The organism is Sulfuricella sp., assembly GCA_041651995.1.
GTDB lineage: Bacteria > Pseudomonadota > Gammaproteobacteria > Burkholderiales > Sulfuricellaceae > Sulfurimicrobium.
The window spans coordinates 173,015-230,685 of the sequence record JBAZID010000004.1; the positions used below are offsets into that span (position 1 = coordinate 173,015).

55 protein-coding genes and 1 tRNA gene (2 of these 56 running past the window's edge) are annotated in these 57,671 nt (G+C 57.1%); 18 read left to right on the plus strand and 38 right to left on the minus strand.

What is annotated here, in order from left to right:
- A protein-coding gene (locus tag WC392_08350; protein ID MFA5242365.1) for an efflux RND transporter permease subunit crosses the window boundary here: on the plus strand, nt 1-1,057 show its 3' end. 2,168 nt of this gene lie to the left of the window's left edge; the window shows 1,057 of its 3,225 coding nt (coding positions 2,169-3,225); the start codon falls outside the window, past its left edge; its stop codon occupies nt 1,055-1,057.
- A 207-nt stretch (nt 1,058-1,264) separates the two neighbouring features.
- On the plus strand, nt 1,265-1,621 hold the full coding sequence (locus WC392_08355; GenBank protein MFA5242366.1) for a hypothetical protein: 357 nt from the start codon (nt 1,265-1,267) through the stop codon (nt 1,619-1,621).
- A gap of 151 nt (nt 1,622-1,772) precedes the next feature.
- Here the strand turns inward: WC392_08355 and WC392_08360 are convergent, their stop codons facing one another.
- Both WC392_08360 and WC392_08365 read right to left on the minus strand, forming a co-directional pair.
- Nucleotides 1,773-3,080: a transferrin-binding protein-like solute binding protein gene (locus WC392_08360; protein ID MFA5242367.1), complete on the minus strand. Its 1,308-nt coding sequence runs from the start codon at nt 3,078-3,080 to the stop codon at nt 1,773-1,775.
- 444 nt (nt 3,081-3,524) lie between these two features.
- Nucleotides 3,525-4,817 (minus strand): hypothetical protein, encoded by a 1,293-nt coding sequence (locus WC392_08365; GenBank protein ID MFA5242368.1) that lies wholly within the window; start codon nt 4,815-4,817, stop codon nt 3,525-3,527.
- A gap of 263 nt (nt 4,818-5,080) precedes the next feature.
- Here WC392_08365 and WC392_08370 point away from each other — a divergent pair, with 263 nt between their 5' ends.
- The 4 genes from WC392_08370 (at nt 5,081) to WC392_08385 (ending at nt 10,803) form a co-directional block, all read left to right on the plus strand.
- Nucleotides 5,081-5,722, plus strand: a complete 642-nt coding sequence (locus WC392_08370; protein MFA5242369.1) for a transglutaminase-like cysteine peptidase — start codon at nt 5,081-5,083, stop codon at nt 5,720-5,722.
- A 174-nt stretch (nt 5,723-5,896) separates the two neighbouring features.
- The gene (locus WC392_08375; protein MFA5242370.1) at nt 5,897-7,990 is read left to right on the plus strand and encodes an HD domain-containing phosphohydrolase; all 2,094 of its coding nucleotides are present in this window, start codon (nt 5,897-5,899) and stop codon (nt 7,988-7,990) included.
- A gap of 123 nt (nt 7,991-8,113) precedes the next feature.
- Nucleotides 8,114-9,436 carry a hypothetical protein gene (locus WC392_08380; protein MFA5242371.1) on the plus strand — a complete coding sequence of 441 codons (1,323 nt, stop codon included), beginning with the start codon at nt 8,114-8,116 and terminating at the stop codon, nt 9,434-9,436.
- The gene (locus tag WC392_08385; GenBank protein ID MFA5242372.1) at nt 9,433-10,803 is read left to right on the plus strand and encodes a hypothetical protein; all 1,371 of its coding nucleotides are present in this window, start codon (nt 9,433-9,435) and stop codon (nt 10,801-10,803) included. Before WC392_08380 ends, WC392_08385 begins: the two co-directional genes overlap by 4 nt.
- Before the next feature lie 35 nt (nt 10,804-10,838).
- On the opposite strand, the gene pgeF is transcribed toward WC392_08385, so the two are convergent.
- Nucleotides 10,839-11,576 (minus strand): peptidoglycan editing factor PgeF, encoded by a 738-nt coding sequence (pgeF, locus tag WC392_08390; protein ID MFA5242373.1) that lies wholly within the window; start codon nt 11,574-11,576, stop codon nt 10,839-10,841.
- A gap of 8 nt (nt 11,577-11,584) precedes the next feature.
- Nucleotides 11,585-12,574 carry a 23S rRNA pseudouridine(1911/1915/1917) synthase RluD gene (rluD, locus tag WC392_08395; protein MFA5242374.1) on the minus strand — a complete coding sequence of 330 codons (990 nt, stop codon included), beginning with the start codon at nt 12,572-12,574 and terminating at the stop codon, nt 11,585-11,587.
- Here rluD and WC392_08400 point away from each other — a divergent pair.
- Nucleotides 12,573-13,358 (plus strand): outer membrane protein assembly factor BamD, encoded by a 786-nt coding sequence (locus WC392_08400; protein ID MFA5242375.1) that lies wholly within the window; start codon nt 12,573-12,575, stop codon nt 13,356-13,358. The two genes, rluD and WC392_08400, sit on opposite strands and share 2 nt — an antisense overlap.
- 59 nt (nt 13,359-13,417) lie before the next feature.
- Here the strand turns inward: WC392_08400 and WC392_08405 are convergent, their stop codons facing one another.
- The 10 genes from WC392_08405 to rnr all read right to left on the minus strand — a co-directional run bounded on the left by WC392_08405 (nt 13,418) and on the right by rnr (nt 22,836).
- Entirely contained in the window at nt 13,418-13,756 is a 339-nt protein-coding gene (locus WC392_08405; GenBank protein ID MFA5242376.1) for a P-II family nitrogen regulator, read from the minus strand.
- Between the two features lie 14 nt (nt 13,757-13,770).
- Complete coding sequence (locus tag WC392_08410; protein ID MFA5242377.1) at nt 13,771-15,378, minus strand: NAD+ synthase; 1,608 nt, start codon at nt 15,376-15,378, stop codon at nt 13,771-13,773.
- A gap of 105 nt (nt 15,379-15,483) precedes the next feature.
- Entirely contained in the window at nt 15,484-16,290 is an 807-nt protein-coding gene (locus WC392_08415; protein MFA5242378.1) for a hypothetical protein, read from the minus strand.
- Entirely contained in the window at nt 16,233-16,553 is a 321-nt protein-coding gene (locus WC392_08420) for a hypothetical protein (protein MFA5242379.1), read from the minus strand. The genes WC392_08415 and WC392_08420 overlap by 58 nt, the downstream gene beginning before the upstream one ends.
- 121 nt (nt 16,554-16,674) lie before the next feature.
- Nucleotides 16,675-17,544: a cobalamin-binding protein gene (locus WC392_08425; protein ID MFA5242380.1), complete on the minus strand. Its 870-nt coding sequence runs from the start codon at nt 17,542-17,544 to the stop codon at nt 16,675-16,677.
- A 6-nt stretch (nt 17,545-17,550) separates the two neighbouring features.
- Nucleotides 17,551-18,153, minus strand: coding sequence for an alpha-ribazole phosphatase (gene cobC / locus WC392_08430; protein MFA5242381.1), 603 nt, complete (start codon nt 18,151-18,153; stop codon nt 17,551-17,553).
- A gap of 24 nt (nt 18,154-18,177) precedes the next feature.
- Complete coding sequence (locus WC392_08435) at nt 18,178-19,101, minus strand: CobD/CbiB family protein (protein MFA5242382.1); 924 nt, start codon at nt 19,099-19,101, stop codon at nt 18,178-18,180.
- A 10-nt stretch (nt 19,102-19,111) separates the two neighbouring features.
- On the minus strand, nt 19,112-19,618 hold the full coding sequence (locus tag WC392_08440; GenBank protein MFA5242383.1) for an AraC family transcriptional regulator: 507 nt from the start codon (nt 19,616-19,618) through the stop codon (nt 19,112-19,114).
- 114 nt (nt 19,619-19,732) lie between these two features.
- On the minus strand, nt 19,733-20,479 hold the full coding sequence (rlmB, locus tag WC392_08445; protein ID MFA5242384.1) for a 23S rRNA (guanosine(2251)-2'-O)-methyltransferase RlmB: 747 nt from the start codon (nt 20,477-20,479) through the stop codon (nt 19,733-19,735).
- Complete coding sequence (rnr, locus tag WC392_08450) at nt 20,479-22,836, minus strand: ribonuclease R (GenBank protein MFA5242385.1); 2,358 nt, start codon at nt 22,834-22,836, stop codon at nt 20,479-20,481. Before rnr ends, rlmB begins: the two co-directional genes overlap by 1 nt.
- Nucleotides 22,837-22,871: 35 nt before the next feature.
- Here rnr and WC392_08455 point away from each other — a divergent pair.
- Nucleotides 22,872-22,956 (plus strand) — tRNA-Leu (locus tag WC392_08455).
- Between the two features lie 40 nt (nt 22,957-22,996).
- Here WC392_08455 and WC392_08460 read toward each other — a convergent pair.
- The 18 genes from WC392_08460 to ndk all read right to left on the minus strand — a co-directional run bounded on the left by WC392_08460 (nt 22,997) and on the right by ndk (nt 41,357).
- Nucleotides 22,997-24,307, minus strand: a complete 1,311-nt coding sequence (locus tag WC392_08460; GenBank protein MFA5242386.1) for an adenylosuccinate synthase — start codon at nt 24,305-24,307, stop codon at nt 22,997-22,999.
- Nucleotides 24,308-24,324: 17 nt separating this feature from the next.
- Nucleotides 24,325-25,479 carry an ATP phosphoribosyltransferase regulatory subunit gene (locus WC392_08465; protein MFA5242387.1) on the minus strand — a complete coding sequence of 385 codons (1,155 nt, stop codon included), beginning with the start codon at nt 25,477-25,479 and terminating at the stop codon, nt 24,325-24,327.
- Nucleotides 25,479-25,664 carry a DUF2065 domain-containing protein gene (locus WC392_08470; GenBank protein ID MFA5242388.1) on the minus strand — a complete coding sequence of 62 codons (186 nt, stop codon included), beginning with the start codon at nt 25,662-25,664 and terminating at the stop codon, nt 25,479-25,481. Before WC392_08470 ends, WC392_08465 begins: the two co-directional genes overlap by 1 nt.
- Nucleotides 25,664-26,545, minus strand: coding sequence for a protease modulator HflC (hflC, locus tag WC392_08475; protein MFA5242389.1), 882 nt, complete (start codon nt 26,543-26,545; stop codon nt 25,664-25,666). The genes WC392_08470 and hflC overlap by 1 nt, the downstream gene beginning before the upstream one ends.
- Entirely contained in the window at nt 26,545-27,714 is a 1,170-nt protein-coding gene (gene hflK / locus WC392_08480) for an FtsH protease activity modulator HflK (GenBank protein MFA5242390.1), read from the minus strand. Before hflK ends, hflC begins: the two co-directional genes overlap by 1 nt.
- A 41-nt stretch (nt 27,715-27,755) precedes the next feature.
- Complete coding sequence (hflX, locus tag WC392_08485; GenBank protein MFA5242391.1) at nt 27,756-28,898, minus strand: GTPase HflX; 1,143 nt, start codon at nt 28,896-28,898, stop codon at nt 27,756-27,758.
- Between the two features lie 11 nt (nt 28,899-28,909).
- Nucleotides 28,910-29,164, minus strand: a complete 255-nt coding sequence (hfq, locus tag WC392_08490) for an RNA chaperone Hfq (protein ID MFA5242392.1) — start codon at nt 29,162-29,164, stop codon at nt 28,910-28,912.
- Nucleotides 29,165-29,289: 125 nt separating this feature from the next.
- On the minus strand, nt 29,290-31,086 hold the full coding sequence (locus tag WC392_08495; protein ID MFA5242393.1) for a bifunctional diguanylate cyclase/phosphodiesterase: 1,797 nt from the start codon (nt 31,084-31,086) through the stop codon (nt 29,290-29,292).
- A gap of 148 nt (nt 31,087-31,234) precedes the next feature.
- Complete coding sequence (locus WC392_08500; GenBank protein MFA5242394.1) at nt 31,235-32,404, minus strand: hypothetical protein; 1,170 nt, start codon at nt 32,402-32,404, stop codon at nt 31,235-31,237.
- A 130-nt stretch (nt 32,405-32,534) separates the two neighbouring features.
- Complete coding sequence (gene der / locus WC392_08505) at nt 32,535-33,944, minus strand: ribosome biogenesis GTPase Der (GenBank protein MFA5242395.1); 1,410 nt, start codon at nt 33,942-33,944, stop codon at nt 32,535-32,537.
- Nucleotides 33,941-35,107 (minus strand): outer membrane protein assembly factor BamB, encoded by a 1,167-nt coding sequence (gene bamB, locus WC392_08510; GenBank protein ID MFA5242396.1) that lies wholly within the window; start codon nt 35,105-35,107, stop codon nt 33,941-33,943. The genes der and bamB overlap by 4 nt, the downstream gene beginning before the upstream one ends.
- An 11-nt stretch (nt 35,108-35,118) precedes the next feature.
- Nucleotides 35,119-35,748, minus strand: coding sequence for a tetratricopeptide repeat protein (locus WC392_08515; GenBank protein ID MFA5242397.1), 630 nt, complete (start codon nt 35,746-35,748; stop codon nt 35,119-35,121).
- 37 nt (nt 35,749-35,785) lie between these two features.
- Nucleotides 35,786-37,048 carry a histidine--tRNA ligase gene (gene hisS / locus WC392_08520; protein MFA5242398.1) on the minus strand — a complete coding sequence of 421 codons (1,263 nt, stop codon included), beginning with the start codon at nt 37,046-37,048 and terminating at the stop codon, nt 35,786-35,788.
- Between the two features lie 16 nt (nt 37,049-37,064).
- Nucleotides 37,065-38,150 (minus strand): flavodoxin-dependent (E)-4-hydroxy-3-methylbut-2-enyl-diphosphate synthase, encoded by a 1,086-nt coding sequence (gene ispG / locus WC392_08525; GenBank protein ID MFA5242399.1) that lies wholly within the window; start codon nt 38,148-38,150, stop codon nt 37,065-37,067.
- A 2-nt stretch (nt 38,151-38,152) separates the two neighbouring features.
- A complete protein-coding gene (locus WC392_08530) occupies nt 38,153-38,986 on the minus strand; it encodes a RodZ domain-containing protein (protein ID MFA5242400.1) in 834 nt (277 codons plus the stop codon).
- A complete protein-coding gene (gene pilW, locus WC392_08535; GenBank protein MFA5242401.1) occupies nt 38,983-39,753 on the minus strand; it encodes a type IV pilus biogenesis/stability protein PilW in 771 nt (256 codons plus the stop codon). Before pilW ends, WC392_08530 begins: the two co-directional genes overlap by 4 nt.
- Entirely contained in the window at nt 39,750-40,835 is a 1,086-nt protein-coding gene (gene rlmN / locus WC392_08540) for a 23S rRNA (adenine(2503)-C(2))-methyltransferase RlmN (GenBank protein ID MFA5242402.1), read from the minus strand. The genes pilW and rlmN overlap by 4 nt, the downstream gene beginning before the upstream one ends.
- 96 nt (nt 40,836-40,931) lie before the next feature.
- A complete protein-coding gene (gene ndk / locus WC392_08545; GenBank protein MFA5242403.1) occupies nt 40,932-41,357 on the minus strand; it encodes a nucleoside-diphosphate kinase in 426 nt (141 codons plus the stop codon).
- Between the two features lie 149 nt (nt 41,358-41,506).
- Between ndk and WC392_08550 the strand changes: the two genes are divergently transcribed.
- Nucleotides 41,507-42,220 (plus strand): SPOR domain-containing protein, encoded by a 714-nt coding sequence (locus tag WC392_08550; GenBank protein ID MFA5242404.1) that lies wholly within the window; start codon nt 41,507-41,509, stop codon nt 42,218-42,220.
- Nucleotides 42,221-42,253: 33 nt separating this feature from the next.
- Here WC392_08550 and WC392_08555 read toward each other — a convergent pair whose 3' ends face one another.
- The 4 genes from WC392_08555 to WC392_08570 form a co-directional block, all read right to left on the minus strand.
- Nucleotides 42,254-42,709, minus strand: a complete 456-nt coding sequence (locus WC392_08555) for a peroxiredoxin (GenBank protein MFA5242405.1) — start codon at nt 42,707-42,709, stop codon at nt 42,254-42,256.
- Complete coding sequence (locus tag WC392_08560; GenBank protein ID MFA5242406.1) at nt 42,706-43,632, minus strand: polysaccharide deacetylase family protein; 927 nt, start codon at nt 43,630-43,632, stop codon at nt 42,706-42,708. Before WC392_08560 ends, WC392_08555 begins: the two co-directional genes overlap by 4 nt.
- A 123-nt stretch (nt 43,633-43,755) precedes the next feature.
- A complete protein-coding gene (locus tag WC392_08565) occupies nt 43,756-43,959 on the minus strand; it encodes a zinc-finger domain-containing protein (GenBank protein MFA5242407.1) in 204 nt (67 codons plus the stop codon).
- 11 nt (nt 43,960-43,970) lie between these two features.
- Nucleotides 43,971-44,891, minus strand: coding sequence for a branched-chain amino acid transaminase (locus WC392_08570; GenBank protein ID MFA5242408.1), 921 nt, complete (start codon nt 44,889-44,891; stop codon nt 43,971-43,973).
- Nucleotides 44,892-45,033: 142 nt separating this feature from the next.
- On the opposite strand from WC392_08570, the gene WC392_08575 reads away from it, so the two are divergent.
- Genes WC392_08575 through WC392_08610 form a run of 8 tightly spaced genes read left to right on the plus strand, consistent with a single transcriptional unit; the run spans nt 45,034 to nt 55,364 of the window.
- On the plus strand, nt 45,034-46,872 hold the full coding sequence (locus WC392_08575; protein ID MFA5242409.1) for an adenylate/guanylate cyclase domain-containing protein: 1,839 nt from the start codon (nt 45,034-45,036) through the stop codon (nt 46,870-46,872).
- Nucleotides 46,869-47,417, plus strand: coding sequence for an SH3 domain-containing protein (locus WC392_08580; protein ID MFA5242410.1), 549 nt, complete (start codon nt 46,869-46,871; stop codon nt 47,415-47,417). The genes WC392_08575 and WC392_08580 overlap by 4 nt, the downstream gene beginning before the upstream one ends.
- Complete coding sequence (locus WC392_08585; protein MFA5242411.1) at nt 47,414-48,280, plus strand: M48 family metalloprotease; 867 nt, start codon at nt 47,414-47,416, stop codon at nt 48,278-48,280. Before WC392_08580 ends, WC392_08585 begins: the two co-directional genes overlap by 4 nt.
- Entirely contained in the window at nt 48,277-49,041 is a 765-nt protein-coding gene (locus WC392_08590) for a 3',5'-cyclic-nucleotide phosphodiesterase (GenBank protein ID MFA5242412.1), read from the plus strand. The genes WC392_08585 and WC392_08590 overlap by 4 nt, the downstream gene beginning before the upstream one ends.
- Nucleotides 49,042-49,049: 8 nt before the next feature.
- A complete protein-coding gene (locus WC392_08595) occupies nt 49,050-51,401 on the plus strand; it encodes an ATPase, T2SS/T4P/T4SS family (GenBank protein ID MFA5242413.1) in 2,352 nt (783 codons plus the stop codon).
- 2 nt (nt 51,402-51,403) lie between these two features.
- Entirely contained in the window at nt 51,404-53,032 is a 1,629-nt protein-coding gene (locus WC392_08600; GenBank protein MFA5242414.1) for an HD domain-containing phosphohydrolase, read from the plus strand.
- A 10-nt stretch (nt 53,033-53,042) separates the two neighbouring features.
- The gene (locus WC392_08605) at nt 53,043-54,644 is read left to right on the plus strand and encodes an AAA family ATPase (protein ID MFA5242415.1); all 1,602 of its coding nucleotides are present in this window, start codon (nt 53,043-53,045) and stop codon (nt 54,642-54,644) included.
- Between the two features lie 39 nt (nt 54,645-54,683).
- On the plus strand, nt 54,684-55,364 hold the full coding sequence (locus WC392_08610; GenBank protein ID MFA5242416.1) for a Crp/Fnr family transcriptional regulator: 681 nt from the start codon (nt 54,684-54,686) through the stop codon (nt 55,362-55,364).
- 22 nt (nt 55,365-55,386) lie between these two features.
- On the opposite strand, the gene rimO is transcribed toward WC392_08610, so the two are convergent.
- Nucleotides 55,387-56,712 carry a 30S ribosomal protein S12 methylthiotransferase RimO gene (rimO, locus tag WC392_08615; protein ID MFA5242417.1) on the minus strand — a complete coding sequence of 442 codons (1,326 nt, stop codon included), beginning with the start codon at nt 56,710-56,712 and terminating at the stop codon, nt 55,387-55,389.
- Between the two features lie 16 nt (nt 56,713-56,728).
- Entirely contained in the window at nt 56,729-57,007 is a 279-nt protein-coding gene (locus WC392_08620) for a type II toxin-antitoxin system Phd/YefM family antitoxin (protein ID MFA5242418.1), read from the minus strand.
- 357 nt (nt 57,008-57,364) lie between these two features.
- Here WC392_08620 and cas9 point away from each other — a divergent pair, with 357 nt between their 5' ends.
- Nucleotides 57,365-57,671: the 5' portion of a type II CRISPR RNA-guided endonuclease Cas9 gene (gene cas9, locus WC392_08625; GenBank protein MFA5242419.1), read on the plus strand. 3,140 nt of this gene lie beyond the right edge of the window; only the first 307 of its 3,447 coding nucleotides appear in the window; the start codon lies at nt 57,365-57,367; its stop codon lies off the right edge, out of view.

Genomic DNA, 57,671 nt, shown 5'->3' on the forward strand with positions numbered 1-57,671 from the left:
GACCGTGCCGGGCACCACCAGCGCCTACGCCGAACGCCTGACGGGCGGGCTGTATCTCGACATCGAGCCGGAGCGCAGCCAACTTGCCCGCTATGGGCTGGCGGTGGGCGATTTGCAGGAAATCATCTCCTCCGCCCTGGGCGGAGAGACGGTCACCACCACCGTCGAGGGCCGGGAACGCTTCGGCGTCAGCGTGCGCTACCCGCGCGAGCTGCGCAGTACGCCGCAGCAGATCGCGACGCAGATTCTGGTGCCGGTCAGCGCAGAAATGGGCGGCGCGCCCGCCATGATTCCCCTGGGCCAGCTCGCCACGGTGAAGATCGTGAACGGCGCCCCTTCCATCCGCACCGAGAACGCCCTGCTTTCCGCCTATATCTACGTCGATATCCGCGAGCGCGACATTGGCAGCTATGTACGCGAGGCGCAGCAGGCGGTGCGCGACAGGGTGAAATTCCCGCCCGGCTACTACGCGACCTGGAGCGGCCAGTTCGAATACATGCAGCGCGCCCAGGAAAAAATGAAAATCGTCATCCCGGTTACGCTGGCCATCATCTTTACCCTGCTCTACCTGAATTTCCGGCGCCTGACCGAAACCCTGATCGTGATGCTGTCCGTGCCTTTCGCGCTGGTCGGTGGCGTGTGGCTGATGTGGGCGCTGAGCTACAACATTTCCGTGGCGGTGGCGATCGGCTTCATCGCCCTGGCCGGGGTGGCAGCCGAGACCGGGGTGGTCATGCTGATCTATCTCGATCAGGCACTCAGCAGGTTCAAGGTTCAAAGAGAAGCCGAAGGCAAGCCGCTATCAGCAGCCGATCTCTATGCCGCGGTGATGGAAGGCGCGGTGGAACGGGTACGTCCCAAGATGATGACCGTGGTGGCCATCATGGCCGGCCTGCTGCCCATCATGTGGAGCAGCGGCACAGGCGCCGAGGTCATGAGCCGCATCGCCGCACCCATGGTGGGCGGCATGATCTCCTCGACAATTCTGACATTGATCGTCATTCCGGCCTTATATGCCCTGATCAAGGAATGGACACTTTTCGGAAGGAAAAAATGATGCGCAGAAAAATCTTCATGGCCCTGCTGGGCGCGGCATTGCCGGCGTACTATCGCGTCCTGGGTAAAGGCATGAACCAAGCCATCTGCCCGGAATTTCTGCAATAATTGGCCTGATCCTAAAGTAATCTGGAATAATGACGCTTAACCAGTGAATTGTCCGCGCAACGGAAAAACCGCACACCACTTTAGTTTTACGGAGATAAACATGAAACTGCGTGCTTCTATCGCCCTACTTGCCATTTGCAGCGGCACACTCACAACCTCGCTTGTAGCTCACGCCACCCCTTCCCTGCCTCCGCTGACCAACGTACAGCCCCAGGCTTTTGCAAAGATGGGCTGGGAATCACAGAAAATCTACGTGGCAGGCATCCTGGATGGCCTGACCTTTCTCTCCTACGGGCGCAACATGCCCGACCATGATGCAGTGGTCAAATGCGCGAAAAGCCGCAATCTGGATGAATTGACCCATGGCGTCGTGGCCTGGCTAAAGGCGCACCCCGCCTTCAGCGAAAGCCTGGGTTCGGCAGTGGCGCAGACTGTCAGCCGCTCCTGCGAAATCTAGAAGCACGGAATAATCACAAAAAGACGCCCAGCAGAAAAGTTGAGCACTGTGAGCTGGGCGGAGCGGAATTTCAATATCAGGGGCGCAAATCTCGCGCCCCTGAACTCGAACATTCTTGCCTTAATTCATACCTGACTAGCCCTGGCAAAAATTATTTAGGTGCTGTCTCTTTATCTACCAGGAACACGCCGGCATGTGGCAGATTGTCCTTCACGATGTCATGTACACCACCGACTGAACCTGCCGTTTGACCGAAGAAAGTCCCCTGAACAGATCCGGACACCGCCGTAGTGTCTTTGGCAGTCACGAGGGTGGACTGGATATTGGCACCACTGATCGTTCCACTGGCTTCGAAGCCAACATAGCCGGAAAGATGCTGCGTGCCATCGCCAGCAGTATAGGTATAAGTGGAGCCATTCGCCCCGTTATTCCAACTGCCGCTCCACTTGGCCTGACCAAAGTCTACCGTCATGGTGACAGGCGACTGGTATCCACTCAGGTCCATACTGTTACCTGAGTAGGTTGCAATTACATTGCCAACGCGTTGCGAATCCAAATAAGCCTGAGGCGTAGTAATGCCAGCCACATAGTAACCGTAAACCGCGGATTCGCTACCGTCGCCACCATAGCCATCACCGTTGCCGCCGGACATATAGTTGCGCACTTCACGCCCGAACCAGCCAACCGCCACTTCGTTATTACTGGTTGGGAGGTACCACCACCAGTAATAGTAATCATGCGGAACCCCATAGGCCCATGCTTGCTCATAGCTGCTTTCTGAACTGGTAGAGCGACTTGCATAAAAAGTATGCAGCCCTTCATCGGTGCTACTGTTCGACCACCATTTGCCGTCAAATTGGGCAGGCATCAAGCCCGACTCACCAAACAGGGGCGTCAAGCCACTAAGAGAAGCGATCCGCCATGCGGCCGTACCCGGCCCAGTACCACTACCCGCAGTGATCGAAGGATCATCCGGGTTCAGTGCAAAAGCAATCCTTGCGGGATGTGGACGGGTAGAAGTGTATTCATAATTGCTCTCCTCATTCCGCCCCTCGCCACCTTCCTGATTGTTATTGCTCCAGGTGCTAGATTGGTTTTGGAATACTGCATAACCGCACCACTCGCCGGATTTGCAGAAATCATCCACTGGAACTGGCACTGGAATTGGAATTGGCGTTGGATCTGCCTCATCCTTTAGGTCTGTCTTCGGCAATGACCGATACAACTCAGCCACCTGGGGCAGGAACACGACCGATGGTCCACCTGCTGCCGGTTGCACAAATTCCGACCATGGCCCCCATTGCTGGGCCGAATCTTCGGCCAGACTCACGCTGCCGTATGACATTACTTGATTCCACTGGCTTTCGTGGTATTCCCATTTTGATTTAGCAGATACAGACAGGGGAACAACCAACAGAGCTGCAATACTGGCTGCGATAATTGTTTTACGCGTTTTCATGATTCACCTCCGCTCAACAAATTACACATCAAGAATTACCAAGCCCTTGAATACTCTTTAAAATTATTTACCGGGCTTTGCTTAATACTGAGCATTAAACGTGCCTATCACACAAAAGCATAAATATCAAATAGTTATCGTGCGCGACCACACCTTTATTAAATTAATGTAAGATTTTCCGGCGCGCATTCCGGTCATTCGAACAAGCGGATTGCCCTCTCCATTTCGCAATTCAAGGTCCAAATAAACACGAATAACGCAGCATATTCATATGTTTGTCACAAACCAGGAACCAGCGCTACAAATGCTTATGCAATAATTAGTTAGCCACCCCAGGTGGAATTTTGTGACAAATTGTGTAAGAAATTTCGACAGATCAACAGGCAGAAAAAAAGCGCCGTTTGCACGGCGCTTTTTGTGGAATGACCCGAACGGGCCTTGCTTTTAGAACGCGCGGCTGAGGTTCACGCTGGTCATTTCGCGGTCGTAGTTGTAAATCGAGACATTCGAATTGTTGTGGGTTTCAATGTAACTGCCACTTAGCTTCCAGTTCTTCATGAGGCCTTCCTTGAAGTTGTGGCCAAAGCCCACTTCATAACGTTCTTCTGTTTCATCCCGCGCCACATTGTAGACCGGTTCCACACCGTTGAATTTCGCATCTTTCTGGCTATAACGCGCGTATACATTACCGTTATTCCAGGCCACGAAATTGCCGCCAACAAAGAACTCGGTACCATCATTGCTGAAGCGTGATACGTCTGCCTGCTCATCGAAGACACGCACACCGCCCTGCACGGCCACTTTCCCGCCCTTGAACATCTTGCCCACCGACAGGCCGGTCGCATAGTAATTGCTGTCACGTCCCTGATCCACGCCACGCGTGAAATCCTTGTTCAATGCAATCGCATCCCAGGTGATTTCACCTTCCTTGATCTCCCAGGTGACACTTGGGTTGAGCGATGAGTAGAGCGCAATTTCTTCGCCACCGAGCCAGATGTCGTCAAGCTGCAGGTTTATGTTGGCGCGCCATTTGTTCGGCACCAGCCAGCCCGGGCCCGTTGCCAGCGTCAGTGCGCTCAGGTTGTAGTCGGACTCTTTGAAATAGCCGCGGTGAAACAGGTTCAACTGGCTTTGCCAGATGAAGCGGGCGGCGGATTCACCGATGCGCATCACCGTCGGCGAGTTGTAGCGATGCGACACGCCTGCCTGCAACACGGCCGCCGTATCGTCTTTTGGCCTGGATCCCGGTGCAAGCACCAAACCGCCCGGCAAGACATCCGAGCTGGGGCCTGCATTCACGTTGGTATCGTACAGGAGGCCAAGAGAAACCGAAGGCGTCCAAACCTGACGCTGGGCGAGCATCGCCTCTTCATCCTTTTTCACCTGGGCCATAAAGGCCAGAACCGCGATGCGCACATTTGGTGGCGTTTTTGGATCATCAAGGACGGTCTGCGCCTGCTGCTTGGCCGCTTCGAAATTCAGCGTACGGTAGTACGATACTGCCAGCTCAAGACGGGCACGGTGCAGGGCCGGCTGGTTGCTGAGCACAGTCTGAAGTGCTTCAATCGAGGTGAACAGGTTTCCCTGCTCGCGCTGATACACGCCTTCCTTGAACAGCTTCTCCACGTCCACGCTGTCGGCATCGGTGTCGGCGGCAAAGGCGGATATACCTGTCATGCACAAGGCAACTGCGCTTGCCATCATGGTCCGCTTGAAATAAAGCTGCTTCTTACTCATTATTTTCTCCTCTTCTGATCTCAAAAAAACCATTACTATATAAAAACTCAATAGATGCGGAAGAGTATGCCATGCATACGTTCTGGCTGTAAACCGGGTAAAGCTATATTTTGCTTAGCATTTTTGCCGTTGGGGTGTAATATTTTTCGACATCATTTTTCATGAATTCGGCAAAAATACAGTTGGTTCGTATCCTCGAAAGCATGTAGAACGCACATGACTGGTGAATGGCCTTTGCTACGAGAACTGAGACCCTTGCGCTCATGACAAGACATTTCCCGATTTTCGGTTGCTTGCTGGCTTCTTGCCTTTGGATACTGTCGCCTTTGGAGGGGCTGGCGGCCGGCTCCAGTATTCCGCTGTTTGGCCACCAGGAACAGCAAAACTCCGGTTTTGAAATTTTCCCCTTGTGGACGGCCGTATTACAGCGCAATGAGCGCGAAAGCCCCCAGGAAAAAAAGTGCCCGGATGCTGCGTGCCCGACGATAGACGACTGGAAACACTTCCTGAAATCCCTCACTGACAAATCCTTTGCGGTGCGGGTTAATTCCATCAACGCATATGCCAACCGCCACCGCTATGTACTGGACATCGACAACTACGGTGTGCTTGATTACTGGGCCACTGCCCGGCAGCTTCTCGTGCGCGACGGGGATTGTGAAGACTATGCCATTACCAAGTACACCTCGCTACGCCAAATCGGTGTCAACCCTGACCTGATGCGTGTGGTAGTGGTACAGGACACCAATCTGCGTATTGCGCATGCAGTGCTGGCACTCTATACAGCGAACGATATCCTGATTCTCGACAACCAGATTCCCGAAGTGACATCCCATCGCGCAATCACCCACTACGTACCGGTATACTCCATCAACGAACGTCACTGGTGGATGCATTTGCCTTAAACGGATCACTCAGACAATTGCCAATGAGAAAGGGTAAGCCAGGATTCATCGGCAATCATAATCTGGATTCCGCGCCAGAGTGCTTGCCTGAGCCTGTATGTTTAACATCAGCACGCACCGGCAATGAACACACATTGGCCTGCGGCAAAGATTCCCGCCCTGAAGGAACATGACATGAAAACATTGCTCCGCCGAAATCCCGCTGCTGCCGCCCTCGCAGGGCTTATCTTTCTGCTGCTGCTGGGGGTATGGCTGATTTTTACCTATGTCGCCAAGGAGCGCGGCCGGGATCTGCAGTCCTGGCAAACCGTACTTGGCATCGTCGCCGACACGCGTTTTCAGATGGTGGATGGATGGCTTGACACACAGCAGAGCACGCTGCGTGAGCTTTCAGAGAATACCTCGCTGCAACTTTACCTGACTCAGGTCACGGTCTCCAGCCCCGGGGATGAAATGGCCGCAGCACAGGCTGGCTACCTGCGCAACCTGATCATTGCAACCGCCGAACGAACCGGCTTTTCCAACCCTGAGACGCAAAGTCCCATTCGCGCGAACTTGTCTCCACGGCAAGGGAATGCACTCGCGCTGCTGGATTTGCAGGGGCGCGTAGTCACAGCTACAACCGGATTTGCGCTGAATGCCGCGCTGGCCGCTGCTGCCACAGAAGCTTCGCGGCAAGGCTCCCCACAGGTTCGACATCTGAGCCTTGCCTCCGGGGAACCTGCGGTTGCTTTTCTGGTACCTGTTCCCGCCATTCAGGGCCCAGGTGGTACAAAGCCGGGAATGGGTGTTTTGGTGGGCATCAAACAGGCGCGACCGGAACTCTACCCCCTCCTCACCCGAAAAATCTCTACCTATGGCAGCGAGGAATCCCTGCTTGTCAGCCGGGATGGAGAATCAGTCTTCTACCTGAGTCCGCTTGCGGATGGTTCAGCGCCACTGAGCAAAAAACTGGCATTCAGCACACCGAGCCTGGCGGAGGCATATGCACTCACATCGCCAGGAGAATTCACAGCAGATAAACGGGATTACCGGGGAACACAGGTACTTCTCACCAGCCGCTCTTTCAGGCAAGTGCCATGGGTGCTGGTGGAAAAAATCGACGCTGGGGAAGCATTGCAGGAATCCAGTACCCACCGCCAGTTTCTATTAACCTCATTTCTGCTGACGATGTCGCTGGTCGCCGCTGCGCTCATCGCTGCATGGTGGTACGGCAGCAGTGCCAAGGAACGCAAAACCGCGGAGCAACTGAGGGCCAAGAGCCGGGAACTGGAGAAACAGTCAGGCCTGCTGCGAGCCATTTCCAACAGCACCCCGGATATGATCCTCATCGCTGACGAGAATCAACACTTTGTATTTGCGAACCAGGCATTGGGTGAGGCCACCAATTTGAAGCCTGAAGACTTCCCCGGCAAAACGTTATCGAGCGTATTTGGCGCACAGGCAGCGCATGGCTTCGAACAACTACTGACCAAAACACTAAAAACCGACCAGACCACATCTGTGCTGCAATCCATGGAAATCGGCAACCGGCGGGGTATTTTCCATACCACTGCAGCCCCGTTAAAACTGGGGCACGGCTCTGCCCACTCGGTTCTGTGTGTAGCCCGTGATATGACAGAAACACAGCGTACCCAGGAAAAACATGATGAGCTGATGAAAAATCTTGTATGCACCTTGATGCGCACTGTCGATCAGCATGATCCCTATTGCGCAGGACATTCAGAGCGGACGGCTCAGGTAGCGGTTGCCATCGGGCGCGAACTGAACCTCGACAACGATGCCCTGGAACAACTGGAACTGGCAGCAAGCCTCGCAAACGTTGGCAAACTATTGATACCCAAGGAGATTCTAACCAAGACAGAGCCGCTTTCTGAGCAGGAAATGAACACTCTCAAGCAACACGTCCAGCATGCCAGAGACATATTGGGCGGACTGGATTTTGAAGGCCCCGTATTGGAAATCATCCTTCAGAAACACGAGCATATGGATGGCAGCGGCTACCCAAGAGGGTTGCGCGGCGACCAGATGCTGCTGGAAGGCCGCATTCTGGCAGTTGCAAATACGTTTGTCGCGATGGTAAGCGCGCGGGCCTACCGCCTTGGTCTGCCGGTCGAGGAAGTGCTGAATAATTTGCTTGCGCCCAGCAATGCCAACCTGTACGACCGGCATGTTGTCGCGGCATTGTTCCACGTAGCGGAAAACAGGCCCGAGTGGATAAGCTGGCGTGAACCCGAGCTGAAACCCAAGTGGATTATTGAAAAATAACGCGTCACCCATTTCATTGAAAACAGGGACAACAGGTCCAAGATGAGTGCCTCTGAGGCTATTGTAAAATCAGCCATACCCGGAATTACATGGCCCGCACTGCCGCCCCCGGAAGGGGCCGCGATGCTTGCCGTGCAATTCCAGCTGGAGCAGAGCCAGTGGTGGTCGCCAGAACAGTTGCTGGAACATCAACTCCGGCAGTTGCAGACCCTTTTAATACATAGCTACAAGACTGTGCCGTTCTACCGGGAACGCTTGCTGGCTGCAGGATTTAATCCAGGAAATACCCTTACGGCTGAACTGTTTCGCAATCTTCCCATTCTTTACCGAAGAGACATTCAAACAGCCGGGAAATTGTTGCTGAGCACACAATTGCCTCCGGACCACGGCAAGATTTACTCAGGAAAAACCTCTGGCTCGACCGGTCGGCCCATACAGTATTCAGGGACGGAACTCGCACAATTCTGGTGGCGCACAATGACACTACGTGAGCACTTGTGGCATCAGCGAGACTTCGCTGGCAAGCTTGCCATTATTCGCGTTAACGTCAGGAGTGGCGAATATGAAAACTGGGGTTCCCCTGCCGCAACAGTTTTCCAGACCGGGGGCAGCGTTACTCTGGATATCGGCACTGACCTCAATATACAATTAGCATGGCTGAAAAAGCACAACCCTGACTACCTGCTGAGCTACCCTTCAAATGTTCTTGCGCTTGCGAATGCCTGCATAAGCAAAGGAATCAGGCTTGAAAACCTCCGTGAGGTCAGAACCATCGGCGAAGCCCTCAACCCCGAACTCCGCTCGGCCTGCCGCGAGGCATGGGGGGCGCCGGTCACTGACACCTACAGCGCCAATGAAGTCGGGTATATTGCCTTCCAATGCCCCGGACATGAGCATTACCATATCCAGTCAGAGACCATGTTCGTTGAAATTCTCAATGACCAAGGGGCCACTTGCCAGCCTGGCGAAACTGGCCGCATTGTGCTCACCCCACTGCTCAACTATGCCATGCCGCTCATCCGCTACGAAATCATGGACTATGCCGAAGCCGGGACAGCTTGCCCTTGCGGGCGGGGACTTCCGGTCATCAGACGCATCTTGGGGCGGCAAAGAAATTTGATCCACCTGCCGGACGGTAGCCAACATTGGCCAAGCACGGGTTACAACAATTGGATGGGCATCGCACCGATCGAGCAGATTCAGCTGGTCCAAAAATCGTTACATGATGTTGAGGCAAGGCTCGTTATGCCACGCCCGCTGACACCAGATGAACAGAAGCGGATGGTACCCATCCTGCAAAAATCCCTGGGCTACGCTTTCCAGATCAGCTTTTCATATCATCATGAACTTTGCCGCAATGCCAGCGGGAAATTCGAGGATTTTATTTCCGAAGCCGGCAAAAATACGAGTATTCATCCAGACAAGAATAATTCCAACTCCCCATGACCAGCCACCCTTTGCTCATTCCAACATCGTCCATTCAAAGTGTGGCATGGCCAGCCATGCCTGGAGTCAATGGCGCCCTGATGCTCGCCGTGCAATATCAATTGGAAAAAAGCCAATGGTGGGGTTCAGAACGTCTGCTCGACCAGCAAATGAAACAACTTGCCCATTTGTTGCGTCACGCCGGAAAAATGGTTCCCTACTACGAACAGCACTTTGGAGCACTAGGGATCCGCGCAGAATCCATCACATCCTACGAAGATTTCCGCAAGTTGCCGATACTCAAGCGTGAGGATATCCAGACAGCCGCCAAGGAACTGCATGCCAGGCAACTTCCGCGAGAACATGGCCGCATCATTGAGCACCATACATCAGGCTCTACCGGTCGCCCTATCGCAGCGCTGGGCACAGAGTTGACGCAGTTTTTCTGGAATGTTTTCACGCTACGTGAACATCTCTGGCACCGTCGTGATTTCGGTGGGAAGCTCGCATCCATCCGCACCACCGTTGATGATGCCACCTCCCCCGGCTGGGGACCCGCCACGGATGTTGCTTATAAAACGGGGCCTTGCGTCATGTTGAATATCCGCCATGACATTAATTTTCAATTGGAATGGTTACAAAAAGAAAACCCGGAATACATATTGAGTCATCCTTCCAACTTGCTCGCAATGGCGCGTTTATCGCTTGCAGCAAGTGTTCGTTTGCCCAACTTGAAAGGCATTCGCACTTTTGGGGAACCCGTCACATCAGAAATTCGGGCAGCTTGCAAAGAAGCGTGGGGCGTATCGGTAACTGATGTATACAGCTCCGAGGAGCTAGGTTATATCGCCCTGCAATGCCCTGAATATGAGCACTATCACATCCAGTCGGAAAGTGTGCTGGTCGAGATTCTGAACGACAATGATCAACCCTGTAAACCTGGTGAAATCGGGCGAGTAGTGATCACCACACTACACAATTTTGCCATGCCCTTGATCCGGTATGAAATCATGGATTACGCCGAGGCAGGGGAGCCATGCCCGTGTGGGCGAGGCTTGCCGGTCATCAAGCGGATTATGGGGCGGCAGAGGAATCTTGTAACACTACCGGACGGAACACGCCACTGGCCCAGTTTCCCCGCGGAAAGCTGGGCATTCATCGCCCCCATTCGCCAGATTCAACTGGTGCAGCGAGATATGGATAGTATCGAGGCGCGACTTGTTACAATCAGGACACTCGATGCGAAAGAAACCGCAGAATTGATTGCGGTTCTCCAGAAACATCTTGGCTACCCGTTCCGGATCACCTTCCAGTACATGGAAAAGATTGACCGTAAAGCCAACTTCAAATACGAAGATTTTATTTCTGAAATCAGCTCAAATTCCTGAGCATTCCTGACGGATCAACTTGAGTGCATTCGCTGCTATTGCGGGTCAAGCCAAACCAGTGATGCCATGCGCCCGGTCACGCCATCGCGACGGTAGGAAAAAAAACGCTCTGCGTCGGTATGGGTGCAATATCCTCCGCCAAATATCTGCTTCACTCCCGCCCGCAGCAGGCGCTGACGTGCCAGTAGATAAATGTCTGCCAGCCATTTCCCGGCACCGCCGGGACAGCTGGGTATAAAGGCCAGCGCGGCTGCGGGGTCATTTTCCATAAATATCTGGCGCACTTCCTCACCTACCTCGAATGCCTGTTGGCCGATGGCCGGGCCGAGCCAGGCCAGAATTTCGCCAGGCTCGACAGTCATGGCTCCCACTGCCGCTTCCAGCACGCCATCCGCCAGGCCACGCCATCCGGCATGCGCTGCGGCGACGACCGTACCGGCCCGGTCACAAAAAAGAATGGGCAGGCAATCGGCTGTCAGCACAGCGCAAATGCGGCCCGGACGGCGGCTGACGCTGCCATCGGCTTCGGGAACACCAATGGCCGGATCCGTGGTGGCGATGCCACGGCCATGCACCTGTTTCAGCCACAGCGGCTCTGCGGGCAAACAAGTTCGCAAGGCCGCCCGATTGGCTATCACTGCTGCGGGATCATCCCCGACATGGTCACCCAGGTTAAAGCTGGCATAAGGTGCGGCGCTCACGCCTCCGCGCCGCATCGTCACCCTTGCCTGAACGTTGGCAGGTGCTGGCCAGCCGGGAATCAGAAAATCCATTACGCAGCTCATTCCTCCGCATTACTGCGTAATTGCGCCAGCAGTTGTGCCATGTCATCCGGCACCTCGGCGCGCCATTCCATGGCATTTCCGCTTTCCGGATGAATCAGGCCAAGACGTGTGGCATGCAGCGCCTGGCGCTTGAATTTCCTCATCATTTCGCGCAATGCCGGAGTGGTATTCATGCCCTTGCCCGCATACACCGGGTCGCCGAACATGGGATGACCAATATGCAGCATATGTACCCGGATCTGATGCGTCCGCCCGGTTTCAAGCTGGCAGCGCACCAGCGAATGGTGTGCGAACCACTCTTCCACCACAAAATGGGTCACGGCCGGTTTGCCACCCGAAATCACGGTCATCTTGGTGCGTTGTGAAGGATGACGCCCGATCGGCGCATCGACACTGCCATCCCTTTCCGGGCGCCCCTGAATAACGGCAAGATATTCGCGTTTTACCGTATGGGCCTGCAACTGGCGCACCAGATCGGTCTGGGCAGTGAGGGTTTTGGCCACCACCAGCAGACCGCTGGTATCCTTGTCGAGCCGATGCACGATGCCGGCACGGGGAACACCCGCCAGCCGGGGGGAGTGGTGCAGCAGCGCGTTAAGCATGGTGCCCTGCCAGTTGCCGCTACCAGGGTGAACAACCAGCCCGGCAGGTTTGTTAATCACCAGCAGCGCGTCATCCTCATGCACGATATCGAGTGCTATATCCTCAGGGTGGAAAGCCAGCTCTTCCGCTGCCAGTTGCGTTCGCACTTCGGCCAGATCGCCTTCCCAAACGATCTGCCTGGTTGAGACGAGCTCGCCATTCAGGCTGACATGTCCCTCCTTGATCCAGTTTTGCAGGCGGCTGCGGGAATATTCCGGCAGCAAGTTCGATAGCGCCTGATCCAGGCGCAACCCGCTGCATGCGCCCGGAATCTCCAGCTGAATGGGCTGGAGTTGGGGATCGTTTCGGTTATAATCGGTCAACTTTTGAATGGATTCGGTCATGAAGCGTATTTTAGCGTTAATTTTGCTGGCTCTGGTGGCCGGATGCGGTCTTTTCCCTGAAACCCAGGACGAAACCAAGGGCTGGTCAGCCCAGAAACTCTACTCGGAAGCCAAGAGCGAGATGGGTGATGGCAATTACACCAAGGCCATCAAGTATTTTGAAACGCTTGAAGCGCGCTATCCGTATGGCCGCTATGCCCAGCAGTCCCAACTTGAGGTGGCTTATGCCTATTTCAAGGACAACGAGCCGGTTTCAGCCATTGCCGCCTGCGATCGCTTCATCAAGCTGCACCCCAATCACCCCAATGTGGATTACGCCTACTACCTGAAAGGGCTGGCCAACTTCAACGAAGACCTGGGACTGCTGGGCGCCATCGCCAATCAGGATCTTTCTGAGCGCGACCCCAAGGCGGCCAGGGATTCATTCGATGCCTTCAAGGAACTGGTGACCCGTTTTCCCGGCAGCAAATATACGCCGGACGCGACTCAACGCATGAATTATCTGGTCAACGCACTGGCTTCGAATGAAGTGCACGTCGCACGCTACTATGCGCGGCGCGGCGCCCATGTGGCCGCGGTGAATCGCGCCCAGGCAGCTCTGCAACAATACCCTCAGGCCCCGGCTACTGAAGAAGCCCTGGCCATCATGGTCCGGTCTTATGATGCGCTTGCCCTGAACGAGCTGCGTGACGATGCTCGCAGGGTACTGGTCAAGAACTACCCCAACAGCAAATATCTTGGTGAAACGACCCAGGACAAAAAACCCTGGTGGAAGCTCTGGTAACCCACTTTCTGGATCAACCCCAGTCAAGACGAGGTTGATCCAGGACCACGCCACAAAATTCAGATCGCAGCTTCGTCGGTTTCACCCGTGCGAATACGCACTACTTTCTCTACCGCTGAAACAAATATCTTGCCGTCACCAATCTTGCCCGTGCGCGCAGCATTGACGATAGCCTCCAGCACCGCATCCGCCTGTTCAGCAGCAACGACCACCTCGATTTTCACCTTCGGCAAAAAGTCCACCACATACTCGGCACCACGGTAAAGTTCCGTATGGCCCTTCTGGCGCCCAAACCCCTTGACCTCGGTCACAGTCAGTCCGGTAACGCCGATCTCTGACAAGGCTTCGCGCACTTCGTCGAGTTTAAAAGGCTTGATAATGGCTTCGATTTTTTTCATATTGAGTCTCCTGATTATTCTTTCCACGGACGGTATTTCGAAGTTATGGGATATCGCCGGTCCTTGCCGAACCCGCGCGGCGTAATGCGCACGCCTACAGGTGCCTGCCGGCGCTTGTATTCACTCAAGTCAATCAGCTTGATCACGCGCCGTACGTCATGCTCGTCAAACCCCATTGCAATGATGTCATGGGGGCACATATCGTGCTCGACATAGGCTTCAAGGATGACATCCAGCACTTCGTAAGGCGGCAGGCTGTCCTGATCGGTCTGGTTCTGGCGCAACTCGGCCGAGGGTGCACGGACAATAATACGCTCCGGAATGGCGGGGCCGATCTGATTGCGGTAACGCGCCAGGCGATACACCAGTAACTTCGGCACATCCTTCAGCACCGCAAAACCACCAGCCATATCACCATAAAGCGTGGCATAACCGACGGCCATCTCGCTCTTATTGCCGGTAGTGAGCACGATAGCCCCAAACTTGTTGGATAGTGCCATCAACAAAGTACCGCGAATGCGTGCCTGAATATTTTCCTCTGCGGTATCAAAAGGCAGGCCATCAAATTCATCGGCCAGACTACTGAGAAACGCATCGAATACCGGCTTGATGGAGATTTCACTATATTGCACGCCCAGGATGCCTGCCATGGCCTCCGCATCATGGAGACTGATATCCGCAGTGAACTGTGAGGGCATCATCACCGCACGCACCCGCTCAGGCCCCAGGGCATCCACGGCAATCACCAGCACCAGTGCCGAATCAATCCCTCCGGAAAGCCCTAGCAGCACGCCCGGGAAACCATTCTTTCCGACATAATCACTGACCCCGAGGCACAGGGCGCGATAAATATTTTCTTCCAGAGTATGCTCCGGAACAATCTCACCCAACTGTGGCAAGGCATTTTCAAATTCCACCAGCCGCAGCGCTTCCTCGAAGGCGGGCAACTGGTGCACCAGATTGCCGTTCGCATCCATGACGAAAGAGGCGCCATCGAATACCAGTTCATCCTGGCCGCCCACCAGATTGACATAGACCACCGGCAAACCACATTCGCCAATGCGCCCGCGTACCGCCTCATAGCGTGAAATCTGCTTGTTCATGTGATAGGGGGAGGCATTCAGCACCAGCAGCACCTTGGCGCCAGCCTGGCTGGCACATACCGGAGCACCCTCTTCCCAGATATCGGCACAGATATTGATGCCAAACTGCACGCCATCAACCTCGAACGTGCAGCCCCCGGTGCCGGGAGAGAAATAACGCACCTCGTCAAAAACGGAGTGATTCGGCAGCCGCTGTTTGTGATAAGTCGTCACGACCTTGCCGGATTGCAGCACGGAAGCCGCGTTGTAACGATTGCCGTTCTCCAGATGCGGGTGTCCCACCACGATGGCAATATCCTTAATGCGTTGAGCGAGCTCGAACAGGGCCGCATCACAAGCACCATAGAAGCCATCGCGCAGCAGCAGGTCTTCCGGCGGATAACCCGTGAGGGACAACTCGGGCGTCACAAGCACTTGCGCGCCCATCTCTCTGGCGCGGACGGCGTAATCAAGGATTTTAGCGGCGTTACCGCTGAGGTCACCAACTGTGCAGTTGATTTGGGCGAGAGCAATTTTCATGCGTGATTAGTTCAAAATGTTGCTGATTAAGAACAAAAGCCGCTTGTGGCAGCACGATCCGGAATTATAATGCCGCCCCGCCATACCGCTCAATCTCGGACGCAATTAACCGGCGTCATTCTGGGCAATCGTTTCCAGGGCACGGGAACGCCAATTTAGTACAGCAGTATGCATGAACATCTTACTCGCCACCTGAGGGAATTCGGAGCGAATCACATCAGCAGCAAACTGCGACAGAAAACGCGCCTTTAACTCGGCGCGCGCACGATCCACGCCGATTTCGGCATAGGGGGAAGAGGCCAGCAGGAGAAAACCATCATCCGGGATGCGACCAGCATTCATATTGGATTCGATAATGCCCGCCGCCTTGCGGATCGGGTCGGCCAGATCCGGACTGTAGGGCCCGATAATCAACGCAAGATTGGGCATGTGCAGAAAATCAAAGCCGCGCCCGACGCACATTACCCACTCACGGTGCTCGATATTGAGCGCACGGACAGCCTGCTTGACCTCGGCAACATGCGCGATATTGCCGAGAATCAGCGGCAGCAAGTCCCGCCTCACCTGACCCGGCATGTCAGGAAAAAGCTTTTCCAGACGCAGTTCCAGCGTCTCTGCATCCTGCGGCGTTAGCTGTGCCACTTCAAGTATATTGCCGTTCGCACCATGCAGGATCAGCGCATCCTCATCCGTTTCAAAACCGCACACAATGGGATAAACCGTGCCATGACCCTGGCCGAAAACATGCTCAACCTGTTGCTTGATGCCATGGGTATGCGTAATAGCCGCCTCGGTATCGTAGCAAAATCCGGCACAGCCGCGATGCTTGTCACCCTTTGAAAAATGGTAAGTGATCAGGACCAGCACCCGGCGCCCGGTCGAAACCACGCCATGAACATGATTGGCAAGCACTTCACCGAGATGCGGCCAGCCCAGATTAACATGCCGCCGAGATTTCGTATCGGCGTCAAAATACCCGGCGGGGTATTGGTGGCCACGGGAATATTGATACGCCCGTCCATGCATTTGAGCACCACGATATCCGAGGGGTGCTCAGCGAGATAGCGTTCACGTGCCAGAAACATCTCCGGGCTGGTGAATGAAGCGGAGTGCCTGCGTGCCAAATCCAGCAGCCACTCGATGCGCTCGTTGATAGGTTTGCTATGAATATCCATGCCCCTCCCCTTTTATTAAGAAGAAAATGCCTGAATGATCAAGCCGCGTCAATTCGAAAGTTTTTCGGTAGAACAAGCCGCGCCTTAAACAGGGAGCAGCAGGTAAATGTGCAGTGCAGCACTAGCGAGCGTGGTCAAGCTGTTCGCACAGGCGCTCTGCGCCTTCCAGAACTCGCGGGGTCTGACGCTGGATCAGGTCGGGGTGGATAAAATACATACGCTCCTTGCGTACAGCACGCATGCTGGAAAAACGCCGCCAGTTTTTCCACACCTGCTCATTCCGGTACAAACCGCCGCTAGCGAAAATCACCTCCGGATCCCGGCTCACCACAGATTCCATTGAAACGACCGGCGTCAGATTCGTCAGTCCCGCAAAGATGTTCCGGCCACCACAAAGCTCGATGACATCGTTGATCAAGTGCTCCCCGTTCACCGTCATAAGCGGCGCATCCCAAATCTGGTAAAAAACGCTGACCTGCCTGCGCGCAGCGAATTTATTCTTCAAGCCGCTCATTCGCTGTTCGAATCCGGCTGCGGCCCGGGCTGCCTCGGTATCGGTCCCGGCGAGCTGGCCGATCGCGCGCAATAATCGGGGAATATCCTGCAAGTGCCGGGGTTCGGTAACGAACAGCCTGACACCCAATCGCTCCAGTTGAGCCAGGTCTCCGCTGTGATTGCCGCTTTGCCACGCGAGCACAAGATCGGGCTTCAGGGCAAGGAGACGTTCAATATCGACTTTGCCCGAGTCACCCAGTGGCTGTATGCGTTTTGCCACTGCTGGATAATCGCTGAATGCCGTCACGCCGACAATGAAACCGCCCGCCCCCGCTGCGAACGCCAATTCGGTTGCATGAGGAGCCAGGCTGATAATCCGTCGTGCTGGTTGTAAAAGGCTGACAGTTTCACCCCTGTCATCCTGGGCAGAGACATTCTGCGCCCATGCTGGCAGGGTACTCAACAGCAAACAGGCCGCGCAGATCAGGCGCAGCATGGGTCCTTACAGCTGGCCGTTATGGAACACCAGGCTCGGTAATGCCGCAAGACCCTCACCTTCGATATGAATCCGGGTAATGGATGAATTGCCGACCTGAATACGGAAAATATGGTCCATCGGCATTCCCAGCACGTAGGCCATGATCATTCTGATCACCCCCGCATGGGCCACCACCAGCACATGCTCCCCCTTGTATTCCTTGACCAGCGTATGCCACACCGCGCTCACCCGTGCGGCAAACTCGGTCAGCGGCTCGGCTCCAATGGGATGATGGTGCAAAGGGTCGCGCCAGAAACGCAGCAGCGTTTCCGGATCGTTTTCCATCAACTGCTGTGGAGTCTTGCCTTCCCACTCGCCGAATCCCAGCTCCATCAGGCGCTTATCTTCGCTGACCGGAATCTGCCATTTCTGTGCCAGTTCATGTGAAAACGCGGCGCAGCGTGCCAGCGGTGAAGTAGCGATGTGCTGCCAGGGATGATGTTCCCCCACGGCTGCCCGCATCTGCTCCCAGCCTTCCGCGCTAAGGGGATCATCACTCTGGCCGCGGTATTTCTTACCCCCCACCGGTTCGCCGTGACGCATCAAGTCTATAGTTGTGATTTTCATAAGAGTCTTTCTATCAAGGTAAAATTAGGCGCCAGTCCAGCGCGCCAGTGTGATCAACAGCAAAAGCACCAGCCATAACGCCAGCGTACGCCAAACCAGGCTGATTGCGCTATCCATATAGTCAACATCGGCATCATCACCCAGCCCGATTTCTGGGCGACGCTCTGAATCTGCATGCGTCTCGATGAGCTCGCCCAGCCTGACGCCCATTGCACCCGCACCACTGGCAAGCACGATGCCCAAACTTTCTTCCTTCCATTGCTTCGCCTGTGAGCGCCAGCAATAAATGGCATCCTCGAAATTCCCCACGACTGCAAAACTTACAGCGGTCAAGCGGGCCGGCAACCATTCCATCCAGGCAAATGCGCTGACTGAAAAACTTCCGAAATTTCCGAATTCCTGCTCGCTCAGCCCTCCCCATGTCCGGGACAACACCTGGGCCAAGCGGTAAAGCAACGCACCCGCGGGGCCCAGAAGCACAAACCAGAAAATAATCCCAAACAGGTTGCGATAAGAAAAAAACAGGATTTCTTCAATGCCGAGACGGGCAATTTCGCTGGTGGAAAAAGTCCCGCTGTCACGCCCCAGCCATTGTTCCGTCAGGGACCGCGCCTGATCATGTTGCTGATTGCGCAGTGCAGAAGCCACAGCAGCAGCATTCGCCCCCAAGGTTCCAAACCCCATCAGCAAATACAGCGCAAAGAAACTCCATAGCCACCCCATCAGGCCACTCATCGAATTCAGAAACATGGAGACCAGCGTCACCAGCACCACAAATGGCAAAATCGCCAGAATCCAGGTCAGCACTCCGTGCCGGTACTCCCCAGCGTTAAATTGCCGCTCCAGATAACGCACATAAGCGGAAAACCAGGAATACGTCCGAATACTTCGAGGCAACGGATGAAAGTGTTCCAGCAACAACGCAGCGATCAAAGCTAAAAAACTCATGGTGGCCGCTTTACTGAGTGGCTTCCAGGGTCAATACGCCATCCTGATAGAGCTCCACCGTCGGCAGATTGAGCTTCATGTGATGTTCATCCAGATAGTCCAGCAGCGAAGAATAAGCCTTTCCCGGCGCCAGCAAGGGTTGGGCCTTGACCCTGACCAGCACCACCTGCCGTACAGGTACGCTGCCCATGGCCAGAGGTTCGCTCACCCGGGCCCCGGCAGCAACCAGATAGCCCACCTGGGCGCTCCAGTCACGCTTGGGCGTGGTGCGGGGGTCATTCAGAAGCAGGGTGATAGCCGCTCCAGCCGGCACCCCCTGCTGTTTCAGGAGGTTCAGCACTTCCTGCTGTTTTTCCGGCAGTTTGTAGTAGTCGCCCTTCTGGGGCATATAGGCATAGTGATAAGGGCCGCGCTGAGCAAGCTCGAAACGAGCCTGATTGAATCCTCCCCACCACCAGAAAATCAAAACCAGGGGCAAGACAAATGCGAGCAGAAAAGGAATCCAGTGTTTCTTCATTACAAGGCAGCCATGATGCTTCCAGAGATGGGTCCAAAGATACCACAGAATCCACCCAACTTTCCTGTAAATGGCTCTGCATATGGGGATTCAAGGGATGGCTACTTTACCGCCCTAGGAAGGTAAAGATGTTCGCTGGCGACGTGACTCGAACAAACAAATGCCTGCCGCCACCGAGACATTGAGGCTCTCAACGGATCCGAACATGGGGATGCGTACCAGTTCGTCGCAGTTTTCCCGCGTCAGGCGTCTCAGGCCCTCCCCTTCCGCACCCAGTACCAAAGCGAGGGGGACGTCGAGCTTCATGCCAAACAGATCCTTTTCCGCTTCACCCGCTGCTCCCACCACCCAGATGCCCAGATCCTGCAATTCGCGCAGGGTGCGTGCCAGGTTTGTCACCGTAATGAACGGCACCGTCTCCGCCGCACCGGATGCCACCTTGCGTACGGTCGGATTCAACCCCGCGGCACGATCCCTGGGCGCGATTACCGCGTGCGCCCCCATGGCATCGGCCACCCGCAGGCAAGCACCCAGGTTGTGGGGATCCTGCACCCCGTCCAGCACCAGCAACAGGGCTGATTCAGACAGATTCTCGAGCGCCCCGTCCAGTGTGTGGGGCAAGGCCGCCTGCGCGGCGACTTTGGCCACCACACCCTGATGCTTGCCGCCAGCCATGTCATCAAGCCGCTGGCGCGGCATCTGCAAGGTCTTCACGCCATGGGTCTCGGCCAGTTGCAGCAAATCGCGGCTGCGCTGGTCGTGGCGCCCCTGGTCAAGATAAATTTCCTGAACACTCCGGGCATTCTGGCGCAAACGGCTGGTAACAGCATGAAAGCCGTGAATCAGAACGGACTGCGTCATTACGCCTGCTCGGCTTTGGGTTTGCCCCTGCGCCTCGACCCGGTAGTCCCGGTAGTCCCGGTAGTCCCGGTAGTCCCGGTAGTAGCCCGGGGCTTTTCGGTACGTGGCCTGGCCGCCCGTGGTTTGGCCGGAGAGGCGGCAACCAGAGGGCCTTCCTCCTTGACTACGGCAAAATCCACCTTGCTGGTTTCCAGGTCCACACGCATCACCTTGACCTTCAACCGGTCGCCCAGACGATAGCGTTTTCCGGTGCGCTCACCCAGCATCTGGTGCTTGGCCGCATCGAAGTGGAAATACTCGTCGCCCAGATCAGTCACATGCACCAAACCTTCGGCGTAGATGTCATCCAGCGCAACAAATACGCCAAAACCAGTCACACCGCTAATGCTGCCAGTGAAGACTTCACCCACCTTGTCCTGCATGAAATAGCATTTGAGCCAGTTTTCCACATCGCGCGTGGCTTCGTCGGCACGGCGCTCGGTCATGGAGCAGTGCATGCCCAGCTCGTCCCACTTGCCTGGTTTGTATTTCTCGCCATTGAGCGCCGCCTTGATGGAGCGATGAACCAGCAGATCGGGGTAGCGGCGGATCGGGGAAGTAAAATGCGTGTAGTTCTCGTAAGCCAGGCCGAAATGCCCCACATTGTCCGGGCTATAGACGGCCTGACGCAGGGAACGCAACATGACCGTCTGCAGCAACTGGGCATCAGGCCTGTTCTTGATCTGCAGGAGCAGTTTGGCATAATCCTTGGCGTGCGGGTCGTCGCCTCCGCCCAGGTCAAGACCGAAATCCGCCAGAAACTCGCGCAGATTGACCAGTTTTTCTGGCGTCGGTCCTTCGTGGATGCGGTACAGCGCCGGATGCTTGTGCTTCTTGAGAAATTCCGAGGCGCACACGTTGGCGGCCAGCATGCATTCCTCGATCACACGATGGGCATCGTTGCGGTGCACCGGCACGATCCGGTCGATCTTGCCCTGGTCATTGAAGATCATCTGGGTTTCGATGGTCTCGAAGTCAATCGCGCCACGCTTGGCGCGGGCCTTGACCAGCACCCTGAACAACTTCTCCAGCTCCAGGATATGCGGCAGCAGTTCCTCGTTTTCCTTCGCTGCCCTGCCTTTGGGATCAGCCAGCATCTCGGCTACGGTAGTGTAGGTGAAGCGCTTGTGCGAATTCATCACGGCAGGATAAAAGCGGTATTTCTTCACCTCGCCGCTACCGTTGATGTCCATCTCGCACACCATGCACAGCCGCTCCACATTGGGGTTGATGGAGCATAAACCATTGGACAATTCTTCCGGCAGCATCGGGATCACCCGGCGCGGGAAATACACCGAATTGCCGCGCTCGATCGCCTCCTTGTCCAGCGGCTCGCCCGGCTTGACGTAATGGCTGACATCGGCAATTGCCACGTACAGTTTCCAGCCGCCCTTGCCAAGCAGTTTCCAGCCCTTGCCCAGCGGCTTGCAGAATACGGCGTCGTCGAAATCGCGCGCAGTTTCGCCGTCGATGGTCACCAGCGGCAGGTCGCGAATATCCTCGCGGCCTTCGTAATCCTTCTTCTGCACCTTGGGCTTGAGTTTCTTCGCCGCCTGCGCCACGTCCTGCGGAAAATCATTGGGCAGATTATGCTTGCGCAGGGCGATCTCGATTTCCATGCCAGGGTCGGCATAATTGCCCAACACCTCGGCGATCCGGCCGATGGGGCGGCTATGCTTCGAGGGCTGCTGGATCATTTCAACCATCACCACCTGGCCGGGCTTGGCGCCCTTGTCGGAACCCGGCTCAATCAGGATTTCCTGGCTGATGCGCTTGTTTTCTGCCGTCACAAAAAGGATGCCGTGTTCAACGTGAAGCCGCCCCACCAACATCGAGTTGACGTGCTCCAGCACCTCGACGATGCTGCCTTCCGGCCGGCCGCGCCGGTCCACGCCGATCTGCCGCGCCATGACGCGATCGCCGTGCAGTACCTTGTCCATCTGTTTGCCGGACAAAAACAGGTCCGGGCTACCATCTTCAGGAACAAGGAAGCCAAAACCATCGGCATGCCCCTGTACAGTGCCCTTGATGAGATCGAGTTTCTCCATCAGGCAGATTGCACCCTTGCGGTTGCGCATGATCTGCCCATCGCGCTCCATCGCCCTGAGGCGGCGGGAAAAGATGTCGGCTTCTTCCCCGTCAAGGCCGAGCAGTGTGATCAGCTTCTCATCACTGATCGGGGCGCCCTGCTCTTCCAGCAGCTGGAGAACAAACTCCCGGCTGGGCAGGGGCTTTTCATAATTCCGGCTTTCACGCTCGAAATGTGGATCTTGAGGTTTGCCGCCTTTTTTGGCGGCCTTGCTATTTAGATTTGACAAAAGTTTCGTTTCCTATAAAATTCGCGTTTCTTGAAGCCCAGATGGCGGAATTGGTAGACGCGCACGGTTCAGGTCCGTGTGCCGCAAGGTGTGGAGGTTCGAGTCCTCTTCTGGGCACCAAATCAAAAAGGGCGGGTTCTTCGGAACCCGCCCTTTTTATTTACTCAAACGGGTGCCTTAATACAATCGTCTCTTCCCGGTCAGGACCAGTGGAGATGATGTCGATCGGTACGCCGCAAATTGCTTCCATGCGTTTGAGATAGGCGCGTGCATTTGCCGGCAACGCGTCATAATTCTTCACGCCAACAGTACTATCCTGCCAGCCCGGCATGTCTTCGTAGATCGGCTCACATTTGGCCAGAGTTTCAGCACCCACCGGAAGAATATCGGTCGTGCCGCCATCCACCTTGTAGCCGGTACACAAACGCACTGTTTCCATGCCGTCCATCACGTCCAGTTTGGTTACGCACAGACCCGTCACGCCATTGATCTGAATCGAACGCTTCAGTGCTGCGGCATCAAACCAGCCACAACGGCGCGCGCGTCCAGTCGTGGCACCAAATTCGTGGCCACGGTCGGCCATGTGCTTGCCGCTCGGATCAAGCTTGTCCACAGCGTCATACAATTCAGTAGGGAATGGACCGGCGCCGACACGGGTGGTGTAGGCCTTGGTGATGCCCAGCACGTAATGCAGCATCTGCGGACCCACACCGCTGCCGGTGGCTGCGTTGGAAGCAATGCAGTTGCTCGATGTCACAAAGGGATAGGTGCCGTGATCGATATCCAGCAACGCACCCTGTGCGCCTTCAAACAATATGTTTTTTCCTGCCTTGTTGGCTTCGAAGAGGAGATTGGGCACATCCGCCACCATGGGCTTGATGCGCTCGGCAATCAGCAGAACGTCATCCAGGGATTTCTGGAAATCCACGATATCTGCCTTGAAATAATTTTTCAGCACGAAATTGTGGTAGTCAAGAATCTCACCCAGTTTTGCCGCCAGGCGCTCACGGTGGAACAGATCCTGGATACGAATGCCTCGGCGTGACACCTTGTCCTCGTAGGCGGGGCCGATGCCGCGCCCGGTTGTGCCGATCTTGCTGGCGCCCTTGGCAATTTCACGCGCCTGATCAAGCGCCACGTGATGCGGCATGATGACCGGGCAGGCAGCGGAAATTTTCAGGCGGTTGCACACCAGCACCCCGGCTTTCTCCAGCATGTCCACTTCTTCCATCAGCGCCCATGGGGAAACCACCACACCGTTGCCGATATAACAATCGACATTCTGGCGCAGGATACCGGACGGAATCAGGTGCAACACTGTTTTGACACCATTGATCACCAGCGTGTGGCCAGCGTTGTGTCCGCCCTGGAAGCGCGCAACGCCCTGGGCGTGATCGGTCAACCAATCGACGATCTTGCCTTTGCCTTCATCCCCCCATTGGGTGCCGATTACCACTACGTTCTTTGTCATGCTTTCCAACCCCTAAACTAGATTTTTTCTACCAGCCATTGTTTGTCATGTTTTACCAGCCTGCGATCACAGTTCAACTCTCCCTGACTATCTTCATGGCCGGGAAGATCCACCAGAACAACTTCACCCTGGCTGCGCAAGTCGTCAATCTTCTTTTTCAGGTCTTCGTCACTGCCATAGGGCGCCAGTATGGCTGGCGCCGGCGCTGCCGGCCCCAAGGCACCGCACAACACTCTCAGATCCATGCTAAAGCCGGTTGCAGGACGCGCACGCCCAAAAATGCTGCCTACCTCGTCATAGCGCCCGCCCTTGGCAACTGCATGCGCCTGATTCGGCAGATAAGCGGAAAAAACAACCCCACTATGATAATGGTAACCACGCAACTCGGCCAAATCAAAAGCGATCCTATCCACCATTCCATCCAGACTGGCGGCGATCGCATTCAATGCATCAAGTGCCGCGCGCACTTCGGGATAATCCGGCAGGCACTGCCGCGCCTGCGCCAGAACATCAATGCCGCCGTAAAGCTGTGGCAGTTGCAACACTGCATCACGGGTCGGCACAGCCAGAGCTTGAACCAGTTCTGTCAGCGCCGGCACGTCCTTGCCCTGCAGAGCCTGGAACAGTGCGGCTTCAAGATCAGCTGAAACGGCGCCATGCTCCATCAGCGCCTGGAAAATCCCCACATGCCCGAGATCAAGGTGAACGTCGTTAACGCCGATCAGGCTCAACGCCTTCAGCATTATCTGCTGTATTTCGATATCACTTTCCAGGCCGGCATGACCAAACAGTTCAGCGCCAATCTGCAACGGCTCGCGGGTCTGCATCATGCCATCGGGTATGGCATGCAGAACACTCCCCGCGTAGCACAATCTGACTACGCCGCGACGATTAAGCAGATGTGCATCTATCCTTGCCGCCTGCGGCGTGATGTCCGCCCGCAGCCCCATCATCCGGCCGGAAAGCTGGTCCACCACCTTGAAGGTTTTAAGATCCATATCGTGGCCGGTGCCAGTCAGCAAGGAAGGCAAATATTCCAGTAATGGCGGAATGACCTGGTGATAGCCATGCACATGGAACAAATCCAGCAGGCGGCGGCGCAGGCTCTCGATGCGGCGAGCCTCGGGGGGAAGAATATCTTCTATGTATTCGGGCAGTAACCAGGTTTGCATTATTTAACCAGCAACAATATCAATAAACCGCCCAGCATCGAACCCAGGCCGATAAAACGCAGCTGTCCATCGGAAAGTTCAATCATTTTGCGGAATGTTTCGCGCCAAGCGGCAGGCGCCATGAACGGAAGCAATCCTTCCAGGATCAACATCAGGGCAAAGGCCGCCAGCAGATTCACCTGCATTATTTTGCTGCCTTGCCGCCTGGCGCCCTCATGTATTTGAAGAAGTCGGACGTGGGCTCAAGCACCAGCACGTCAGACTTGCTCTTGAAGCTCTGACGGTAAGCTTCAAGACTGCGATAAAAGGCGTAGAACTCAGGGTTCTGGCCATAAGCCGCAGCATAGGTGGCAGCCGCCTTGGCATCCCCCTCACCCTTGGTCTGCTGTGCGGTGCGATACGCCTCGGCCAGAATCACTTCGCGCTGGCGATCGGCATCAGCACGAATTTTCTCTGATTCAGCAAAGCCCTGTGAGCGCAGTTCGTTGGCAACACGCTTGCGTTCGGCTTCCATGCGCTGGTAAACCGACTCGCTCACTTCCTGCGGCAAATCCACCCTTTTCAGCCGCACGTCCATTACCTGCACACCGATCTTGCGCGCATCTAGGTCAGCTTTCTGGCGCAATATTTCCATGATCTTGTCGCGCTCGCCCGACACCACTTCGTGCACCGTACGTTTACCAAATTCGGCACGCAAACTGTCATTGACCGTCTGCATCAGACGTGTTTCGGCTCGCGCCTCATCACCGCCGACACTGACAAAATGCTGTTTGACGTCAATGATGCGCCATTTGACAAAGGAATCGACCAGCACGTTTTTCTTTTCCGAAGTCAGGAAGCGCTCCGGTTCGACGGTATCCACCGTACGCAAGCGGGTATCAAAATAGCGTACGTTCTGCAGCAATGGAATTTTGAAATACAGGCCGGGCTGATGTTTGACGGAAATGATTTCACCCAGCTGAAAAACAATAGCCTGTTGACGCTGATCCACTGTAAACACAGTCAGGCTGGAAAGAACCAGCAGTGCCAGCAAGCCCGTTAACAAACCACTCAAATGTTTTTTCATTAACGTGTCTCCCGGTCCCGGCTGCGGAAGGCATCACGTGAGCGCGACGTGCTGTCGGCGGAAGGTGCAGATTCCGGCTGGGGTATTGGTTTGGCAACAGGTGCATCGGGTGCAGACTGCTGAATGAGTTTATCCAGAGGCAGGTAAAGCAGATTATTGCCGCCTTTCTGGTCCACCAGCACCTTGCTGGTACTGGAAAGCATCTGCTGCATCGCATCCAGATACATGCGGTCACGGGTCACTACCGGTGCTTTGTTGTATTCCGCCACGATCTGCTTGAAGCGTGAGGCATCACCCTCGGCACTGGCAATCACGCGCTGCTTGTAACCATCAGCCTCTTCCAGCAGACGCGAGGCTGCGCCACGCGCCTTGGGCACCACGTCGTTGGCATAAGCCTGGCCTTCGTTTTTCTGCCGCTCCTTGTCCTGGCCGGCCTTCACGGCATCGTCAAAAGCAGCTTGCACCTGCTCCGGCGGTTGAGCATTTTGCATCGTCACCTTGCTGATATTGATGCCGGTCTTGTAACGGTCGAGAATTTCCTGCATCAATTTCGTCGCCCGGGCCGCCACTTCGGCGCGCCCTTCATACAGCACGAAATTCATCTTGTTCTTGCCTACAATTTCGCGAATCGCAGTTTCTGAGGCGTTGAGCACAGCGTCTTCGGGATGGCGGTTATTAAACAAAAAATCTTGCGGATTTTTCAGGATGTACTGTACGGCGAACTGGATGTCGATAATGTTTTCGTCATCCGTCAGCATCAGGGATTCTTTCAGAATCTTGCTTTTGACGTTGTTGCGGTACCCTACTTCCACCGTGCGCACCTGTTCAACATTCACCACTTCCACACTTTCGAAAGGATAGGGCAGATGCCAGCGTGGGCCGGACTCCGTGGTTTCAAGGAACTTGCCGAAACGCAGCACCACACCCCGTTCACCCGCATTGACGATGTAGAAGCCGCTGCCAATCCAGACCAAAAGCGCCAGAGCCGCGATCAGGCCCATGCCGCCGAAAGCCTTTGGGCCAATGGGTGTGGGAGCGCTGCCGCCTGAAGATGGCCCCTTGCCACCAAACATGCCGTTCAGTCTCTGATTGAATTTGCGCCACAGCTCGTCAAGATCAGGCGGGCCGCCACTGTTTTTCTTACCCCAGTCGGGATCATTCCAAGCCATTTTTTAATTAAATTCCTAATTAATTTAGTTAACATCCAAACTCAGAGAGTTGACGCGCTACCAGTTGTTGCCTCATCAGGCATCGAGGTTTCTGCCCGCAATTTTTCACCAAACTCGGACAAGATCTCGCGAATCAAATTCATTCCGGCACCGGTAAGCGCACTGACGTGAACACTGGCAATTCTACCATACTCGTCCCGCTCCACGCCCGGCGCCTGGCCCTTGATATCAATTTTGTTGAACAGCATGATCTGTGGCGCATCAGCCCCGATTTCCCTGAGCACACCATTAACTTCATCGATTTGCAGTTCCCGATTGGGGCTGGCGCTATCCACCACATGCAGCAACAAATCCGCCTCAACCGCCTCGGTCAGGGTAGAGCGAAAAGCCGCCACCAGTGTGTGGGGGAGATGCTTGATGAAACCCACCGTATCGGAAAGCACTGCCTCGCCCGCATCGCCCAGATACAAGCGGCGAGAAGTGGTGTCGAGCGTGGCAAAAAGCTGGTCCGCCACATAGGCGTTGGCATGCGTCAGGCGATTGAAGATCGTGGATTTACCGGCATTGGTATACCCGACCAGGGAAACCGACAACACCTTGCCTCGTGCCCGGGAACGCCGCTGCACCTGGTGCTGACGCTTAAGGCGGACCAGCTTTTCCTTCAGAGACTTGACCCGCTTTCCCAGCAGGCGCCGGTCGGTTTCCAGCTGCGTTTCACCCGGCCCGCGCAATCCGATACCGCCTTTCTGGCGCTCCAGATGGGTCCAGCCGCGTACCAGGCGAGTGGCCAGATGTTCCAGTTGCGCCAGTTCCACTTGCAGTTTGCCCTCATGGCTACGTGCACGCTGGGCAAAAATATCAAGAATCAGGGTGGTACGGTCAATGACCCGGGTTTGCAGGCGCTTCTCAAGATTGCGCTGCTGACCGGCGGAAAGTTCGTGATTAAAAATCACCATGCCGGCGTCTGCTTCTCGCAACACGTCACCAATTTCGGCCACTTTTCCACTGCCGGCAAAAAGCGCCGCATCGGGCCGTGAACGTTTTCCTTCGACTATTGCAACAACCTGGACTCCCGCACTTTCAGCCAGCAGCTTAAGTTCATCCAGGCTTTCAGCATAATCCGTGTCGCCAAAATCGAGGCTCACCAGCACCGCGGCACCCGCGCCGCCGGGGCGATCAAACATGCGTAGCGGTCTTAATCAGCCATTCCAGGTGTATCGGAGGGATGGTCAAAAGGGATGCTTACCGGCCGTGCCGGCACGACGGTAGAAATTGCGTGTTTGTAAACCATCTGGGTAACGGTATTCTTGAGCAGCACGACATACTGGTCAAAAGATTCGACATGTCCCTGCAACTTGATGCCATTGACGAGATAAATGGAAACGGGAATATGCTCTTTACGCAGGATATTCAGGAATGGGTCTTGTAACATTTGCCCTTTAGCACTCATTTTTTGCTCCAAACGCAATATTTGTTTGTTATAAATATTTACTTTAATTGATTTTTCAGGCAATTGCCAGAAAACCTAATGTGTTAGATGGGGGAAAAGCAGAATGTTTCAATACCACGGAAAGACTATAATTCCGGTCTGCCAAAATAATATCCCTGCCCCCAGTCCACCCCCATCTCCCGGAGCATATCCGCCGTTTCACCATCCTCGACAAATTCCGCGATAGTTGTGATTCCCAAACGCTGCGACAGGGAAACCATGCTTTCCACCATATAACGTACCCGCGCGTTGCTGCGCATGTTCTGCACCATCCAGCCCTCAATTTTGAGGAAACTGATAGGCAGTTCGGCCAGGTAAAGGAAAGATGAATAGCCACTGCCAAAATCATCCAGAGCGAGGCGAAAGCCGAAATCCAGCAACGGTTGCAAATCCTGTCGCATGCCCTCGAAATCGGTCAGTAATTGCCGCTCCGTGATCTCGAAAACGATAGGTTTATTACCCTTGAATTCGACATTGCAAGGGCACATAGCCATGGCCAAATCAAGCATTTGCGTGACCAACTCCTTGCGAGCAAGGAACTGCGGCGAAAGATTGATAAAATGCGCAAAATCCGGGTCAAAGCCTTGTTCAAGCACCGCCGTGCAGCGAGCCATGGACTGCTGAACGATGACACGATCCACCTCGTGGATCAGATTAACTCCCTCGGCCGCCTCAATAAACTCGATCGCCGGAATCACGGTTCCATCCTTCAGCTTCAACCGGGCCAAGGCCTCGTCGGCCACAACCTTGCCGGTCCCGAGGTCAACCATTACCTGATAGGCGGCCACCACGCGCTGTTCCTGCAGCGCACGTTGCAGAACACCCGCCCGCCACAATATCGAGCCTTCCCTGCCCTCACTCGCCACCACGCAATCCCGCCCGCGCCGCTTTGCCTCATACAGGCAGCCATCCGCCTCGGAAAGCGTGCGCGCCATGTCGGCATCCCCCGGCTGGAACGTGCCAATTCCAAAACTTGACGTCACCTCAACATCGCCAGACTGGGTAATGCAAGGTGTGGACTTGAGCGCAATCCGGACACGCTCCACTGCGGCAAAAGCTTCTTCGCCGCTCGAATGATGCAGAAACAGGATGAATTCCTCGCCGCCCCAGCGCGCAATCCAGTCCCCCTCGCGCAACGCCTCTCGCATAATCCGGGAGGATTGGCGCAGCACTGCATCACCCACATTATGGCCAAAGTTATCGTTGATCAGTTTGAAGCGGTCAAGATCGGCAACCGCCACGGAAAAACCGCTATCATCCCGCCTGGAGCGGCCAATTTCTTCGATGAAACGCAGTTCGGCAGCACGCCGGTTGGGCAGCCCGGTCAAGGTATCGGTCAGCGCCTGGGTCTGCAATGCCTGAGTCTGCCGGGAACGTAGCAGCATCAGGCCAAACCAGTTTGCCAACAGCTCCATGAACACCTTGTCGTCATTGCTGAATTCCAGCCCGGCCAACTGCTGGCGGCGGAGAAATACCAGGGTGCCGTACAGATCATCCCCTACCCAGATCGGTATACCCGCATAGACCTGCACGCCCGAAGCATGAACCATCTGAGTGTTGCGGAACTGTTCACTCTCCTGCATGTGGTAATAGTAAACACTCTGACCACATTGAATCGCGGCTGAACAGAGCGTCTCCAGCGGGCATACACCATCAGCCTCAAAAAGGCCCAGGCCGTCTTCCAGGTAGCGGATGACAAAGTGCCCGTCATCCATCTCCCCAATAAGCACGGAATCGGCTTCCAGCGCATCCCGCGCCAGTTTCAGCATCAGCTTTGCTTTTTCTTCGTCCGACTTGGCGCGATTCGTGGCAAGTTGCCACAGCGCCTGAAGCCGTGCCGACTGATTCTGCGCCTGAGAGAGCAGGGTATTGTTCTGGTTCATGAGGGTAAAGGAATGAGCGTTAATATTTGAAGTGCTGGCATAACACTATTAACGCACTGATCTGGTCTGAAAACAATACCGGAAAAAGGGGTTGCCGAGGCAGATTTTGCATGTACCGCTCCGCAATGGAGCGCCACTTGCAGTGGTGCTAGCTTGCTGGCCAATACTCGGTGGCAATACCGCTCCCAAGATCGGCTTCGACCAGACGGCGCCGCACTTCGAGCAAGCGCTCAATCAATTTGGGTTCCCGTTTCTCATAAGCATCGGCATCCGCCACACGGCTCACCACGACACCGAGCAATTCGGTAATCGCGTTACCAATGGAGTTCTGGCTGATGGTCACAATCAGCTTGCCTTGATCATTACGATAGATCAGTTGCTTGAATGCTGGTTGCCAGCGAATCGCGTTGGCGTACTTGGCATCGGTGATGCAACGATCGCGCACCTTCTTCGCCGTCGTCAGAAAATCGTTGTTGAACAACAGGACATTCTCAACCTGGGAGGGAAAATAAACATCGTTCAGAATCGGCGCGTTGCGCGTCGAAACCTGGGAGAAAAAAGTGCGGTAAAAATCGATGAATCCCTTCAGCACCAGATCATATTCATGCCAGAAACGGACATCTTCCAAAGCGGCCACACCGCCTGGAATTTCCCAGCTTGGCAGCCCCTGGGGATAGCCGGTCAGGTCAAAGCGTGCGGCATCATCGCTCACCGGGCGCAATACCTCCAGATGCAAGGCCTTGCAGATGAATTCACGATAGACGTCGTGCATGTACATCTCGAACAGCGAATGCTGACCGCCATCGGTAAGGTTGGGGTTTTTGCTGTCGGCAAGCTTGGCGTTGCGCAACTCGTCCATGGGGAAGACGATGAAATGGTTGTGCAGCATGCGGATGCTGGGAACACCGGGCGAAGTCAGCGGCCAGGTTGCATCCAGGCTCGCCTCGCCTGCCAGCACCAAGTGCTGCGCCGGGTCAGGATATTGCTCCAGCATGTAATCGATGATGATCTGGTTCATCCGGTTCCACACATGCCGGACATTGTCAGGCACCTGGGTGCGCCGCACCGGGCGCCCGAGCGGATTGAGAACAGCCTTGGAAGTGTTGTAGATAATCGAGGTATCGAACTCGGTGCTATGCCCCAGCGCCTTGCGATAAAGCAGCAGGTTTTCCGGGTTGATCAACAGTCCGTTGTTGTGCTCCAGATCGTTGAGATTTTCCGTGCTGTTGAAAAATTCATTGGGTTTCATCCCCTCCGGCACATCAAGTGGAATGGGGCGGTAGGGAGTAATTATTTCGCGCGGGCTGGATTGGGTCATGGTAAACGACAGGCATTATTGAGATGTTTTTGATAGAGCTTTTTACCACAGCCTCCGGGGGCCGGGCAGCAAAAAAACAAATGCGCGGATAAGATCCGTTGCATCGCCGACAAAACGCAACGGGCAACAATCAATATTTTTTGCCATACGTCTTGCGGCTGCGCCTTCTTCTGCTGTGCGCGGCTTTTTCATCAGCTTCGGTTTTTGGCGGAGGCGTCCGGCCGGCGAAGGGATTACTGCCTTGTTTGAACTGCACCCGAAGCGGGGTGCCTTCAAGCTCGAAGGCCTTGCGGAACGTGCTTTCCAGATAACGCTTGTAGCTGTCCGCCACGCCGCTCACCGCGGTGCCATGCACAATCACCAGCGGTGGATTGGAACCCCCCTGGTGAGCATAACGCAGCTTCGGCCTGATCGGGCCAACCTTGGGCGGCTGGTGTTTTTCAGTCGCGGCCATCAGCACGCGCGTCAGCATGGGCGTGGACATTTTCTTCATCGCCGCCGCGAAAGCGCCGTCGATGGACTTGAACAGCCCGCCTACGCCACTCCCCTGCAGGGCGGAAATATAGTGGTACTTGGCGAACTCGAGAAACTGAAGTTTGCGCCCCAGATCACTCTTGATCACCTCGCGTCGAGCCTCATCCAGGCCATCCCATTTGTTCACCGCAACAACCAGCGCCCTGCCCGCCTCCAGAATGAAGCCGGCAATATGCGCATCCTGCTCGGAGACATCCTGACGGGCGTCCAGTACCAGCACCACTACATTGGCGTCTTCGATGGCCTGCAGGGTCTTGATGACAGAAAATTTCTCGATCGCCTCGAATACTTTTCCCTTCTTGCGCACCCCGGCAGTATCAATCAGGGTATAGCGCCGTCCATCGCGCTCCAGGTCCATGTAGATGCTATCGCGAGTCGTGCCCGGCTGATCGAAGGCGATGACCCGCTCTTCGCCCAGCAAGCGATTGACCAGCGTGGATTTGCCCACATTGGGGCGGCCGACGATGGCAACCTTGGGATGGTCCTCTTCCCGTCCGTCATCTTCCGCCTCGTCGGGGAACCCCTCCAGTGCCAGTTCGATCAGCTCTCGCACACCTTCGCCGTGCGCGGAGGAAATCACCAGCGGGTCGCCCAGCGCCAGCTCATGGAACTCCGCCGCCACCACTTCACGGCGCATCCCCTCGGCCTTGTTGACGGCGAGAAATACCGGGCAACCTGACTTGCGCAAGCCATCCGCAATGATCTTGTCCTGCGGCGTCAGTCCATGACGGGCATCCACCAGGAAAATGATGCAGTCGGCTTCATCCACCGCCTGCAGGGTCTGCTTCGCCATCTCGTGCATGATCCCGTCTTTGGCGACTGGCTCGAATCCGCCGGTATCCACGACCAGATAGGGCTTGCTGCCCACCAGCCCGTGGCCGTAATGGCGATCCCGGGTCAGACCGGGCAAATCGGCCACCAACGCATCACGGCTCTTGGTAAGGCGATTGAAAAGGGTGGATTTTCCGACGTTAGGCCGTCCCACCAGGACCAGGGTAGGTTTCATTGGGGAGCCAGTGCAAACAGGCCGCCATTACGTGTCTGCAGTAGCAGATTCTGCTCAAGCAACAAAGGCGTGGCCATAATCGAACTGCCGTCGGTAGCCACGCGCGCGGCAAAACTGCCATCCTCACGCGACAGGAAATGCACGTAGCCTTCCAGGTCAGCGACCGCCACATGTTTGCTGCTTGCAACCGGCGCGCTCAGGCGGCGATTCAGCAGCTTGTCCTGCTTCCACATGCTGGCGCCACTACTTTTGTCCAGGGCATGCACCGCCCCGCGGATATCGCTGACATAAAGCGAGGAAGCATCCACCGACAAACCGGAAACACTCGACATTTCACGCGCCCAGGTCAGGTTGCCACTGGCAATTTCGAAGCAGGCAACGCGCCCTTGATAAGCTACGGCGCAAATGCTGTTTCCATCCACCACCGGCTGGCTGGTCACGTCGGCGATACGTTCCAGTTCAGTGGCGCCGCGCGGCTGAGCAACGCTGGCTTCCCATCCCAGCACGCCGTTGGTGAGCGATAGCGCCACCAGTTTCCCGCCGGCGTAGCCTGCGAACACCCCGCCACGTGTCACCACCACGCCGGCATGACTGCGAATTGCGAGAGGCGGCAAGGTACGTTGATACACCCACTTGCGCTTGCCGTCACGGGCATCCAGGCCAAAAATCTGCCCATCTGCCGCACGCACCACTACAATGTTTTCCGCCACTTGGGGGGCACTCAGGACTTCAGACGAAACTCTGGATTCCCACACAACCTTGCCATCCAGGTCGTAGGCCAGCACTTCCCCCTTGCGGGTTGCCACCAGGACCAGACCTGAACCCACGCCAACACCCGCGGAGAGTTTTTTCCCTGCTACCGTGCGCCACAACTGCTTTCCGCTCTGGGCATCAAAGCGGGCAATATCTCCGCCATGGCCGGCAGCATAAACACTGCCGTCCAGCACGGCGGGGGTGAATACATAATCGCCAGCGCTGCCAACACCAGCCTTCCATTGAACAGCAAGCTGCATGGACGGCTTTATTTCGATCAGTGGCGCAGGTTTTTCCGCCCGCTCATTACTTCCCCACAAGCCGAAACCGGTGGAAATGGATTCACCGAAACCAGCACAGCCAGCCAGCGATAAAACCAGCACGCTCGCCAAAGGTGCACGCAGCATCATACGAATATCCATCATCCCCCCAAGCCATCCAGTTTCAGTTGCACCAGCCCGCGATAGCCGCTGGCTGGGTCCATTTTTTCCAGCGCAAGCTGATAGGCAGCACGCGCCTCGGCGCTCTTGCCCGAGGCCAGCAGCACATCACCCTTCAAATCGGCGTACAGGCCATCAAAACCCGCGCCATGCTTGGACTCAAGAAGCTTGAGCGCTTCATCATGGTTTTTCTCGTCCAGCAACACGCCTGCCATCTGCAACCGGGCAGCATCCCTGACTTCATCACTTTTTACCCGTTCCATTACCCATTGCAACTGGGCCTTGGCGCTCTTGACATCCCCGGCTTCGTAATTTGACCTGGCAGCACCGAGTGCCGCGCGAGAAGCATATGACGTGCGCGGAAACCGCTCCATGAGCTGACCGGCAATTTCGCGCACAACTTTGGCGTCACGTTTTTCGACCGCTCCCTGGAGAGCTTCGTACAGGCCAGCTGCCTGAGTCGTCTGCTGGTGCTGGTAATATCGCCAGCCCTGGATGCCGGCGACTATTGCCACGAATACCGCTACGCCAAGCAGCACGGCATTGCCGTTCCGCTTCCACCAATCCTTGACGACGTCAATTTGTTCCTGTTCTTCCAGATCGTAAGCCATATAGCACCTTTAAAATAATTCTGTTAACAACGGGGGCTCAGATCCTGTTTCCCATCACACCCGCTGCTTCGTCTATCGTCATGCACGCCTGATCGCCCAATGCGCGCAGCGGCTTGAGCGTCAGTTGCCGGTCAGCCGCTTCGTTATCGCCGATGATCACCGCATAGCGCGCTCCGCTGGCATCTGCCTTTTTCATCTGCGTTTTGAAACTGCCGCCGCCGCAATGAAGAATCACGTGCAAGCCCTGTTCGCGCAACGCTTCAGCGGCCAGCGGCGCAAAGCGGTCCGCAGCTTCACCCTGATGTACCAGGTAGGCGTCAACAGGCTGTTCGGGCGGCTGAAACTTCTGCTCTTCCAGAAGTGCCAGCAAACGCTCCACGCCCATGGCAAAACCACAAGCAGGCGCCGGCTTTCCTCCAATCTGTTCGATCAGCCCGTCGTAACGTCCGCCGGCGCACACCGTACCCTGCGCACCCAGGCGCGTCGTCACCCATTCGAACACAGTGAAATTGTAGTAATCCAGCCCCCGCACCAGACGCGGATTGATGCGGTATTCAATACCGGCCTCGCGCAGCATTCCCTGCACTTCATCAAAATGCTTGAGCGAGGCCTCATCCAGATCGTCCAGCAACTTCGGTGCAGCCTCGATCAATGCCTGCAGGGCCGGGTTCTTGCTGTCCAGCACACGCAGGGGATTGGTGTGCAGGCGGCGCTTCGAATCCTCGTCCAGAAGATCGAGATGCTGCTCCAGGTAATGCACGAGGCGGGCGCGGTGACGGGCGCGATCTCCTGAACTGCCGAGTGTATTGATTTCCAGTGCCACATCCTGCAAGCCAAGTTTTTTCCACAGCCGCGCCGTCATCATGATTTGCTCTGCGTCCATATCCGGACCGGCAAAGCCCAGAGACTCCACGCCAACCTGATGAAACTGGCGGTAACGCCCTTTCTGCGGACGCTCGTGGCGGAACATCGGCCCCATGTACCACAAGCGCTGCGGCGCATTGTAAAGCAGATTGTGCTGCAGCACGGCGCGCACGCAGGATGCCGTCCCCTCCGGACGCAATGTCAGGCTCTCGCCATTAAGCGCATCGGTGAAGGTATACATCTCCTTCTCCACGATATCGGTTACTTCGCCGATAGCGCGTTTGAACAGCCCGGTCTGTTCCACGATGGGCATGCGAATGCACTTGTAGCCGTAGCTGTGCAGCCAGTCACGCACCGTGTCCTCGAAAAACTCCCACAGGGCGGCTTGTTCCGGCAGGATATCGTTCATGCCGCGAATGGCTTGGATCTGGCTCATTTTGCTTGCTGGATTCTCAGGGTTTTTGTTGTTTTGCCGCGATCTTGGCGCGTACTTCGCGCTCGATCTGATCGACAATCTCGTCATCGCTGACCTTGTGACTGGGCTTTCCGTCCAGGTAAAGCAGGTTCGGCTCACCGCCGGCAAGCCCGATATCCGCCTCGCGTGCTTCACCCGGGCCATTCACTATGCAGCCGATCACCGCCACATCGAGATGCTCCAGCACGTCCTCGAGGCGCTGTTCCAGGGCATTCACCACCTTGATCACATCGAAATTCTGGCGTGAGCAGGACGGACAGGCGATGATATTCACGCCCTTGTTGCGCAGGTGCAGGCTCTTCAGGATATCAAAGCCGACCTTGACCTCTTCCACCGGGTCGGCGGCAAGGGAAACGCGGATGGTGTCGCCGATACCGGACGCCAGAATCATGCCCAGGCCTATTGCCGACTTCACGCTGCCGGAACGCAGCCCGCCGGCTTCGGTAATACCCAGATGCAAGGGCTGATCAATCTGACCGGCAAGCTGCTTGTAGGCTTCCACTGTCATGAAGATTTCCGAGGCCTTGAGGCTGACCTTGAAATCAGGGAAGTTCAGGCGCTCGAGAATCTCGATATGGCGCAGCGCGGATTCCACCAGGGCTTCCGGTGTGGGTTCGCCATATTTCTTCTGCAGATCCTTTTCCAGGGAACCGGCGTTGACGCCGATGCGGATCGGGATGCCGTGGTCCTTGGCCGACTGCACCACGGCCTTGACGCGATCCTCGCGGCCAATGTTGCCGGGATTGATGCGCAGGCAGTCCGCACCCAGCTCCGCCACGCGCAGGGCAATTTTGTAATCGAAATGGATGTCGGTCACCAGCGGCACGGGAGAGCGCTTCCTGATCAGGCCGAAAGCTTCTGCCGCCTCCATGCTGGGTATCGACACGCGCACGATATCCGCGCCCGCCTTGGCTGCACGCTCGATCTGTGCCACGGTGGCATCCACATCAGTCGTCTCGGTGTTGGTCATGGTTTGCACCGAAATCGGCGCATCACCGCCAATCAGTACATTGCCAACCTTGATCTGCCGGCTCTTGCGGCGGGGAATCTCAACTTTGAACATGCTCACTCCAGGGTCAGCCGCGCCACATCGGCCTTGGCGAATGCGGAAAGATCAACGGGCTGGCCTTTGTAAATCAATTTCACATTAGGCGAACTCCCGATCACCAGGGATAAGGGCGCCTCACCCTCCACGGTCTGGTCAGTACCCGCTGTATTGTTCTGCGAATGAATGATTTTTCCATTTTTATCACGCACCTCGACCCAGGCACGGCCAGAAAAAGTCATCTTCAAGCGCGCCAGCGTAGTGGCGGATACGGCCATGCTGGCCGGCGTCGCGGGCTCTGCCGCCGGGATGACCGGCGGCGGCAGCGCAACAGCAGGCTCGGACACAGGCGACAGCACAATTTCAGGCTCCGCTGGAACCACTTTTGAGGGCAGAGCCACCGGCTCGGCCGTGCGGGGCACAATCGCCGATTTGGTTTCCTCAGGGCCAAGCCACTGCAACACAGCCCAGGAAACCACGGCCACAACAACAAAAGCCATCAGCAACCATTTCAACCAGGGTTTGGATTCGTGCTCGGAAAAACGGATCTTCTGCGAGGGTGCTTGAATCTGGTGCGACTCCTCCTCGTTTCCGAAAAAAAGCCGGGCCATTAATGGTTCAGGATCAAGCTGTACCAGGCGCGCATAGTTCCTGATGAATCCACGAACAAAAGTGCGGCCAGGCAGCTTCGAGTAATCGTCCGCCTCAAGTGCTGTAATCTGCTTTTCACTCAGACGCAGCGCACGCGCAGCGTCAAACAGGCTCAGACCCTGGCTTTCCCGTTCACGCTTGAGTCTGGCGCCCGCACCCTCCCGAGGTGGAGCGTCTGTTTGTTCTTCGACAATATCCGTCACTGCCGCCCCTCTGCCGCACCCACGTTGGCGAACTGGCCATTACGGAACGCGATCGCCTCGCGAGAATCCGGAAAATTCTTCCTCAACTGCAAACCATAATTGACTTCGGCATCGCGGTTTCCAAGACGATGGGCGATGCGCGCACCGAGCCACAGCCCTTCAGGAGTTGGCCCGCTTTTCATGTAATGCTCAAGGTAAAACAGGGCATCATTGTTCTTGCCGCGGCGAAACTGTATATCCGCAAGATAAAACAGGGCCTGGGGAGGTACAGGCTGGAATTTGATGGCACGCAGGAAGAAATCTTCCGCTCCCTGATCATCGCCTTTCTTCAGGGAACACTGGCCGGCATTGAGATAAGCCTTTTCCGGCGTGGAATAGAGCGGGTTTTTCAATGCGCTCATGAAATGGCCAATCGCCTCGTCCACGCGGTCGCGCTGACACAGGAACCAGCCGTAGTTGTTGTGCGCATCGGAATTGCCGGAATCGATATTGAGGGAACGTTTGAAGCTCTCATCCGCCTTGTCGTACTCCCTCAGTTCCATGTAAACCAGGCCGAGGATATTGTAGGCTGGTGCGTACGAGGAATCCGACTTGATGGCGATATTGAGTTCTTCCAGCGCCACGCCCAGCTTGCCCATGCCAAAATAGCCGGCGCCCAGCTCAGTGTGAATCTGGGCCCGCTTGGTCTCGTCGGACTGCGACTGCGCCAACACCGGCAACGCCGCACAGGCACACGCCATCAACATCATTGCCAGCAGTTTCTTCATATCGCAGCCTCCACTATTTTGTACTGAGTCCGTTTGGTCTTGTCCTGCACCTGCCCCGCCAGTTGCCCGCAGGCGGCGTCGATATCATCGCCACGCGTCTTGCGGGTGGTTGCCACCAGCCCGGCCTGCATTAGCGTATCGCGAAATTGCCGCACCGCCTCCGGGCGGGAGCGTTGGTAACCCGACAGGGGAAAAGGATTGAAAGGGATCAAGTTGAACTTGCATGGCACATCCCGCACCAATGCTATCAGTTCACGCGCATGAGCCACACTGTCGTTGACACCATCCAGCATGACATATTCGAAAGTCACAAAATCCCGTGGCGCCTTCTCGATATAACGCCGGCAGGCGGCCATCAGCTCGGCCAGGGGATATTTCCGGTTGATCGGCACCAGCACATCGCGCAGTGCATCATTGGGCGCATGCAGGGATACCGCCAGCGCCACCGGGCAGGTGTCGCGCAGACGATCCATTGCCGGGACCAGGCCGGACGTGCTCACCGTCACGCGGCGGCGCGACAATCCATAGGCATGGTCGTCAAGCATGATATTGAGCGCAGTCACCACGTTGTCAAAGTTGGCCAGTGGTTCGCCCATGCCCATCAGCACCACGTTGGAAATAATACGATCCCCTTTGGGATCACGCCCCAGAGCCCTATTGGCCCACCACAACTGGCCGATGATTTCAGCCACGGACAGATTACGGTTGAAACCCTGGCGGGCCGTGGAGCAAAAACTGCACTCCAGCGCGCACCCCACCTGGCTGGAAATGCATAAAGTGCCACGCTCATCCTCGGGGATGAAAACGGTTTCGATGCCGTTACCGGCGCCGACGTCGAGCAACCACTTGCGGGTGCCGTCGTCGGACAATTGTTCCTTGATCAGCCGCGGCGGTTCAACCACGGCTGAAATGCTTAACTTCTCACGCAACGACTTGGCCAGATCACTCATGCGGGCAAAATCATTCTCGCCAAAGTGATGCATCCAGCGCATCACCTGCTTTGCGCGAAAAGGCTTTTCGCCAATTTCGGCAAAATAGGCGGTGAGCTGAGGGAGATCGAAGTTGAGCAGATTAACGGTCACGACACACCTTTGTCATGACCATCTCCCTCACCCCAACCCTCTCCTGGAGGAGAGGGCGGCCAAAGTGTCGCTCCGCTGCTCGCATAAGGCTGGGCATTAGCGCGCGTAAACTTCCATCGCGGGGAAGAAATAGCAGATTTCCGCCTTGGCGGTATCGGGACCATCAGAACCATGCACGGCATTGGCATCGATGCTCTCGGCGAAATCGGCGCGGATCGTGCCTTTTTCGGCTTTCTTGGGGTCAGTGGCACCCATCAGTTCGCGGTTCATGGCAATTGCATTTTCACCTTCCAGAACCTGGATCATCACCGGTCCGGAAATCATGAAATCCACCAGATCCTTGAAGAAAGGACGCTCGCGGTGGACAGCGTAAAAACCTTCGGCTTCGGCACGGGACAGATGCTTCATTTTGGAGGCGGCGATCTTGAGGCCGTTGCTTTCGAAGCGGGAATAAATCTTGCCAATGGCATTCTTGGCTACGGCATCGGGTTTAATAATGGACAGGGTGCGTTCTACAGCCATTTGCATCTCCATTTTCAGGGTAAATATAAGGTATTCAACAACCCGCTAAAATAGCATGAAATCCTTATAAAATAAACCTCGCGGCGGCAAAAGCGAAGTGATAACATGCCGTGCATTCCCTCTGACGGCACTGCGAACAGGAAGTTTCAATGGTGGAACAAGCGGTCAACGACGATCACGCCGAGATCAAGAAACGCGCCATGCAACGCCTCATTGTTGCCGGCGCCCTGGTGGCGGCCGCGGTCATCGCGCTAACTGTTTTAAGCAACAAAACGGATGAACCCGCAACGCCCGTCAACATTCCAAAAACACCGGCCATCACAACAGCGCAACCCGCTCCGCCCGAACCAGTGCAGGAAGTTGGCGAAGAACCAGCCGCCGAAACGCAAATACCTGAAGAACCGCCCGTTCCTGATAGCGAAGCAACTCCCGCCATACCGCCGCCTCCGCCGCCACAGGTCGTGAACAAACCCAGCCAGACCACGCCCAGAGCCGCCGCAAAAGAAAGCGGAGCGCCGGAAAAAACCAGCGAGCCGCAAGCAGTCACGATCTCCCCTGCCCCTGCGGCAAAAAAACCTGCCGGGCCCATGCTAGCAGAGAGCAAGCCCGCTGTTGCAGCCACGGCGCCTCCCGTCAAAACGGCTGAACCCATCGCGCCCAAAGGCTACGTGGTCCAGCTCGGCCTGTTCTCCAACCATGAGAATGCTGTCCAGCTCCAGAAGCGGCTAGCGGACCATGGCATCAAGTCCCATACCGAGACCCGCCTCCATGTCGGCCCGTTCCAGAACAAGGCCGATGCCGATCAGGCCATGAACAAAATCCGGGGCATGGGAATCAACGCAGTCCTGGCCCCCGCCCATTAATCATTCTCGCGCCCCAGGGGAAGGGGCAAGTGCTCATATCCCCCTGACGAAATCCAGCACTTCCTGAGCATGACCAGCCACCTTGACGCCCCGCCACTCCCGGCGCAGCACCCCGGCAGCATCGACCACGAAGGTACTGCGTTCGATGCCCCGTACTTGTTTGCCGTACATATTCTTCATTTTGATCACACCAAATAGCGTGCAGGCTATTTCTTCGCCATCGCTCAATAACTCGAACGGCAAATCCTGTTTGGCCTTGAAATTCTGGTGGGACTTCAGGCTGTCGCGCGAGATGCCGTAAATCTCGCACCCTGCCGCCTGGAATTGCGCATGCAGATCGCGGAATTGCTGGGCCTCGGTGGTGCAGCCCGGCGTGGAATCCCTGGGATAGAAATACAGCACCACTTTTTTTCCACGCAAGGCATTCAGCCGGAACGGTTTTTCGCCGCTTGCCGGCAACTCGAAATCGCTGACAACCTGATCCATCATGCTTCGCTCCTGACAGGCAAGAACTGCGGACCCTGTAGCGCCAGACTGCCCAAACGCCCAGGAATTTCCCCGAAAATAACCTCGTGGCGCGGCAGCCGGGCCACATCCAGATCCGCAAAATACTGTGCCAGCGACACCAGTTCGTAGCCCTGAACGCGCCAGCCTTCAAGCAGCTGCTCGAACACGCCGGCCAGCTTCATGCCTTCCATCTCCGCATGCAGGGTATAGACATGGCCGGTCGGCAACGCGGTTTCGGTGAGCTTGAGCAGATGCTGGGCGACGTTCCCGGCAGTGATGCCATCCACGCCGATCAGCTCATCCAGTGTCGGCAGGGTGGTCGGCAACTGGGGGCAAGCGGTGATTTCAGCGCGATAAACCGGCACGAAAGGTTCGCTGCCGCGCGTGTCGGAGCAATAGGCGAAGCCCAGCTGCTGTTCCAGGCGCAGGGCATGGCGGTTCATTTGCCAGCCAGCCGCGCCATGCGTACTGGCCGGCGCGCCAAACACCTGTTCAAAGCGGTCGCAGGCGCGCCGCAGCTCGCGCGCGGTCCAGTCCGCATCCTGGCTGGCGGCGTTATCCTGCCAATAAACGTGGTCGTAACAATGGATGCCCGCCTCGAACCCCGCATCGCGCACCTGGCGCATGATGCCGGCGCAGCGTTTGCCGATATGCGGCCCCGGCAGCAGCGTGCCGTACATCAGGGTCTTGAGGCCGTAATGCTCGCGTACCGAGGTGCGCGAAACCTTTTTCATGAAACCGGGGCGAAACACCCGCTTGATGGCGCGGCCGGTGTGGTCGGGGCCGAGGCTGAAGAGAAAGGTGGCCTGGGCCTGATGCTTTTGCAACAGCTCTACCAGGCGCGGCACGCCTTCACGGGTGCCGCGATAGGTGTCGACATCGATCTTGAGGGCTAATTTTTTCATCGGAAATTCATGGCGAGAAAGGTAAGCCGCACGCCATTTCCGGCGCGGCTCCAGTCAGTGCGGCAGAAGCCTGACCAGCGCGACGCGGGGATGCGTCACAACAGGGCCAGGGCGCGGCGAATCTCAGTGATGGCGGCGGACCTCGCCCTTCAGCTTGTAAAGCGTGCCGCAATAAGGGCACAACGCCTCGCCCTTTTCCTCCAGCGGCAGGTAGACGCGGGGATGACTGCTCCATAAAGCCATTCCCGGCGTGGGGCAATGCAGCGGCAAGTCCTCCGGGGTCACTTCGATATAGCGCTGAGTGTTGTCGGCCAGATTATGTTCCATGGAGCGCGTCCTTAAACGAGAGTAAGCCAGTCAGAGTGCTGTGCCGATTTCCCGGTCACACAGTCGAAATACATGCTTTGCAGGCGCGTGGTAACCGGGCCGCGGTCACCGTTGCCGATGGCGCGGTTGTCCAGTTCGCGGATTGGCGTCACTTCCGCCGCGGTGCCGGTGAAGAAGGCTTCGTCAGCGCTGTAGACTTCATCGCGCGTGATGCGCTTCTCGATCACCTGCAGGCCGATTTCGGCCGCCAGCTGGATGATGGTGTCGCGCGTGATGCCTTCCAGCGCGCTGGTCAGGTCGGGCGTGTAGAGCTTGCCGTTGCGCACGATGAACACATTCTCGCCCGAACCTTCGGACACGAAACCGTCCACGTCCAGCAGCAGCGCTTCCTGATAACCGTCATGCTCGGCCTCGCGGTGGGCCATGATGGAATTCATGTAGTTGCCGTTGGCCTTGGCCTTGCACATGGTGATGTTGACGTGATGGCGGGAAAAAGACGAGGTCTTGACCCGGATGCCATGCTCCAGCGCCTCGGCGCCCAGGTAGGCGCCCCACGGCCAGGCGGCGACGATGACATGGGTGGAGAGCGTCTTGGCCGAGATGCCCATGGCTTCCGCGCCGTAGAATGCCATCGGGCGCAGGTAGCCGGATTCGAGATTGTTGTCGCGCACGGCGGCCAGTTGGGCCTGGGAAATGGTTTCCTTGTCGAACGGCATCTTCATGCCGAGGATGTGCGCCGAACGGAACAGCCTGTCGGTATGTTCCTTGAGGCGGAAAATTGCCGTGCCCTTGCCGGTCTTGTAAGCACGAACGCCTTCAAATACGCCCATGCCATAGTGCAGGGTATGGGTCAGGACGTGGGTGGTGGCATCGCGCCAGTTCACCATCTTGCCGTCGTACCAGATCAGGCCGTCGCGGTCGGACATAGACATCTTGAATTCTCCGGAAAAATGCTTTGATAAAGTTCAAAATTGTAGCTTAAATTTGGCCACTTGAGGAACGCGCCACGCTAAATTCAGGCTTCTTCATCCGCTGCATTTGCCGTTATCAGGCTTTTCCAACAGAATGCGAGGCATGCGCCGCTTACCCATCCCGCCCCTAGTGCTGCTCGCGCTTGCCATCGCCCTCAGCGCGATCGCCGAAATATCCGCACTGCACGGGCTGCTGCCGCTGGAAAACCGGGTTTCCGATTATTTTGTCAGAACCCACGCCCTGACGCAGAAAGCCGATCCGGCTATCGTGATCGTGGATATCGACGAAAAAAGCCTCGCCAGCATGGCTGATAGCGCCGGCAGCTGGCCCTGGCCGCGCTCCGTCCATGGCGAACTGGTGGAAGCGATCGAGCGCCAGCAGCCGCTGGCCATCGTGTTCGACATCCTGTTTACCGACCCGGACATTTACCGCCCGGAAAGCGATGCCTATTTCAATGCGGCGGTGGCGCGGCATCGCAATATCTATTTCCCCATGATCCGGCTCGATCCCGCCCACGACAAAAAAGGTGTACCCGCCGCAGAATTCGCCGCGCTGATCGGCATGGAAGCAACCTCCAGGGCTGACCCGAATGCCAGGGTGGCGCTGGTTCCTCCACGCGCCATCGACACCGGCAGCTGGCGGCTCGGCGCCATCAACTACAGCGAGGACAGCGACGGCATCGGCCGCCGCTACCATGTTTATCTGCCGGCCTCCGGCTGGCGCATTCCCTCCTTGCCGGCCCGGCTGGCCAGGGATCTGGGTTTTGACGTGCCGCAAACGGAGCAGATCATTCTCGGCTGGCGCGGCGGCGCGCTCTCGCATCCGCATATTTCCTACGCCGATCTCTACCTCGACGCCAGCCGCAAAACTCCGTTGCGCCCGCAACAGGAATTGAAAGGCAAGATTGTCATCATCGGCGCCGCGGCTTCGGGTCTGCACGATATCCGCTCCACTCCGGTCAGCAGCCTGCACCCGGCGCTGGAAATCCTCGCCACCGCCATCGACAACCTGAAAAACCGCGGCCATTTCCATACCGCACCGGCCTACACCGCGCCGGTGCTGGCACTGGCATTGATCGCGCTGCTGTTGCTGCTGTTTACCCGCTACCACCAGACCATTCGCATTGGCGCGGCGCTGCTGGCGATCACCGCGGCGCTGCTCGGAGCCAGTTATTTTGCGGTCAGCCAGCGCTGGCTGGTGCCGGTCTTTCTGCCGCTGCTGTTTGCCTGGGCCTTCTACTTTGCGGCGGCGCTGCACGAGTACCTGCGCGAGCGCAAGGCGCGCGAACAGACGGTGCAGATGTTCAACCGCTTTCTCGACCCGCGCGTGGTGAACGAGCTGGTGCACCAGGGCCAGACCGCGCAAAGTATGAGCGGGCAGACCCAGACCGTGACCGTGCTGTTTTCGGATATCCGCAATTTCACCACCTATTCAGAGCAGCACAGCGCGGAACAGGTGGTGGCCATGCTGAACCGTTATTTCAGCCTGCAGGTCGAGGTGATTTTTCGTCACGGCGGCACCCTGGACAAATTCATCGGCGACGCCATCATGGCTTTCTGGGGAGCGCCCACCGCCGACCCGCAGCACGCCGCCAATGCCGTGGCGGCAGCATTGGAAATGGCCCAGCGCCTGGAAGAATTCAAGCGCGAGCTGGGCGCAGCCGGGGCAGCCTTCGATGTCGGCATCGGCATCCACAGCGGCCCGGCAGTGGTCGGCTTCATCGGCTCGGAGCGGCGCCAGGATTACACCGCCATCGGCGATACGGTCAATCTCTCCAGCCGCATCGAGGGCGAGACCAAGGGCGTGGCGCGCATCCTGGTGTCGGACGAAACCCGCGCCCTGTGCGCGGACAAGTTTGACTTTATCGACCATGGATTTTATAAAGTCAAAGGGCGCAGCCAGGAAGCGCATTTGTTTGAACCACGGAGAAAAGCGGCATGAAATCATTTGTTGCATGGGTCTTGCTGGGGCTGGCCTGCAGTCTTTCTGCCGCCGCCGAGACCGCAGTCACAAGCAGGGAAACCGAACTCAAGCGCGAGCCTTTCAGCGACGCCGCCACGCTGGCCACCTTGCCGGCGCAAAGCAGCGTGGAAATCCTCAAGCGCCAGGGTGGCTGGACCCAGGTCAAGCCGACCAATGCCGCCGCGGGCTGGGTCAGAATGCTGAACCTGCGCCTCGGCAGCGGAAGCGCCACGAAGCAGGGCGATTCCGGCATCGGCGCCCTGTTCAACGTCGCCCGCAGCGGCAGCAGCGGCAATACCGTCACCACTGGCATACGCGGCCTGTCCGAGGAAGATCTGCGCACCGCCCGGCCCAATCCGCAGGAGCTGCAACGGATGCGGCAATTCTCGGTTTCCGCGCCTGAAGCGCAAAAATTCGCCAGTGCCGCCAGGCTGCAGAAGCAGCCGGTGGAATACCTCAGGGGCAGCGCTGGCGCGGCTTCTTCCAATAGCAATCCGGCCTCTTCCTGGGGGGATACGCCATGAGACATTTTTCACGTTCACTCAGCGCGCTGCTGACCGGTCTATTGCTGTCTTCACCAGCCTGGGCCCTCAACTTCAATCTTGAGGACCTGGGAAAGGTCGTCAACATCGCCAAGAAAACCACGGAACTCAAGGAAGTGGACGAAAGCGGCGAGATCGCCATCGGCGAGGGCGTCGCCTCCAACCTGCTCGGCGCAGCCCCGCTACTCAGGAACGAAGGCCTGCAACGCTATGTCAACCAGGTCGGGCGCTGGCTTGCGCTGCAAACCGAGCGCCCTGATCTCGCCTGGCATTTCGGCGTGATCGACAGCATGAACGTGAATGCCTTTGCCACGCCCGGCGGCTACATTTTCCTCACCCGCGGCCTGGTCATGAAAATGCGCAACGAAGCCGAGCTGGCCGGTGTTCTGGCACATGAGATCTCCCACGTGCTGCGCCGCCATCACCTCAACGCCATCCAGAAAAATGCGCAGATGGGCATCCTCGGCGATGTACTCAATGCCGCCGCCGAGCGCAACCAGAACAGCGCGGCACTGAAAAAAGTGGTCAGCACCGGCACCGAACTCTATGCGCGCGGGCTCGACAAGGATGACGAATTCGAGGCCGACCGCATGGGCATCGTGATCGCCACGCGCGCCGGTTATGACCCCTACGGCCTGGCTGCGGTGCTGCAGACGCTGGATCACATGAACCCGCAGGACGGCAGCCTGGCATTGATGTTCAAGACCCACCCCAGCCCCGCCAGCCGGCTCGAACTGCTGGATGGGATGATGTCAGGCACTTTTGACCAGTATCGCGGCGAAACCGTGCAAGCCCGCTTCCAGAAAATCATTCCGCAAGGAAATACCAGGGAAAAAATCCAGTGAAGCTGACCGTGCTCGGCTGTAGCGGCGGCATTGGGGCCGGGCTGCGCACCACGGCCATGCTGCTCGATGAGGACATCCTGATCGACGCCGGGACGGGGGTGGGCGATCTGACGCTGGAAGCGATGCGCCGCATCGACCACGTGTTTCTCACCCATTCGCACCTCGACCATGTCACCAGCCTGCCCTTCCTGCTCGACTCCACTGGCGACATGCGCGACCGGCCGGTCACCGTTCATGCCCTGCCGGAAACCATCGCGGTATTGCGGGAGCACCTGTTCAACTGGAAGCTGTGGCCGGATTTCACCCGGATTCCCGAACCGGACCGCCCTTTCCTGCGCTTCGAGACCATACACACCGGACAAACCGTGGAGCTGGGTGGACGCAGGATCACCGCCCTGCCCGCCCTGCACGTACTCCCGGCGGTCGGCTACCTGCTCGACAGCGGCCAGGCCAGCCTCGCCTTCAGCGGCGACACCATCGCTTGCGAGCCATTCTGGGACGCCCTGAACAGGGTGGATAACCTGCGCTACCTGCTGATTGAAACTTCCTTCACCAACGCCGAGCACGGCATCGCCCTGGCGGCCAAACACTATTACCCCAGCCTGCTGGCGGAAAATCTGTCCCGGCTGAAACGGGCGGCTGAAATCTACATCACCCATCTGGGCCCCAGCGAGCAGGAAGAGATCATGGCCGAGATCCAGGCCGCCGCAACAGGATTCGAGCCCAGGAAACTGGAACACGGTCACATTTTCAAGTTTTAGGACTCATTGTGAACACACCCGCAAACAGCGCAGCCAACATTTCCGAACTGAGCGGCCAGCTCGTTTTCTCGCGCAAGCTGCACGCCGTCACCAACAAGATTCACGCCACCCAGAACATCGATGAAATCATGCTGCAGCTATCGAGCGACATCTGCGCCCTGTTCGGGGCAGACCGGCTGACGCTCTACAGCATCGGTGCGGACAAGACATCGATCAACACCCGGATCAAAACCGGCCTGGGGGCCTTCAAGGATTTCAAGCTGCCCATTTCATTGCAAAGCGTGGCGGGCTATGTGGCGCTCAACAAGGCCATCGTCAATATCCAGGATGTGTATGACGATGAAGAGCTGAAAACCCACCACCCCGGCATCAATTTCCTCAAGGATATCGACCGCAAGAGCGGCTATCGCACCAAGCAGATGCTGGTGGCGCCCATCATCGACGCGGACAGCGGCGAACTGAACGGGGTCATCCAGCTGATCAATGCCCTGTCCGGACAGCCCTTTTCCACCGCTGCGGAAGAAGGCCTGCAGGAGCTGGCCAAGACCCTGTCCATCGCTTTCAGACAACGCCAGCGCATCCGCACCAAATTTGATGCGCTGATCGGCCAGGGCATTATTTCCGCAGCCGAGATCGAACTGGCCACGCGTTCCTCGCATCGTAAAAACAGGGACATCGAAGAGATCCTGCTGGAAGAATTCCAGGTCAAGACCGCCGATCTCGGCCAGTCGCTGGCGGATTTCTATCATGTCCCCTATGAGCCATTCAAATCCGGCCGCATCAAGCCCGACGATCTGCTCAAGAACCTCAAGCGCGATTATGTCGAAGGCAGCCTGTGGATACCGGTCGACGACACCCCGGAAGGCATGGTGATCGTGACGCCGGAACCGGACCGGGTAATCGGCTCGCACGTGGTCAGCAATATCTTCCCCAAGCACAAGCTGGTTTACCGGGTATGCACGCGGCACGATTTCGCCGCCACCCTGGATCAGTTTTACGGCGCCTCCGCCAATCTCGGGTCAATTGACGACCTGTTGTCGAATCTCGACGAGGAAACAGCCGTTGAAAGCACCAGCAGCGAGGAGCTGTCCGCCGCCAGCGACAACGAGCTGGTCAAGCTGGTCAACAAGATCATCGTGGACGCCTACAACCAGGGCGCCTCGGATATCCACATCGAGCCTTACCCCGGCAAGAACAAGACCATGATCCGTTTCCGCAAGGACGGCACGCTGTTCCCCTACATCGAGATTCCGGCCAGCTACCGCTCCGCCCTCCTGGCACGCCTGAAAATCATGTGCGACCTGGATATTTCCGAAAAGCGGAAACCCCAGGACGGAAAGATCATGTTCAAGAAATACGGGCCGCTGGACATCGAGCTGCGCGTTGCGACCATTCCCACCTCGGGCGGCCTGGAAGACGTGGTGATGCGCATCCTGGCCGCGGGCGAACCGATCCCCATCGACAAACTGGGGGTCAGCCCGCACAACCTGGAGCGCCTGAAGAACGTGGTCAGCAAGCCCTACGGCCTGTTTCTGGTGTGCGGCCCGACCGGCTCCGGCAAGACCACCACCCTGCATTCGGTGCTGGGCTACATCAACACGCCCGAAACCAAGATCTGGACCGCGGAAGACCCGGTGGAAATCACCCAGAAGGGCCTGCGCCAGGTGCAGGTCAACCCCAAGGCGGGGATTACCTTTGCGGTGGCGATGCGCGCCTTCCTGCGCGCCGATCCGGACGTGGTGATGGTGGGCGAGATGCGCGACAAGGAAACCGTCGCCACCGGCATCGAAGCCTCGCTCACCGGCCACCTGGTGCTCTCGACGCTGCATACCAACAGCGCGCCGGAAAGCATCGTGCGCCTGCTCGACATGGGCATGGACCCGTTCAACTTCGCCGATGCCCTGCTCGGCATCCTGGCCCAGCGCCTGGGCAAGAGCCTGTGCTCCGCGTGCAAGAAACCCTACACCCCCTCGGCGCAGGAAATCGAATCACTGCTCACGGAATACAGCGAGGAACTGAAAAACACCCCGGACTGGCTCAAGGACCCCGTTGCCGCGCGCAACAACCTGCACCAGTCGTGGCTCAAGACCTACGCTAATGAAAAGGGCGAGCTGCAACTGCACAAGCCGGTCGGCTGCGAAAAATGCAACAAGACTGGCTACAAGGGACGCTTCGGCCTGCACGAGCTGCTGATCGGCTCCGATGCGGTCAAGAAAAACATCCAGGAACATGCCCGTGTCGCCGAACTGACCGTGACCGCGCTGTCCGAAGGCATGCGCACCCTGCGCCAGGACGGCATCGAAAAAGTCCTGCAGGGCATCACCGACATGAAGCAGGTGCGCTCGGTGTGCATCAAATAGCCATGCCGCAGGCCAGCGCCAACCACCTGCTGCAGCGCCTGGACGAGCTCAACGCCATCGGCGTGGCGCTGTCCCGGGAAAAGGATATCAGCCGCCTGCTGGAAGCCATCCTGCTGGCAGCGGTGCGCATCACGCACTGCGATGCCGGCACGCTGTACAGCGTGGGCGAGGACGATGCGCTGCACTTCGAGATCGTGCGCACCCAGTCGCTCAACATCGCGCTCGGCGGCACTACCGGCAAGCCGGTTCCGTTCCCGCCGGTGCCGCTCCACGCTCCGGACGGCCAGCCCAACAACAGCAATGTGGTGGCCTACGCGGTGCTGCACGACAGAACGGTCAATATTGCCGACGCCTACAGCGAACAGGGCTTCGATTTCTCCGGCACGCGCAAATTCGACAGCGCCAACCACTACCACTCCAAATCCTTCCTCACCGTGCCGATGAAAAACCATGAGGGCAGGATCATCGCGGTGCTACAGCTGATCAATGCCCTGGCCCCGGAGAGCGGCGAAATCTCTTTCTTCTCCAGGCCGGACCAGCACCTGGCGGAATCGCTGGCTTCCCAGGCCGCCATCGCCCTCACCAACCGGGCGCTGATCAACCAACTGGAAGACCTGTTCGAATCCTTCATCACCCTCATCAACATCGCCATCGACGAAAAATCGCCCTACACCGGCGGACACTGCGAACGCGTGCCGGTGCTCACCATGCTCCTGGCCGAAGCCGCCAGCAAGGCCACCAGCGGCCCGCTGGCCGGTTTCCGGATGAGCGCCCAGGACCGCTACGAGCTCAAGATTGCCGGCCTGCTGCACGATTGCGGCAAGATCACCACGCCGGTGCATGTGGTGGACAAGTCCAGCAAGCTGCAAACCCTGTTCGACCGGATACACCTCATCGACACCCGTTTCGAGGTGCTGAAGCGCGATGCCGAAATCGACATGCTGAAGCACAAACTGGCCGCGCTGGAAAATGGCGCGAGCGACACAGCACAGATCGAAGCCGCCTGGCGCGAACGCAGCGCGCAGCTCGACAGCGACCGCGAATTCCTGCGCAAGGCCAATATTGGCGGTGAATTCATGGCCCCGCCGCTGCAGCAGCGGGTGAAGGCTATCGGCGCCTACCGCTGGATCAATGAAACGGGGCAGGAGGCTGATTTTCTGTCCACGGATGAAATCCACAACCTGAATATCGAAAAAGGCACGCTCACCGCCGAGGAGCGCGAAATCATCAACCATCACGTCGTTTCAACCATAAGCATGCTGGAAGCGCTGCCCTGGCCGAGCCATCTGAAACACGTCCCGCAATATGCAGGCGGCCACCACGAACGCATGGACGGCAGGGGCTATCCCAAAGGCCTGAAAGGCCCGGACATGCCGGTGCAGGCGCGCATCATGGCCATTGCCGACATTTTCGAGGCGCTCACCGCCAAGGACCGGCCGTACAAGGAGGGCAAGAAACTGAGCGACGCCCTGGCCATCCTCGGCCGCATGAAGCAGGAACAGCATGTGGACCCCGACCTGTTCGACATCTTCATCCGCGACCAGGTCTATCTCCAGTACGCCCGTGATTATCTTGAGGACAGCCAGATCGACGAAGTGGATGTCGGCAAGATTCCGGGGTATTTGCCCTGAGATACGGGATATGGCTGAGAATAGCCAGTCAGCCCTGATCCGGGCGCTGCTCGACCCAGGATGCTACGACCATCCGGTGGCAGCCGTCGAACTGATCGAAACCCATATTTCCTGGGTGCTGCTCACCGGAAGCCATGCCTACAAGATCAAGAAGGCCGTCAATCTCGGTTTTCTCGATTTCAGCACGCTGGAAAAACGCCGCTTCTATTGCCAGGAGGAGCTGCGCCTCAACCGCCGCTTTGCTCCCCGGCTGTACCTGGACCTCATCCCCATCAGCGGCACGCCGCAACAGCCTGTCCTCAACGGCGGCGGCGCGGCCATCGAATACGCCGTCAAAATGCGCCAGTTTCCGCAGCAGGCCCTGCTCGACCGCATGCTGGAAAACGGACAGCTCGGCCCTGCCGAAGTGGATGAAGTGGCGCGCGAAGTGGCGCGCTTTCACGCCATGATTGCCGCCGCCCCGCCTCCGGCCGAATTCGGCACAGCCGCAGCCATCCAGCAGCCGGTGCTGGAAAACTTCGCGCAGATCGCCGAAAGTACAAAGGACCGGCCGGAAGGAAAATTGCTGGCTGCCCTGGAATCATGGAGCAGGGCGGAATTCACGCGGCTGCGCGAAGAACTGGCCACCCGCAGGGAGAAAAATTACATCCGCGAATGCCACGGCGACCTGCATCTCGGCAACATGGCCCGGATCGATGGCGCGGTGACGCTGTTCGACTGTCTCGAATTCAACCCCAACCTGCGCTGGATCGACGTCATGAGCGATGCCGCCTTCGTGATCATGGACCTGCACGACCACGGACGGCCCGATCTGGCACAGCGTTTCCTCAACCGCTATCTGGAACACAGCGGCGACTTCAGCGGCCTTCGCGTACTAAACTACTACCTCGTCTATCGCGCCATGGTGCGCGCCAAGGTGGCCTGCATCCGGGGCTGCCAGACAGACCTCGACGAGCAGCAGCAACAGCTTGCATGGGAGCAGGCGCGAAGCTATCTGGCCCTGGCCAGCCGCTTTACCCGGCCTTCCCGCCCCTGCTTGCTGATTACCCATGGCTATTCCGGCTCGGGGAAAACCACGGCAGCTCAATACTTGCTTGAACACAGCAACGCCATCCGCGTGCGCTCGGATGTGGAACGCAAGCGCCTGTTCGGGCTGGCGCCGCAGCAACGCAGCCAGTCCGGGTTAAGCAATGGGATTTACAGCCCCGATGCCCATACCCAGACTTACCGGCATCTCGAACAGGTGGCGCGGGAAATTGTGCAGGCGGGTTTCCCGGCGATCGTCGATGCGGCCTTTCTGCAATTCGCCGAGCGCCAGGCATTCCGGACCCTGGCGGAAACCTTGCAAGTGCCCTTCATCATTCTCCATCTTCAGGCAGATGAGATCACCTTGCGCCAGCGCATTGACGGCCGTCAGGCAATGGAAAAGGATGCCTCGGAAGCCACGCTACAGGTGCTGGACCTGCAACTGCGGAGCAGCGAAGAACTGACAGCAGGAGAAGCTGCCTCGACCTGGAAAGTGGACACCGGACACCCCGAAACGGCCAGCGCCGTACTGCAAAAGCTGGCCCGGCAGCTCATGGACAATCCCGACAAGATCTGTCAGGATTAAGCTTTTTTATACCGCCCAGTTTGAATCAGGACACCAAATATGACCGCTGAACAATTTTCTCCCGAACAACGCATCCTGCGCGTCATGCGCAAAGTGCTGGCCAGTGTGGTCAAGGATGTCACGCCGCAGGACGGCATGGACAACCCCCTCACCGACCGCACCATCGAAGATATCCGCGATATTTTCGGCATGATTTCCTCGCGCGAAAAGGAGTTGCTGGAAGCCTTCGGCCAGGCCACCGGCGACCGTCCCTTCTACGCGGGCGAAAAGCCTGGCGCCAAGGTCATTCCTATCAGCATAGGAAGCCTGAAAGATACTCGCAAGAAAACCGAATCCACCAACCCACTCGCTGAAACCCCCCTGTTCCGGGATGTAAACCTCGAAGCAATGGAGGATTTGCTGGATGCCTGCCCGGTATATGAACTGAAAGCGGGTGAAGCACTGCTGGCCGCAGGAGAAAAGAACAACGTGACCTATCTGGTGCTGAACGGACACCTGCAGGCCGACCTTGGGACAGCGGATGCCCCCCGCATCATGAATTTCGAACCCAGGCAGACCATCGGGGAAATCTCGGCGCTGGGCGAGAGCACCATGTCCGCCCCGGTCGTCGCCACGGAACAAGCCGTGGTGCTGGCGATCCATCCCGACACCCTGTGGGCGATGATGGAAATCGATGCCGTACTGGCGCGCAATATCCTGGGCCTGCTGGCGCAGCGCTAATTGAGCAGGGGGTGAGAAGTCCTCACCCCTGCACCCGCTCACCCCACAAATCGTGCTCATCCGCATCCACGATTAAAACCTGAACAAAATCGCCCGGCTTCAATCCTTCACTCCCTTCCACGTACACCAGACCATCGATCTCCGGCGCATCGGCCATGCTGCGGGCGACCACGCCTTCTTCATCCACCTCGTCCACCAGCACGGTCAGGGTCTTGCCGATCTTGCCGGCCAGGCGTTCGGTGCTGATTTGCGCCTGCAATTCCATCAGGCGCGCCTGGCGTTCCAGCTTGACTTCCTCCGGCACCTGGCCGGGCAAGGCATTGGCCGCCGCGCCTTCCACCGGTGAATAGGTGAAACAGCCAACGCGATCGAGCCGCGCTTCGGCGATGAAATCCATCAGCTGCCGGAATTCGTCCTCGGTCTCGCCGGGGAAGCCGGTGATGAAAGTGCTGCGCAGCGTGAGGTCGGGGCAGATTTCGCGCCATTTCCTGATGCGCGCCAGATTGCTGTCCTGATTGCCGGGCCGCTTCATGGCGCGGAGCACGCTCGGGCTGGCGTGCTGCAAGGGGATATCGAGATAGGGCAGAATTTTTCCTTCCGCCATGAGCGGAATCACCTCGTCCACATGCGGATAGGGGTAAACGTAGTGCAGCCGCACCCAGGCACCGAGATCACCCAGCGCCCCCGCCAGTTCGGTCATGCGTGCCTTGAGCAGCTTGCTCTGCCAGAATTCGGCGCGGTATTTCAGGTCCAGCCCATAGGCACTGGTATCCTGCGAGATCACCAGCAATTCCTTCACCCCAGCCTTGACCAGCTTTTCCGCCTCGCGCATCACTTCGCTCACCGGACGGCTCACCAGATCTCCACGGAAGGACGGGATAATGCAAAAAGTGCAGCGATGGTTGCAGCCTTCCGAGATTTTCAGATAAGCGTAGTGCCTGGGCGTGAGCTTGATGCCCTGCTCCGGGATCAGGCTGGTAAAAGGGTCGTGCGGCTGCGGCAGATGTTCATGCACCGCGCTCATCACTTCCTGCAAGGCATGCGGGCCGGTCACCGCCAGCACGCGCGGATGTTTCTCCATGATCACCTCGGGCCGCGCGCCGAGGCAGCCGGTGACGATCACCTTGCCATTCTCCGCCAGCGCCTCTCCGATGGCGTCGAGCGATTCCTCCACCGCCGCGTCGATAAAGCCGCAGGTATTGATCACCACCAGGTCGGCGGACTCGTAGCTGGGCGAAATCTCGTAGCCCTCGGCGCGCAGCTGGGTGAGAATTTGCTCAGAATCCACCAGCGCCTTGGGGCAGCCGAGCGAAACGAAGCCGATTTTTGGGGATTTGGATTTAGGCATAAGTCACCGTGACGATTCAGGATTGTGGTTCAGGTCGGCTCGACGTTCGGAAATTGGCGCCGCCCAGAAACAACGCGGCCACTTCGGCATTGCTGGCGTCGATATCATCAGGCACCTCGAAGACGCCCTTGGCCACACCGATGCGCTGGACAGGCAGCGAAGTCCCAATGGGAACAAGTTTGGCCACCGGCCGCCCGTTACGGGCAATGATAATTTCACGCTCCACGCCTTGCTCAATGGATTCCACCAAACGAGAAAGACTGGATTTGGCTTGCAGCATGTTTACGGCGCGCATTGATAACCTCCATTAAAATACAGGTAATTAAACTAGTCTGGCTAACCCCTGTTGTCCAGCATCTCACGTCAGACAAACCACAGCTTGGGTGCGTCATTGAGCCGACAAAAAAGGGGGCTCATTATCAAGAAACAGTTCACAAGAACCATTGCCGCAGCCCCATTTCGACTGCTTCAACTCACCAATATCTCATTGCAGCCATGCCAAATGAGAGCGTATTCTTGCATTCCATCCACATAAAATAAAAGCCCGGTGGGTTTCCCCACCGGGCGGATACAGAATCTTTCGATTCTTTATTGTAGCAACGGCTCTCACCCCGGATGAACTACAACAACTGCATTATCAGGGAGAATTTGCATGGCAGGCAAGCAGAAAAATTTGGGTGCGCTCACCTTTGGGCTGGATATCGGCATCGCCTCGGTGGGGTGGGCCGTTCTGGCCGAAAATCGCATCGTTGATCTCGGCGTGCGCTGCTTCGACAAGGCAGAAACAGCCAAGGAAGGCGAATCACTCAATCTCGCAAGACGCGCTGCCCGCCTGTTGCGTCGCCGTCTGCGTCGCCGTGCATGGCGGCTGACCAAATTGGCGCGGTCGCTCAAGCGCGAAGGGCTGATCGCCGATGGCGATTTTTTCAAGAAACAGCAGCCATTCACACAATCACTGT

Excerpts from the sequence above, each read along its gene's own strand:
- hflC (MFA5242389.1), bottom strand. The coding sequence starts at position 26,545 with ATGAAAAAACATTTGAGTGGTTTGTTAACGGGCTTGCTGGCACTGCTG.
- WC392_08360 (MFA5242367.1), bottom strand. The coding sequence starts at position 3,080 with ATGAAAACGCGTAAAACAATTATCGCAGCCAGTATTGCAGCTCTGTTG.
- WC392_08410 (MFA5242377.1), bottom strand. The coding sequence starts at position 15,378 with ATGAAAATTGCTCTCGCCCAAATCAACTGCACAGTTGGTGACCTCAGC.
- WC392_08585 (MFA5242411.1), top strand. The coding sequence starts at position 47,414 with ATGAGACATTTTTCACGTTCACTCAGCGCGCTGCTGACCGGTCTATTG.
- WC392_08355 (MFA5242366.1), top strand. The coding sequence starts at position 1,265 with ATGAAACTGCGTGCTTCTATCGCCCTACTTGCCATTTGCAGCGGCACA.
- pgeF (MFA5242373.1), bottom strand. The coding sequence starts at position 11,576 with ATGGATTTTCTGATTCCCGGCTGGCCAGCACCTGCCAACGTTCAGGCA.
- WC392_08565 (MFA5242407.1), bottom strand. The coding sequence starts at position 43,959 with ATGGAACATAATCTGGCCGACAACACTCAGCGCTATATCGAAGTGACC.
- WC392_08610 (MFA5242416.1), top strand. The coding sequence starts at position 54,684 with ATGACCGCTGAACAATTTTCTCCCGAACAACGCATCCTGCGCGTCATG.
- WC392_08460 (MFA5242386.1), bottom strand. The coding sequence starts at position 24,307 with ATGACAAAGAACGTAGTGGTAATCGGCACCCAATGGGGGGATGAAGGC.
- WC392_08560 (MFA5242406.1), bottom strand. The coding sequence starts at position 43,632 with ATGAAAAAATTAGCCCTCAAGATCGATGTCGACACCTATCGCGGCACC.
- WC392_08385 (MFA5242372.1), top strand. The coding sequence starts at position 9,433 with ATGACCAGCCACCCTTTGCTCATTCCAACATCGTCCATTCAAAGTGTG.
- WC392_08575 (MFA5242409.1), top strand. The coding sequence starts at position 45,034 with ATGCGCCGCTTACCCATCCCGCCCCTAGTGCTGCTCGCGCTTGCCATC.
- WC392_08500 (MFA5242394.1), bottom strand. The coding sequence starts at position 32,404 with ATGACCCAATCCAGCCCGCGCGAAATAATTACTCCCTACCGCCCCATT.
- WC392_08370 (MFA5242369.1), top strand. The coding sequence starts at position 5,081 with ATGACAAGACATTTCCCGATTTTCGGTTGCTTGCTGGCTTCTTGCCTT.
- WC392_08555 (MFA5242405.1), bottom strand. The coding sequence starts at position 42,709 with ATGATGGATCAGGTTGTCAGCGATTTCGAGTTGCCGGCAAGCGGCGAA.
- WC392_08365 (MFA5242368.1), bottom strand. The coding sequence starts at position 4,817 with ATGAGTAAGAAGCAGCTTTATTTCAAGCGGACCATGATGGCAAGCGCA.
- hfq (MFA5242392.1), bottom strand. The coding sequence starts at position 29,164 with ATGAGTGCTAAAGGGCAAATGTTACAAGACCCATTCCTGAATATCCTG.
- cobC (MFA5242381.1), bottom strand. The coding sequence starts at position 18,153 with ATGAAAATCACAACTATAGACTTGATGCGTCACGGCGAACCGGTGGGG.
- rluD (MFA5242374.1), bottom strand. The coding sequence starts at position 12,574 with ATGACCGAATCCATTCAAAAGTTGACCGATTATAACCGAAACGATCCC.
- rimO (MFA5242417.1), bottom strand. The coding sequence starts at position 56,712 with ATGCCTAAATCCAAATCCCCAAAAATCGGCTTCGTTTCGCTCGGCTGC.
- WC392_08405 (MFA5242376.1), bottom strand. The coding sequence starts at position 13,756 with ATGAAAAAAATCGAAGCCATTATCAAGCCTTTTAAACTCGACGAAGTG.
- bamB (MFA5242396.1), bottom strand. The coding sequence starts at position 35,107 with ATGATGCTGCGTGCACCTTTGGCGAGCGTGCTGGTTTTATCGCTGGCT.
- WC392_08420 (MFA5242379.1), bottom strand. The coding sequence starts at position 16,553 with ATGGATATTCATAGCAAACCTATCAACGAGCGCATCGAGTGGCTGCTG.
- WC392_08515 (MFA5242397.1), bottom strand. The coding sequence starts at position 35,748 with ATGGCTTACGATCTGGAAGAACAGGAACAAATTGACGTCGTCAAGGAT.
- rlmB (MFA5242384.1), bottom strand. The coding sequence starts at position 20,479 with ATGACGCAGTCCGTTCTGATTCACGGCTTTCATGCTGTTACCAGCCGT.
- WC392_08495 (MFA5242393.1), bottom strand. The coding sequence starts at position 31,086 with ATGAACCAGAACAATACCCTGCTCTCTCAGGCGCAGAATCAGTCGGCA.
- ndk (MFA5242403.1), bottom strand. The coding sequence starts at position 41,357 with ATGGCTGTAGAACGCACCCTGTCCATTATTAAACCCGATGCCGTAGCC.
- pilW (MFA5242401.1), bottom strand. The coding sequence starts at position 39,753 with ATGAAGAAACTGCTGGCAATGATGTTGATGGCGTGTGCCTGTGCGGCG.
- hisS (MFA5242398.1), bottom strand. The coding sequence starts at position 37,048 with ATGAGCCAGATCCAAGCCATTCGCGGCATGAACGATATCCTGCCGGAA.
- WC392_08570 (MFA5242408.1), bottom strand. The coding sequence starts at position 44,891 with ATGTCTATGTCCGACCGCGACGGCCTGATCTGGTACGACGGCAAGATG.
- hflX (MFA5242391.1), bottom strand. The coding sequence starts at position 28,898 with ATGTTTGATCGCCCCGGCGGCGCGGGTGCCGCGGTGCTGGTGAGCCTC.
- der (MFA5242395.1), bottom strand. The coding sequence starts at position 33,944 with ATGAAACCTACCCTGGTCCTGGTGGGACGGCCTAACGTCGGAAAATCC.
- WC392_08400 (MFA5242375.1), top strand. The coding sequence starts at position 12,573 with ATGAAGCGTATTTTAGCGTTAATTTTGCTGGCTCTGGTGGCCGGATGC.
- WC392_08550 (MFA5242404.1), top strand. The coding sequence starts at position 41,507 with ATGGTGGAACAAGCGGTCAACGACGATCACGCCGAGATCAAGAAACGC.
- WC392_08440 (MFA5242383.1), bottom strand. The coding sequence starts at position 19,618 with ATGAAGAAACACTGGATTCCTTTTCTGCTCGCATTTGTCTTGCCCCTG.
- WC392_08470 (MFA5242388.1), bottom strand. The coding sequence starts at position 25,664 with ATGCAGGTGAATCTGCTGGCGGCCTTTGCCCTGATGTTGATCCTGGAA.
- WC392_08425 (MFA5242380.1), bottom strand. The coding sequence starts at position 17,544 with ATGCTGCGCCTGATCTGCGCGGCCTGTTTGCTGTTGAGTACCCTGCCA.
- WC392_08465 (MFA5242387.1), bottom strand. The coding sequence starts at position 25,479 with ATGCAAACCTGGTTACTGCCCGAATACATAGAAGATATTCTTCCCCCC.
- hflK (MFA5242390.1), bottom strand. The coding sequence starts at position 27,714 with ATGGCTTGGAATGATCCCGACTGGGGTAAGAAAAACAGTGGCGGCCCG.
- WC392_08605 (MFA5242415.1), top strand. The coding sequence starts at position 53,043 with ATGGCTGAGAATAGCCAGTCAGCCCTGATCCGGGCGCTGCTCGACCCA.
- WC392_08600 (MFA5242414.1), top strand. The coding sequence starts at position 51,404 with ATGCCGCAGGCCAGCGCCAACCACCTGCTGCAGCGCCTGGACGAGCTC.
- ispG (MFA5242399.1), bottom strand. The coding sequence starts at position 38,150 with ATGTTCAAAGTTGAGATTCCCCGCCGCAAGAGCCGGCAGATCAAGGTT.
- WC392_08580 (MFA5242410.1), top strand. The coding sequence starts at position 46,869 with ATGAAATCATTTGTTGCATGGGTCTTGCTGGGGCTGGCCTGCAGTCTT.
- WC392_08380 (MFA5242371.1), top strand. The coding sequence starts at position 8,114 with ATGCTTGCCGTGCAATTCCAGCTGGAGCAGAGCCAGTGGTGGTCGCCA.
- WC392_08375 (MFA5242370.1), top strand. The coding sequence starts at position 5,897 with ATGAAAACATTGCTCCGCCGAAATCCCGCTGCTGCCGCCCTCGCAGGG.
- WC392_08620 (MFA5242418.1), bottom strand. The coding sequence starts at position 57,007 with ATGCGCGCCGTAAACATGCTGCAAGCCAAATCCAGTCTTTCTCGTTTG.
- WC392_08435 (MFA5242382.1), bottom strand. The coding sequence starts at position 19,101 with ATGAGTTTTTTAGCTTTGATCGCTGCGTTGTTGCTGGAACACTTTCAT.